Origin of the sequence: Leptolyngbya sp. FACHB-8 (genome assembly GCF_014695575.1) — a bacterium.
Classification (GTDB): Bacteria; Cyanobacteriota; Cyanobacteriia; order Elainellales; family Elainellaceae; genus Vacuolonema.
In genome coordinates this window covers 57,672-101,356 of sequence record NZ_JACJOO010000079.1, presented here as the reverse complement: position 1 = coordinate 101,356, position 43,685 = coordinate 57,672, and the positions used below count along the sequence as shown (strand labels likewise).

The 43,685-nt window shown below is 52.1% G+C and carries 37 protein-coding genes; 17 read left to right on the top strand and 20 right to left on the bottom strand.

The genetic code is table 11. The features are described 5' to 3' along the window. The first annotated feature begins 457 nt into the window (after positions 1–457). Positions 458–1,456 carry a zinc-dependent alcohol dehydrogenase family protein gene (locus tag H6F91_RS22705; protein WP_190771375.1) on the top strand — a complete coding sequence of 333 codons (999 nt, stop codon included), beginning with the start codon at positions 458–460 and terminating at the stop codon, positions 1,454–1,456. A gap of 1 nt (position 1,457) precedes the next feature. Beyond that, entirely contained in the window at positions 1,458–3,605 is a 2,148-nt protein-coding gene (locus tag H6F91_RS22700) for a pentapeptide repeat-containing protein (RefSeq protein ID WP_190771373.1), read from the top strand. 177 nt (positions 3,606–3,782) lie between these two features. Here H6F91_RS22700 and H6F91_RS22695 read toward each other — a convergent pair whose 3' ends face one another. The 8 genes from H6F91_RS22695 to H6F91_RS22660 form a co-directional block, all read right to left on the bottom strand. Further along, positions 3,783–4,748 (bottom strand): hypothetical protein, encoded by a 966-nt coding sequence (locus tag H6F91_RS22695; RefSeq protein ID WP_190771372.1) that lies wholly within the window; start codon positions 4,746–4,748, stop codon positions 3,783–3,785. 507 nt (positions 4,749–5,255) lie between these two features. After that, positions 5,256–5,738, bottom strand: coding sequence for a cupin domain-containing protein (locus H6F91_RS22690; RefSeq protein WP_190771371.1), 483 nt, complete (start codon positions 5,736–5,738; stop codon positions 5,256–5,258). Between the two features lie 17 nt (positions 5,739–5,755). After that, positions 5,756–6,277: a DUF6714 family protein gene (locus H6F91_RS22685; protein ID WP_190771370.1), complete on the bottom strand. Its 522-nt coding sequence runs from the start codon at positions 6,275–6,277 to the stop codon at positions 5,756–5,758. A 121-nt stretch (positions 6,278–6,398) separates the two neighbouring features. Then, complete coding sequence (locus tag H6F91_RS22680; protein ID WP_190771369.1) at positions 6,399–7,580, bottom strand: RtcB family protein; 1,182 nt, start codon at positions 7,578–7,580, stop codon at positions 6,399–6,401. A 224-nt stretch (positions 7,581–7,804) separates the two neighbouring features. Beyond that, complete coding sequence (rsgA, locus tag H6F91_RS22675) at positions 7,805–8,866, bottom strand: ribosome small subunit-dependent GTPase A (RefSeq protein ID WP_190771368.1); 1,062 nt, start codon at positions 8,864–8,866, stop codon at positions 7,805–7,807. A gap of 295 nt (positions 8,867–9,161) precedes the next feature. Further along, positions 9,162–9,539: a hypothetical protein gene (locus H6F91_RS22670; RefSeq protein ID WP_190771367.1), complete on the bottom strand. Its 378-nt coding sequence runs from the start codon at positions 9,537–9,539 to the stop codon at positions 9,162–9,164. Between the two features lie 82 nt (positions 9,540–9,621). Further along, positions 9,622–10,572 carry an aldo/keto reductase gene (locus H6F91_RS22665; protein WP_242035929.1) on the bottom strand — a complete coding sequence of 317 codons (951 nt, stop codon included), beginning with the start codon at positions 10,570–10,572 and terminating at the stop codon, positions 9,622–9,624. Between the two features lie 241 nt (positions 10,573–10,813). Continuing rightward, the gene (locus tag H6F91_RS22660) at positions 10,814–13,135 is read right to left on the bottom strand and encodes a putative PEP-binding protein (protein WP_190771366.1); all 2,322 of its coding nucleotides are present in this window, start codon (positions 13,133–13,135) and stop codon (positions 10,814–10,816) included. Positions 13,136–13,977: 842 nt separating this feature from the next. On the opposite strand from H6F91_RS22660, the gene ilvN reads away from it, so the two are divergent. Beyond that, positions 13,978–14,496 (top strand): acetolactate synthase small subunit, encoded by a 519-nt coding sequence (gene ilvN, locus H6F91_RS22655; RefSeq protein WP_190771365.1) that lies wholly within the window; start codon positions 13,978–13,980, stop codon positions 14,494–14,496. Positions 14,497–14,569: 73 nt separating this feature from the next. Here the strand turns inward: ilvN and H6F91_RS22650 are convergent, their stop codons facing one another. Beyond that, entirely contained in the window at positions 14,570–16,846 is a 2,277-nt protein-coding gene (locus tag H6F91_RS22650; protein WP_190771364.1) for an NACHT domain-containing protein, read from the bottom strand. 200 nt (positions 16,847–17,046) lie between these two features. On the opposite strand from H6F91_RS22650, the gene H6F91_RS22645 reads away from it, so the two are divergent. Further along, a complete protein-coding gene (locus tag H6F91_RS22645) occupies positions 17,047–17,295 on the top strand; it encodes a hypothetical protein (RefSeq protein ID WP_190789502.1) in 249 nt (82 codons plus the stop codon). 367 nt (positions 17,296–17,662) lie between these two features. Here the strand turns inward: H6F91_RS22645 and H6F91_RS28370 are convergent, their stop codons facing one another. The 3 genes from H6F91_RS28370 to H6F91_RS22630 form a co-directional block, all read right to left on the bottom strand. Beyond that, on the bottom strand, positions 17,663–17,794 hold the full coding sequence (locus H6F91_RS28370; protein ID WP_277874448.1) for a hypothetical protein: 132 nt from the start codon (positions 17,792–17,794) through the stop codon (positions 17,663–17,665). Between the two features lie 390 nt (positions 17,795–18,184). Beyond that, complete coding sequence (locus H6F91_RS22635) at positions 18,185–19,867, bottom strand: transglutaminase domain-containing protein (protein WP_190771362.1); 1,683 nt, start codon at positions 19,865–19,867, stop codon at positions 18,185–18,187. A gap of 196 nt (positions 19,868–20,063) precedes the next feature. Continuing rightward, positions 20,064–20,702 carry a hypothetical protein gene (locus H6F91_RS22630; RefSeq protein WP_190771361.1) on the bottom strand — a complete coding sequence of 213 codons (639 nt, stop codon included), beginning with the start codon at positions 20,700–20,702 and terminating at the stop codon, positions 20,064–20,066. A gap of 31 nt (positions 20,703–20,733) precedes the next feature. Here H6F91_RS22630 and H6F91_RS22625 point away from each other — a divergent pair, with 31 nt between their 5' ends. The 3 genes from H6F91_RS22625 to H6F91_RS22615 all read left to right on the top strand — a co-directional run bounded on the left by H6F91_RS22625 (position 20,734) and on the right by H6F91_RS22615 (position 23,200). Next, complete coding sequence (locus H6F91_RS22625; RefSeq protein WP_190771360.1) at positions 20,734–21,072, top strand: hypothetical protein; 339 nt, start codon at positions 20,734–20,736, stop codon at positions 21,070–21,072. A 100-nt stretch (positions 21,073–21,172) separates the two neighbouring features. Continuing rightward, a complete protein-coding gene (locus H6F91_RS22620; RefSeq protein WP_190771359.1) occupies positions 21,173–22,681 on the top strand; it encodes an AAA family ATPase in 1,509 nt (502 codons plus the stop codon). A 165-nt stretch (positions 22,682–22,846) separates the two neighbouring features. Continuing rightward, a complete protein-coding gene (locus H6F91_RS22615) occupies positions 22,847–23,200 on the top strand; it encodes a DUF1257 domain-containing protein (protein WP_190646429.1) in 354 nt (117 codons plus the stop codon). Between the two features lie 174 nt (positions 23,201–23,374). On the opposite strand, the gene pheS is transcribed toward H6F91_RS22615, so the two are convergent. Then, positions 23,375–24,382 carry a phenylalanine--tRNA ligase subunit alpha gene (pheS, locus tag H6F91_RS22610; RefSeq protein ID WP_190771358.1) on the bottom strand — a complete coding sequence of 336 codons (1,008 nt, stop codon included), beginning with the start codon at positions 24,380–24,382 and terminating at the stop codon, positions 23,375–23,377. 253 nt (positions 24,383–24,635) lie between these two features. Between pheS and surE the strand changes: the two genes are divergently transcribed. The 6 genes from surE to H6F91_RS22580 all read left to right on the top strand — a co-directional run bounded on the left by surE (position 24,636) and on the right by H6F91_RS22580 (position 30,275). Continuing rightward, positions 24,636–25,472 (top strand): 5'/3'-nucleotidase SurE, encoded by an 837-nt coding sequence (gene surE, locus H6F91_RS22605; RefSeq protein ID WP_190771357.1) that lies wholly within the window; start codon positions 24,636–24,638, stop codon positions 25,470–25,472. Between the two features lie 418 nt (positions 25,473–25,890). Continuing rightward, the gene (locus H6F91_RS22600) at positions 25,891–26,781 is read left to right on the top strand and encodes an MBL fold metallo-hydrolase (protein ID WP_190771356.1); all 891 of its coding nucleotides are present in this window, start codon (positions 25,891–25,893) and stop codon (positions 26,779–26,781) included. A 132-nt stretch (positions 26,782–26,913) separates the two neighbouring features. Then, positions 26,914–27,909, top strand: coding sequence for a bifunctional riboflavin kinase/FAD synthetase (locus tag H6F91_RS22595; protein WP_190771355.1), 996 nt, complete (start codon positions 26,914–26,916; stop codon positions 27,907–27,909). A 73-nt stretch (positions 27,910–27,982) separates the two neighbouring features. Beyond that, the gene (locus H6F91_RS22590; protein WP_190771354.1) at positions 27,983–29,068 is read left to right on the top strand and encodes a glycosyltransferase family 4 protein; all 1,086 of its coding nucleotides are present in this window, start codon (positions 27,983–27,985) and stop codon (positions 29,066–29,068) included. 283 nt (positions 29,069–29,351) lie between these two features. Further along, the gene (psb28, locus tag H6F91_RS22585) at positions 29,352–29,696 is read left to right on the top strand and encodes a photosystem II reaction center protein Psb28 (RefSeq protein WP_190771353.1); all 345 of its coding nucleotides are present in this window, start codon (positions 29,352–29,354) and stop codon (positions 29,694–29,696) included. Between the two features lie 75 nt (positions 29,697–29,771). After that, positions 29,772–30,275 carry a MogA/MoaB family molybdenum cofactor biosynthesis protein gene (locus H6F91_RS22580; protein ID WP_190771352.1) on the top strand — a complete coding sequence of 168 codons (504 nt, stop codon included), beginning with the start codon at positions 29,772–29,774 and terminating at the stop codon, positions 30,273–30,275. A 392-nt stretch (positions 30,276–30,667) separates the two neighbouring features. On the opposite strand, the gene H6F91_RS22575 is transcribed toward H6F91_RS22580, so the two are convergent. The 3 genes from H6F91_RS22575 to H6F91_RS22565 all read right to left on the bottom strand — a co-directional run bounded on the left by H6F91_RS22575 (position 30,668) and on the right by H6F91_RS22565 (position 36,236). After that, a complete protein-coding gene (locus tag H6F91_RS22575) occupies positions 30,668–33,910 on the bottom strand; it encodes a tetratricopeptide repeat-containing protein (protein ID WP_190772187.1) in 3,243 nt (1,080 codons plus the stop codon). A gap of 169 nt (positions 33,911–34,079) precedes the next feature. After that, complete coding sequence (locus H6F91_RS22570) at positions 34,080–35,783, bottom strand: ABC-ATPase domain-containing protein (protein ID WP_190772188.1); 1,704 nt, start codon at positions 35,781–35,783, stop codon at positions 34,080–34,082. A gap of 225 nt (positions 35,784–36,008) precedes the next feature. Next, the gene (locus H6F91_RS22565) at positions 36,009–36,236 is read right to left on the bottom strand and encodes a hypothetical protein (protein WP_190772189.1); all 228 of its coding nucleotides are present in this window, start codon (positions 36,234–36,236) and stop codon (positions 36,009–36,011) included. 270 nt (positions 36,237–36,506) lie between these two features. Between H6F91_RS22565 and H6F91_RS22560 the strand changes: the two genes are divergently transcribed. Further along, positions 36,507–37,004, top strand: coding sequence for a DUF393 domain-containing protein (locus tag H6F91_RS22560; protein WP_190772190.1), 498 nt, complete (start codon positions 36,507–36,509; stop codon positions 37,002–37,004). 74 nt (positions 37,005–37,078) lie between these two features. Further along, positions 37,079–37,948 (top strand): inositol monophosphatase family protein, encoded by an 870-nt coding sequence (locus H6F91_RS22555; RefSeq protein WP_190772191.1) that lies wholly within the window; start codon positions 37,079–37,081, stop codon positions 37,946–37,948. Positions 37,949–38,032: 84 nt separating this feature from the next. Here H6F91_RS22555 and H6F91_RS22550 read toward each other — a convergent pair whose 3' ends face one another. The 4 genes from H6F91_RS22550 to H6F91_RS22535 form a co-directional block, all read right to left on the bottom strand. After that, positions 38,033–38,251 (bottom strand): hypothetical protein, encoded by a 219-nt coding sequence (locus H6F91_RS22550; protein ID WP_190772192.1) that lies wholly within the window; start codon positions 38,249–38,251, stop codon positions 38,033–38,035. 218 nt (positions 38,252–38,469) lie between these two features. Further along, positions 38,470–38,730, bottom strand: a complete 261-nt coding sequence (locus H6F91_RS22545; RefSeq protein WP_190772193.1) for a hypothetical protein — start codon at positions 38,728–38,730, stop codon at positions 38,470–38,472. Continuing rightward, positions 38,720–41,011: a heavy metal translocating P-type ATPase gene (locus H6F91_RS22540; RefSeq protein ID WP_190789501.1), complete on the bottom strand. Its 2,292-nt coding sequence runs from the start codon at positions 41,009–41,011 to the stop codon at positions 38,720–38,722. The genes H6F91_RS22545 and H6F91_RS22540 overlap by 11 nt, the downstream gene beginning before the upstream one ends. A gap of 207 nt (positions 41,012–41,218) precedes the next feature. Next, positions 41,219–41,413: a heavy-metal-associated domain-containing protein gene (locus H6F91_RS22535; protein WP_190772195.1), complete on the bottom strand. Its 195-nt coding sequence runs from the start codon at positions 41,411–41,413 to the stop codon at positions 41,219–41,221. 462 nt (positions 41,414–41,875) lie between these two features. On the opposite strand from H6F91_RS22535, the gene H6F91_RS22530 reads away from it, so the two are divergent. Both H6F91_RS22530 and nuoB read left to right on the top strand, forming a co-directional pair. After that, on the top strand, positions 41,876–42,433 hold the full coding sequence (locus tag H6F91_RS22530) for a hypothetical protein (RefSeq protein WP_190772196.1): 558 nt from the start codon (positions 41,876–41,878) through the stop codon (positions 42,431–42,433). Positions 42,434–42,691: 258 nt separating this feature from the next. Further along, entirely contained in the window at positions 42,692–43,486 is a 795-nt protein-coding gene (gene nuoB / locus H6F91_RS22525) for an NADH-quinone oxidoreductase subunit NuoB (RefSeq protein WP_190772210.1), read from the top strand. Positions 43,487–43,685 lie beyond the last annotated feature (199 nt).

Below are 43,685 nucleotides of genomic sequence, written 5' to 3'. Positions count from 1 at the left end.
TGGCTCAAACGTGGGTGTTAAACGTTCAGCTTTTAGAATAGAAGCCTGAAAGCCAGTGATAACAGGGATGATAGAAAATATTAAGAAGCTCTCAAATGACCTTTAGAGGGCTGGACAATACTCTGAACAGTTTTTCTGAAACCCTTGATTTTGCGTGCGCTTAGCGCACGCAAAATCAAGGGTTTCAGAAAAACTGTCCGAACTAACGTAAGAGAGAGCATGATTGAGAATCGTTAATTTGAAATAACCTCAGTTCAACCGAAGTCCCCTTTTTGCGTGCACAACGCGAACGCAAAAAGGGGACTTTGGCTGATCCCGAATTCGGGTTGAAATAGAAGCAGATGCCGAAAGAGAATGAGGGCTTTGCATTTGTTCTTCTCGTTCCTGACACCCAGGGTGATGCGTATAGAATGGGCGGGTGGATTTATTGCTGAGGGCGATCGCCCCTTCATCTACCATGAAAGCAACCGTCATGACTGCCGCAGGTGATCCTTCTGTTCTGGTCTATCAGGAGTACCCTGAACCTGAGCTTCAGTCCAGTACTGATGTGCTCGTCAAGTTAAAGGCTGCTGGCATCAATCCCATTGATACAAAGTTGCGCCAGCGAGGTACCTTCTTTCCTGATCGAATGCCTGCTGTATTAGGGCTGGATGGGGCCGGAGTTGTGGAGGCCGTTGGGCCAGATGTCCGACAGTTTCACGTTGGTGATGAGGTGTACTTCTGCAATGGGGGCTTGGGCGCGCATCCCGGCACCTACGCTGAGTATGCCGTGGTAGATGAGGCATTTCTGGCCCCTAAGCCTGCTACTCTGAGTTTTGCGGAAGCCGCGGCGGTGCCTTTGGTGGCGATTACAGCCTGGGAAGCGTTGTTTGATCGAGGCCGTTTACAGTCTGGGCAAACGGTATTGGTACAGGCCGGAGCGGGTGGTGTGGGCCATGTGGCAATCCAACTGGCGAAGCAGCATGGGGCTCGGGTGTGCGCAACAGTGAGCAGCCTTGAAAAGGCAACGATGGCACACAACCTGGGAGCCGACCTGGTCATTCGCTACGCCGAGGTAGATCCTGTGCAGACGGTACTGGATTGGACGGAAGGCAAGGGGGTAGACTTGGCCCTTGATACAGTCGGGGGGACGGTACTCTCCCAGTGCTTTGCGGCTACTAAGATTTATGGTGACGTGGTGACAATTCTGGCTCCAGATGCGGAGACGACCTGGAAAGTGGCGCGCGATCGCAACCTCCGTTTCAGCTTTGAACTCATGCTGACACCTCTGTTGCAAGGTTTGAAGTCGGCTCAAGAAGCGCAAACCGAAATTCTGCGACAATGTGCTCGCCGCATTGATAGCGGTGATTTGAAAATTCACCTGGCTCAGACCTTTCCCTTAGAGCAGGCAGCAGAAGCCCATAAACTTTTAGAGCAGGGGGGATTTTTGGGCAAGTTGGCTTTGGTCATGGAATAGTATGGCGCGACGGCTGGTTCTTGTTTTCCTGTTGGTGTTGAGTTTGTTAGGGTTGCCAACTCCGGCGTGGGGGGCGATCGCCCAACCCGATCGTGTCCCCCTCACCCTGGAGGTGCTGCAGCAACGGTTGCGGAAACCACTCCAGGTGGAAGGGCAATCGGTGGTGGACTTACGTCGTACCGTCATTGATTTGCGGTCTGAGAATGGAGCGTTTCGGGATGACTTTTATCGGTTATTGCGCGATCGCCTCGCCCGTTCCCCAGATCCCCTCGGTATCGATCTCAGTTACTCGCTCATTCAAGGGGATTTTAGTATCAGCAAGTTGGGGCTTAAATCCTTATTGGGGGAGGATTTGTCGGCTACTTATACCGATGCTGAGCAGGCGCAGTTGAAGCGCGATCGCCGTCGAATTGCTCAACTCAGTCAGTTGTCGCGATCGCTCCTGACACAAACGCAGGCACCCCAACTTCAGATCACGGTGTTACGGGGGATTGTGCGTCTTACCCAGGCTCGCTTTGAGGGGGCTGCTAACTTTGCTAACACCTTTTTCTTACAGGGGTTAGAGGCGATCGGAGTCGATTTTGTGCAGGGGGTGGATTGGTCTGAAACCCGCTTTAGTCAACCGGCTGTTCTGTCAGGGGCATTGTTCCGCCAAACTGCCCGGTTTCGCAACGCTATTTTCTTTGAACGCACCAGCTTTAGTCAGGCCCGCTTTCAGGAGGACGTAACATTCCAGGGCAGCGAGTTTCAGGATACGACCAACTTCAATAAAGCGTTGTTTCAGCGCAATGTGAATCTGACCCGTATCCAGTGGGAGGGTAATGCAGATTTTGCTCAGACGACCTGGCAGGGCATGGCCGACTTCGATCGCAGCCAATTTAGCAAGGCACTCTTTTTGTCGGAGGCTAATTTTAATCAGCCTGTCAGTTTTCGCGAGGTGCAGTTTGGGCAACCCGTGAACTTGCGGGGGGCTGCGATATTAAGCCAGGCAGATTTTGGAGATGCCAGCTTTGCCCCAGGAGCTTATCTGAATGTAGCCGGAATGCAATTCAGCCCCGACACGGGAACCATTTTGGGTAATAGTGGCCAGATTGGAAACGTCATTTCAGTGCCAACGCTTTTGGGTAATGAGACGTTGCTGCGGAATTTAGTTCGCAACTTTCGTTCTTTAGAACAGATTCCGGATGCGAATCGAATTAGTTATTTATCCCAGAAGTTAAGGCTCCAGCAAATTCAGCGGGAGTTGTCGGGTGTCAATCTGAACACGGCATCTGAATCGGAATTGCAACGAGTGGGCTTTACCGCAGATCAGGCTACCCGGATTGTCGAATATCGCCTTCAGCAACGATTTCGCAGCACGACAGACGTGCTAAAGCTAGAGGGGTTTGACCTGGCAACCTATGTGAAGGTGCGCGATCGCATTGTTGCCACGGTTCACCGTGCAGGTCCTGCCTGGTTGGGCATGGCCTTTCGCTGGTTGTTGCTGAGTAGTGTGCTGCTGCTCACAGCCTTTGGAACGAACGGGCAACTGGTGTTTGGCGTGGGAGTGGTGGCGATCGCCTTCTACAGTCTGGTGTTCTGGTTGATTGATCGGTTTCGTCGCCTGCGCCCTAAAGCGATCGCGCCTACCTGGGAAGAGGCAGCCTGGATGTTGGGAAGTAGCGGCGTACTCACTCTGTTCGGCCTCTATGCCATTTTCCGCAATGCCGAGTATCCGTGGCTGACGCTGCTCTGTTTAGGTCTGTTTTCAGTGCCCGTCCCGGTGTTGTTAATAGCGCGGCTTTACCAGCAGGGCCGCTATCATGATCTACTCGACACCAGCTACTTTGTGGAGGATGCCAGTCTCCGCCAACTGCGTATTCTGATTAATCGCCTGCCAATTATTCCTCGCTACCCGATGTTTCGTGAACGCTTCGCTCCAATCCTGTGGGATCGTCGTTGGAATTGGCTCAACTATCTTGATCTCAGTTTGAATAATTTGCTCCGCTTTGGCTTCAATGATATTCGTCTGCGGGATGAGCATCTGCCGGGGATTATCACAACACTGATGTGGTACCAGTGGACATTAGGATTGCTCTATATTGCATTACTGTTGTGGACGCTTTCGCGTACCATTCCAGGCGTGAACTTGTTGATTTATTTTAAATAAGAACCCTGGTCGGTTGCTCAACTCAATTCAACATAAGACCTGAGCTGGACCGCCCGTATCACGGACGGTCTAGTCTCTCAGGCCACCTAGCGAGATTAGACTTCCTGCATAAATTGTTGCTCGGCAAAGCCGAGCAACAATTACGTCCTCAAAAACTGATTTATGCAGGACGCCTACTCAATTCTGCTTGGTGTGGTTGGTGTCAAAATGCCACATCTTATACTGATTGATCCCAAATTCCATCTGCAGCAAGAGCCGGGGATGGCGAGTTGGGGTTGTCCCTTTGTGGAAAGTGTAAGGATCGCCGGCAAACCCAAACCCGGCAGGACCACACACCGTTTCAACAGAGTCTGCACCGTAGGTTTCGATCAACGTTTCGTCGGGGATACTAGCGCACCGTTGACCCATGAACTGGTGATGCAACTTGCGATTTCGATGGGTGCCTCTGAGATAGACATGGGGGCCGCTCTCGGCATCCACATCCGTCAGGTAGAAGAAGAATTTGATGGTTTTGTAATCGTTAATGTCGCAGTGCAAAACTTGGGCTGCAGCTAGCTTTTCAGCTTCACTGGCGGGTGCTGGGAAACTCCAGGCGATCTCGCCTCGATGGTATTGGGGTTCTCGACCCAGGTAGGTAGATGCGATCGCCAACAACAAGGGGTCTGTCTTCAATGCCTGAAACGGCTGGAAGGCTTCATGGGCATCGAAGTAACTACCCAATAAAATGGGCCGTCCTAACTTCGCTTCTAGAGCAGAGCGTTCATGCAAGAGAAACTTTAAGTCAGGATTTCGGTTGGCGTAGCAGGGCGTTGTTTCTGCAAACTTCAAAAAGGCAGCAAGAGTTTTAGAGGAGAGTTGCAAACCCTGGTAGTAGCCATCCTGCTCCAAAATTTGGCTAACGCGGTCAAAGGAATTTTTGATGAAAAGGCAATCGGAGGGGAGCAGCGTAGAGGCCTGAGCATTACTCTCCGGAGTTGAGGTCGCCCACTCTCGGACTCGCTGAAATCGAGCTAGAGTCCTCATCCAGTAAAAACTTGGATCTTCAGTCAGGCAAACCTGGTTTTCTCGGACGGTGTTCACAACCTTAGTGGCAAGTTTTGCCACCTTCCCGATGTGGGATTCAGCCTGGTGCGTAATTACCATGATGAATTCAGCCAAGAGACGGATGCGTCTAAGCTATCCCTTACCCATTAGGTCGTCGATAGTCCAGTTCGCTGAGCCTGTGAAGTTCTGATGAATATAGAACGACTAAATCAGTTGATATAGATTCATGAGAGATTATTATCTCTGGCCTGTGGTTTATGCGTATTTTTGCGGCTGACATATCGGGAGATATACGCGAAAACTACTATCCCAATTTTCTGCAAAGCAATGTATCAGTAACATGCTCTGGCATAGTTTCATTTGAAGGCTGTGAATTGTTGGGTGTTGCGATCGCTCCTCATGCCCCGTTCTTATGCAGCCCTTTGCGCTTGACTCAACCTTGGTTTTAGAGCGGTGCAAGATACACACTTCTCCCAGGGTGAAACCGTGAAACGGTTTCACCCTGGGAGAAGTGAAAGAAATAGGTGTTTTTTAGGAGCGAGTGGAGGGCGATCGCCCTCCACTCGTTCCTATACAAAAGAGATTGTGAGTTCCTTGGGAGTAATACTAAATCTTTTTACCAGCCGCAGGTTCGCTGATGTTCTCAATATCTACCAGGTTCCACGTTAGCCCTTTGTTGCGATAAATACGTTTTTTCTGGTTTGGATAATCTCCGACATCGTGTTCCAGGCGTTGCCCTACAACAATGCATTTGAGGACAGTGTCACCGTTATTTCTGAGACAGTGAGCCTCTCCGCCAGCACGGTAGCCAATAAAATCTCCTGCTTTTACAGCGTATTTTTGATCGCCAATAGTGGCTTCTGCTTCACCTTCAAGAATATAAACACATTCATCTTCGTGATAATGCCGATGCAACTCTGTCGATTCGCAACCTGGCTGAACCTCAATGATATGAAAACCAATGCCCGTTAAGCCGGTCAAATCCCCCAATGACTTATTAAGCCGACGGGCATTTTCATTGAGAAAATGTGTTTTCTCAATCCCTGCGTAGTTCTCGATTTCCTCTTTTTTAAGAATGTACTTATCCATAAAAAACGATATCCTCGTCAGTAACTACCCATCTCACGGTTCAACCAATAATTCTCCATGGCTTGCTCAATCACGAGGTCATAGTCGTCACCAGATTCGAGCTTCCACCAAAGATACTCAACAATAGCGGATACTTGTTGAGCATCATAGCGGTCAAATTCTTCGCGGGCGCGTTCTCCCATCGTGCCACCGCCCCAGATCTTGGCAATCTTCTTTTTCTCCACCATCGGTGTCAAGCTCAAACACAAGCGAATTGATGGATCGGAGCACATCAATTGACCGCGAATATCAGCAATCATGTAAGCGGGAAGATAAAACCGAAGTGCATCATTAGAGAAGAAGGACAGAGCACTTCCCCAACCATCAGGAGCTTGGTCAAGAAATTTAGCATCCAGCTTCTGCCAATCGGTTTTTCCACAGAACTCGGTTACGAGAGCTGCGGGTTCATCGCCGTAGGTACTATGTGTAAGATTCTCATCGCCAGGATAGTTCACGTTGGCGAAAGCCTGTTTAATTTTGGTAATGAGCGCATCACACATGGTTAAAGACGGTGTTTCTCAACGAAGTGCCTAACGATAAGGGTGAGCTGTTGAGTTGAATGGCTTAGCCTGTTAATTCCGGTTGAATAACCCGATCATGATTATTCAACCGGATGGAGTGCTAGCCCTTGACACAGACAACTTGCTTTAAGGTTGCTACTACTTCAACCAGGTCAGACTGGTTCGTCATAACCTGATCGATAGGCTTATAGGCTGCAGGAATTTCATCCAGCACACCAGGGTCTTTACGGCACTCAACGCCCTGGGTTTGTTGAATCAGGTCATCCAGGGTAAAAGCATTCTTTGCCTTGTTGCGAGACATCAACCGCCCTGCACCGTGAGAGCAAGAACAGTAGCTCTCAGCCGACCCCTTACCCTTCACAATAAAGGACTTCGCTCCCATGGAACCAGGGATAATGCCATAGTCTTCCTGGCGGGCGCGCACAGCCCCCTTGCGGGTGACGTATACCTCCTCGCCGTAATGGATTTCCTGCTCGGCATAGTTGTGGTGGCAGTTTACCTGCAACTTAGATTGGGTAGGCTTGCCTCCAGCCAGGTGCTTCTCGATAATGCGGCGGAACCGCTCCATCATCACATCCCGGTTATAGCGGGCATAGTTCTGCGCCCACTGTAAGTCGCGCCAGTAGGCGGCGAACTCAGGAGTACCCTTCACAAAATGAGCCAGGTCTGGGTCGGGCAGCTTGGTGTCGGTCAACTTAGCCAGCTCCTTAGCCGTATTCATGTGCCGCTGGGCCAGCATGTTGCCGATGTTGCGGGAGCCAGAATGTAGCATCAGCCATACCTGCTCCTGGGCGTCCAGGCATACTTCAATGAAATGGTTGCCGCCCCCTAGAGAGCCCATTTGCCGGAGAGCCTTCGTTTCCAGGTGTTGCACCCCGGCGTGCAGATTTTTGAACTGGTTCCAACCCTGCCAGTTGTAAACCTGCTTGCTCACCTCCTTGTTTTCGTTGAAACCTGTGGGAATGGCTGCTTCAATATCCAGACGAATCTGCTTCAGCTTGCCGTCTAACTGGTTAGCGGTGAAAGGAGTTTGTACAGCGCACATGCCGCACCCGATGTCGACCCCAACGGCAGCGGGGATAATGGCATCTTTGGTGGCCACTACAGAACCCACCAGAGCACCCTTGCCTAGATGGACGTCGGGCATCAAGGCTACGTGCTTAAATACGAAGGGAAGAGAGGCCACATTCTTGGCCATTTTAGTCTCGTCAGGCCCGAGGTCGTGGTTAGCCCAGGAGAGTACGGGTGCCTGAGTCTTTAGCGGCAGCTTATCGTAGGGCATAAGACTTTTCCTTGAATTAGAAGAATGAATGGATAGAGGCTGGAGATCCCCCTCAACCTCCTAAAAGGACTGCGAGGGTAGAAAACCTGCTTTTGCCAAGGGTCAATTGGCTATAACTGGCCCTTCCTTTTGAGAAAGGGGAAGGGGGATTTCCGATGAGGGATTCAGCGATCGCCCCTCACTTTCACCCCCCACCCGCTTGAAGAAGGGAAGCCCATCAGGGGTTAACGATCGCGTGCCTTCAACTGGCTCCGCATATTTTTGTGAATTTGCTTCCAACGTTTCTTTTCCGCCAGTTGCGCCGACATATCCTGTTTGCGAGCCAAGTGTTGCAGCTCGCGTTGGAGCTTCTGGTAACTGGCGAAACGTTCTGGATCGAGAGTCCCCTCTGCGATCGCTGTTTCCACGGCACATCCCGGTTCTCCCTGATGGGTGCAGTCTCGAAAGCGACAATCTTCTGCCAACGCTTCGACATCTTCGAAGGTGTGGCTGAGGCTGTCCTCGCTGCCCCAGAGTTGCAGCTCGCGCATCCCCGGTGTGTCTAATAGAAGTGCACCCGAGGAGAGTTGGAAGAGCGATCGCCCTGTTGTCGTATGCCGTCCCCGGCTGTCGCCTGAACGTACGGCTTGGGTGGCCTGCATGGCTTCCCCTAACAACTGGTTTGTCAGGGTGGATTTTCCGACGCCCGACGAGCCTAACAGAGCAACGGTTTTTCCCGGTTGCAGGTAGGAATGGAGGGCATCCAATCCTTCATTCCATTGGGCGCTAATGGGGTGAATGGGCACCCCAGGGGCAACGGCTTCTGCTTCGGCAATGCAAGAGGAGAGGCGATCGCACTGATCCGCCTTATTCAGCACAATGACAGGATTGGCTCCACTTTCCCAGGCGAGGAGCAAGTAGCGCTCAATCCGTCGGGGATTGAAGTCGTGATCCAGACCCGAGACGAGGAAAACCGTGTCCACATTGGCCGCTACGACCTGTTCCTCAAGCCGGGAGCCTGCTGCCATCCGAGAAAAAGTGCTTTTCCGTGGCAGGACGTGATGAATCAGTGCTTCAGCCTCACCCTCGATCAGCACCCAATCCCCTACTGCAGGGAAATCCTGGGCATCAACGGTTTGATGCCGAAAGCGGCCCGAGATCTCAGCCATGAGGCTATGCTGTTCCCCCTGCACCTGATAAAGACCTCGATGGGCCTGCATCACACGGGCAGGTCGCCACCCCTCTGATTGAAAGGCAACGTAACGCTGGGAGAAAAACTCATCCCAACCTAAAGACTTTAGAGACATTGAAATGTATCCTCTGCGAATAAGTTAAGTCGGGGTTCGCAGAGGAAAGGAGCCGGATGACGGCAATCAGTTCCTCTGCAAACTCACAGATGTGAGCGGATTGAATTCGCAAGGTAGAACCGACTCAGCCATAGATCCTCCTTAATTTCAAGGCTTATACTACATTGATACTACACGTCCTCTGAGAGTGTCAACACCCGATCAGGTAATGTTATCTTGATCTGCTTCAAAGCTCTGTGATGAGGACGTTCGATCAAACGTCCTCATCACAGAGCTTTGAAGCAGAACCATCTGTTTAGCGAAATCCCATTTCTACGGGAAGTTGCTGCGTTTGCAGGCGTTTGAGTTCGGCCATCAGGTCATCCCCGCTCCGGCGGGCTTCCCATTTGCCACTCAACCTGGTTGTGATAAGCCAGGTGCCCTGTATCAGGTTCTCATCCTCAGAGACGGTGCCCCTATAAGCAATGGCGTAGGGCGAACTGGTGACATAGGTCTTCGTAAAAGAAACACTGCGCCCGATCGCCTCTCCATTCAGCATCGCTTCTCCCAAATAACTGTCATCCAGGATGCTACCGCTGAGCGTGTTTTGGGCCTGAACCAGCGTCATTTCAAAGCGTGTCGGTTCGCCATCCTGCCAGTAGGTTCCAAGCCAGCTTCCAGTGAGGTCTGCCATGACGTACCTGGGGAAAATGCTTTCAGTTTGCTATGCGTTGAGGTTGTTTGTTGGAAGGGGCACGTTGTACCCCTCCAACAGGTCAGGCCCAGAAACTTTCGCCGGTATAGGTGATGCCGGGGAAAAACCAGTCCTTCGGCTCAACGTAGCGGAAGCGTGTGTCAATGCCGTCTAGAGCCGCTCGAGCTTTGGAAGAGAGGGTGTGGGAGGCGATCGCAAAGTTTTCGGCAATCCGGCTTGGGTTGACAGATTTGGGAATCACACTGGTGCCTCGATCGATGGCCCAGGCAATGAGCAACTGGCCGGGTGTAATCCCCTCTTCAGCCGCGATGTCTTTCACGATAGGGTTGTCGAGCAGTGGGGGTTCGTCACTGGCCTTCATGCTAGCGGGGCGATCGGATGAACCCAGAGGCGAGTAGGCAGTGAGGTAGATACCCTTTTCCTGACAATAAGCCAGCAATTCATTTTGGGGATTGTAGGGGTGCAGTTCCACCTGGTTCACGGCTGGAGTATGGCCACTTTCGGAGATCAGTTGCTCCAACCGGCTGACGCCAAAGTTAGAAACGCCAACACTTTTCACAAGGCCCTGGTCCCGAAGCTTGACCATGGCTTCAAAGGTTTTTGCGACGGGCATTTCAGACAGCGGCCAAAAATCGTCGGGGCCTTGCGGCATTTTCTTCCCAGACCGAAAAGCTACAGGCCAATGCATCAGATACAGATCCAAATACTCTAATCCCAGCGCATTTAATGTTTCCCGGCAGCCGGCCTCCACAGACTCAGGTGCATGAAAACTATTCCATAGTTTCGAGGTCAGGAAGATGTCGCCCCGTTCTACCACTCCCTCCTGGATCGACTCTCGGATGCCGCGTCCGACCTCTTCCTCGTTCTGGTAAATCCAGGCTCCATCGATGTGGCGGTAGCCAACCCGGAGAGCTTCTTTGACCGCTCGATAGGCGTCTCCTTCCCGTGACTTCCAGGTGCCGAGGCCGAGTGCAGGCATCGTGTTCCCATCGTTAAGCGTCACTGTCTTCATAAATCTCCTTGAGGCAGCGTCGGGACAAATATCCTGGCGAAAGTATCTCATCAATGTATCGAAAGGGTTGGTGTCCTGTTTTCTGCAATTAGAGGGGGATTTTGCTTTGCAGGACACCCTAATGTTATTGCTATCGCTCGGTTAGCTGGAACACTAGAGGCTATTGAAGGTATTGCCAATAGCCTCTAATGTTCTAGCTAACCCGACAAAGGCTATTAGATGTGATTGAGTGCGCACATCTTCAGGTGGCATCCAGGATCAGCTGTTGTTCGGCCTGGGCGATCGCCCGTCCCACCCACTCCACAGCATCCGGCGATACTGACAGCCCTGTAATGCCCCACTGCACCAGTTCTGGAATGATTTCAGGGTAGTGGGCAGGAGCTTCGCCGCAGACCATGCAGGGAATCCCTAGGGATTTTGCCGTATCCACAAGATAATGCATCGCTCGCATGACTGAGGGATGGGCAGCGGTATAGGTGTCGGCTAGATCGGCCTGGTCGCGATCGATCGCCAGCAAAAGTTGAGTCAGATCGTTAGTTCCAATAGAGATGCCCTGAACTCCGGCCCGTACGAATTCTGGTAGTTGGAACAGGACCGCTGGCACCTCTGCCATGATCCAGACCTGAAAGGCTGGATTATGACAGAGGCGTGTCTCCTTGATCCAGGTGAAGCAGGTACGGAACTCCTCTACCGTACGGACGAAGGGCAGTAGCAATCGCACATTGGTGTAGCCCTCCTGTTGGAGCTGTTGAAGTGCGCGTAACTCGGCCTGAAAGAGGGTCGGGTTTTGCAAATAACCCAGGGGACCATGCCATCCCAGGAGAGAGTTTTGTTGGGAGGATGGCGGGTGCACGGAAGGATACTCGTGCGATCGCAAATCGGCTGAACGGTAAAACACTGGCCGCAGGGCGAAGGCTTCCAGAAAGGGGCGAATTTCCTGCGCGAGCCGTTCTACGAATGCGTCTGGATTGGCCAGGGCTTGTTCCAGGGTTTGGCCCTCCAGCAAGCGCATCATCAAATGTTCAGAGCGCAGCAGTCCCAGTCCATCCAGGGGAAGTTGAGCGATCGCCGCTAGCCGCTCTGACTGACTCAGGCTCACCATGAGTTGAGTGGTGGTCGACTGAGATTTGACAGGCCCTGAAGGTAACGACGTTGAGAGGAACTGAGAAGCAGTCGCCGCGAGCCGTGCAATAGTGCCGCGATCGCCGTCCAGGAGCACCATGTCTCCTGATCTCAGATCTTCCATGATCCCCACAGCCCCGACCACAGCCGGAATTCCTAATTCTCGGGCCAGAATGGCCCCATGGCTCGTGACACCGCCCTGTTCGGTAATCAGACCAGCAGCCCGTTGCAGGGCGGGTAACCACTCGGGATTAATAGCACGTACTACCAGAATATGATCACGCATCATGTCGGGCTGTGGAGGCAACCCCTGCATCACCAGCACAGGCTTGAGAACTCGCCCGGTTGCTGCTCCGACTCCAACCCAGTGCTGTAGGGTTTGCTTGCGCAGCGCAATGAGCACCGATTCTTCGAGTGGGGTAGGTTCTTCTTGAGAAACCAGGGTTCTACCCTGGCGCAGGTTGACCTGGGTTAGCCAGAAACCTGGAGTTCCCTGGGGTGAAGTGCTATGGCACCATTCCATATCCAGGGCGTAACCCAGGGTCTGCTTGGCGCGAAACCCTAACTCCTGAAGCTGCCGAAGCTGATCCGTGTTAAGGGTCGGCTGTACCGAGGGGGAAGGCATCAGCTCTAACTTCAGCGGAGATGGCTCTATGCCCGAGCTTCCTACGGGGTGCAAGTAGTAGGCATAGGTTTTGGGGCGGATCTCGACCGTTGTTTTCATCTCAGACTGTAAATCCAGAGTGTATTGATCTGGAAGCACATCCCCCCTGACTAACCCGTGGCCCAATCCCTGGACTGACTGAATTTGAACAGTCGTTTCATCAACATGCATTTCCCCGGCTATATCCGCTGACCACAGAGGTTGAATCAGGACGCCCAGATGCAGATGCTGCAGAGGAATGCGCGATCGCGCCCAATAAAATAAGCTGCGGGCGTGGAACAGCTCAGCCCACACGGCCTGCAAGGCACGAGCGAGTTCGGCCTCTGTAACCCAGCAGGCCTGACTTGCCAATAGCCCCCGTACCCGCTGGCTCAGACCTGGGTCACCGCGCAAATTAAGGGCAAGGGAAGGGCGCACGATAAGGGCCGAGGCTCCCCACGGTTGCACAGCGGCCAGGAGTTGAGCTGTCCAGTCTGACGATAGGGTGGTTGACTGGATGGCATGGCGCATGCGGCGGGCGATCGCCTGCAACTGGTAGGGGTTGTCTACATTCAGGTGCAGTGACGAGTTGGGGAGGTCAGACAACATCGGCTCCACCGAGTTAAACGTTTCCAGGAAACGTCGCATGACGGGAGTCGTAACCACAAGCCCAGGAATGACAGGATAGCCCTGCTGTAACAACACGCTGAGGTGATAGGCCTTATCTCCCACCAACAAGCGTTCCGATGGCTGCACCTGATCAAGCCAGCGAAATGACTTTGAAATTTCGACTGACATCTCCATCCTGGAACCCTGGTGCGAGCGGATCAACGAATAGTAGGGGCTATGGGTATTTCAGACTGGTTTTATGAAAAGCGATCGCAAAAACATGAAATGAATAAACTGCAACTCTTGGGATAACTATCTTATCCGTCTAAACAGATCAGGACGGCCATGCCACAATTTAATCCAAAATCCTCAGCATCCTTAAAACAGCCCTGGGATAAGCATACCGGAGCCGTAAAGCCCCGCCTATAGTAGGTACCTTTCATTTTTATTGAGAGGTGGCACAAGAGCTGTTCCTCAATAAAAATAGTTGGGTCTTGTTTTGAATAGGTGCAGGATAGATGGGCACGTCGCGCTACCTCGAGCGGGTAGCCTAACTTACAGCATTTCTTATTTATTTAACCTCAGTTCGGGATAAGCTGAAGTGCTCATTTTGGCGTGCGCAAAGCGCACGCCAAAATGAGCGTTTTCGAGTGCCGCGTGTTGCGCGGCACTCGAAAACGCCCTTAACCCGAACTCAGGTTACAGCACTTTTCAAGCCTATGAGGTACAAGTTATTTTTGTGAGAGCCTCGCTCCGCGAGGCTCTCACAAAAATAGCTGCATTTTATTCAAGCGCAAAGCGCTGTATTTAGGTAAGACATAGAGAAGGGGTGTGTGGGACAAACCGATTCCCTTCCTGCGTCTTACCCAGTAAGCAAGGGTATGGGCGAAGCCTGGTGCTCCTGCTTCTAAAGCAATTTTGTGTATCTAGAAGCGGTGTCCCCAATCAAGATAAAATCAATAGTCCATTCTCTTCAAGCCGGAGTGGAGCGCTGATAGTCCATCGGCTTAAATTTTTCCCCTTGCTATGCCATGAAACATACCATCTCAGTCCTTGTGGAAGATGAAGCCGGAGTGTTAACGCGCATTGCCGGTCTGTTTGCTCGTCGAGGTTTCAATATCGAAAGCCTGGCTGTTGGCCCTGCGGAACAGTCTGGGGTTGCCCGCATCACGATGGTCGTTCCTGGGGACGACGCCATCATTGAGCAATTAACGAAGCAACTCTACAAATTGATCAATGTTCTCAAGGTACAAGACATTACCGAAGTACCCTGTGTTGAGCGGGAACTGATGCTGCTGAAGGTCAATGCCACCAGCTCTACCCGCTCTGAGATCATTGAGCTGTCCCAAATTTTCCGGGCTCGCGTGGTGGATGTGGGAGATGATTCTCTCACCCTGGAGGTTGTGGGTGATCCAGGGAAGATGGTGGCGATCGTTCAACAGCTTGGCCGCTTTGGCATCCGTGAAATTGCCCGCACCGGTAAAATTGCCCTGGTGCGTGAGTCGGGTGTCAATACCGAATACTTAAAATCGTTGGAAGCAAAGGTCTAATTACTCGGTATACTCCTTCATGAAAAGCGTGCGGCACTTTGTGCCGCACGCTTTTCATGAGGAACGAGATGACTTACAGCCCATTTCTTAACAGGCTATTGGCAATTTGGTGATAGGTACTTTTGGATGAGTGAGATAGGTTTAAGCACTCTGCCAACAATTTTGTCCCACCATAATATTGGCGTAGTAAGTTCTTCTCATCGTCCGAAAAATTCCAATCACATTTCACCTGAAAGTGTTGGCTTAAAAACTGACGCACGCGATCTTTCCACATCGCATGACGAGCATGCCACCATTCGGTTTGGTTGGGGTAGTTGCTCAGTTGCTGCTCTACTTGAAAAGACCAGGCTTCTACAGAGGCTTTCAGCTTCAAACTCTCCACAGAATTGACGAGACGAGGAATCTTTTTGATTGCAGTGAAGAAGAGTGTAGGATCTGTTGCTTTGGCATGGAAGATTCTAAATAGCAGGCTATGCATGTCAAGCAGTTGATTAGAAATCATGCTCGGAGCTGAATAATAGTCCGGGAATTCTAATTCCTTACGTCGGTTTAAGCTTGTAAATCCTGAAATCCGTCCTACATCTTCAATACAAAAAACAAAATATATTGCTCTGAGTAACGTGTTTTTATAGGGTTGGCTTGAGGTAAATTCTTCGGATGTCTGGCCAACAAACTGATTTAGCCAATCCACAAATTCCTGAAGCTTTCCATAGGGTTTCAGTAAATTATCTAATTCGTATTTCATGTTCATTAAAAAATCATCGACTCTATCCCCATGCAACAATTCAGAAATAATTTCAATCACGAATCTCCATCGATCATCCAAAATATAGGGATAAACAGTGGCTTGTTCCTGTTTTGAAACGAGATAAACCGCTGTTAGGTATTCCTGAAAAGTAAGGTGGGAAAACGAAAAGTAGTTGGCAGCACGGCGGACAACCAGGCCGTGTTGAAACTCAATGGCTTCCAGGATATCCGTTGGATCTAGTGACAACGTATCCATGCTAAGAACATCCTGGAAAAAGTTTTCCACAGTATGTTCAAGTTCGTTGCGGTAAAACAATGTTTTACCCTGCTTAAAAAAGTTTGTTGCAATAACGCTCAGCAGTGCTTTTTTCGCTTTTGTAGGAAGCTGGCTGTAAGGATTGGGAGCATCCGATTGGCGAAACCTCGCTTCATTCCATTCCTCAAACAGAATATCGAAACCTTTTCGATACAGTGTGATCCGGTTCATGGGAAATTCTCCCTCCCGGTTAAACACATTGCAAAGCATGGGTAACAGCAACGGTGTCTTGGCTAGTTCAGAAATCGCGCGGTGGCGTTTGAGCCGTTCCATAAAGCGATCGCTCTGGTCATAGCTTGCAATCAATTCAAACCACCGTTTGGCAAAAGCTTTAATCTGAGGTTGTCGAAACTCTGCAATTTCTAATGTTTCAAAGCCAATCAAATTGTGAATGCGTAAGGGTGGGCGGCAACTGATGATGAAATGGCAATGGCGAAACTGAGAAATGAGTTCCCGGAGTTGAGCCTGGATGGTGCGACGGGTATTCTCGGGTAGTTCATCAAAGCCGTCGAACAAAATAAGTAGCCTCCCCTCCGCTAGCAAACGCTCGGTTCGGGTTTCTGCTTGCTCAATCTGAGCTATCGCAAAGTATTTGATAATATGCGCTTTCAGATTGACCTTATAGTCCTCCTCTAAGAACTCACCAAAGGGGATGAAGATGGGAACTAATTCTGGAAATAAATTGCCATTAATACATTGCAGGGCAACCCAATGCAGATAGGTAGTTTTGCCAGAGCCGGGTTTGCCATACACCAGCATGCGATTAAACGTTTGAACGGCCGCTCGCCCAGAAATGGGTTGCACCGAAGTTTGGTAACTGATGCGGCCAAAGGTGTCGGGGTCCTCGTCAAAGGCGATCGCATGCTCATCCAGAATATGCTCATCCACCGCGTGGGGGCTTGGTGTCAGATTAATGTCGATAAACATATCTGCCATCGGCCGGCCCGGATTGTAACCCCACAATGGCACCGTCCCACAGTCGTGCTGAATCTTCTCGCAGATTTTCTCTCGCACTTGCTGCACCAGGCCATCGGTGATTTCTAGGCCGGACGGGTTATGAAAACCGCTTGAAGAGAGCGCTTCTTCGCCTACATCATGCCAAGTCAAACCTAAAGCGATACAGATTTTGTCAAAGGTATCGAGGTTTTGAATGTCTTGCTTAAAAAAACGGTAAACGGAAGTTCTATCAACTTGTGCTTCTTTCGCTAGTTCTACTTGGCTAATGAATATCTTTCGGTAGGCTTCTTGAGCCCGCTGTAGCCCAGAAGCTGATAAACGCAAACGCATAGGCGTTAGTCAAGATGCACGCTGTAGCCCTTAGTTTACTGAATTTCACCCTCTAAAAAATTGCAGGTAATAAAACTCAGCTATGCTGCTAAATCTATCGCCCTATACTCGTTCATTTAGTACGAGAGGGATCGGATGTGAAACACCCAATCCCTCTCGTACTAAACCAGCCCCAAATAAGGCAGACCTTGTTAAGAAGTGTGTCAATTTTTGTTGCAGCAACACCTGCAACATACTCCGTCCACAGTGGCTTTGTAGAACGGATATATCAAGCGAATTCCACTCCCGTCCTCTTACTGCTGAGATCGGGGTGCTCACCCGTAACACCTGCCCCTCACAAGGCGATCGCTCGGTTAAATGCTCGTGAGTTATTCCGGGCGCTTTCGTTAAACACCTTTGAGGTTGCCTGCCCTGAATTCATTCAACCCTATCAGGAGCCTTTTCCATGACCTTTAGCGTTCAAACCCCCCCAGAAGGCCAACATCACCCCCACCTCGCTTGCCCAAAGTGCAGCATTAACTCCGTTGTACAACATGGCGGCACGTATGTGTGCCTGAACTGTGGTTTCCGGCGCAATGTTTTTGAATCTTCAAAACCTCGTAGATCTGATGAGTCTGCTGGTGCAACAACAGTTCTGATTATTGTGGCGACCCTGATCGTTTTGTGGGTGACGGTTCCCTCTTCGCCATCACCTAACGGAACATCAACGTTGAATACGCCCACACTGAACGAGGCACGGTAATACTACGAGAAAGGGTTGAGACGTGCTGGAACGGTTAGCTTGCTTGGGTTATGTCTACAAGCTAGCACCTTTCCTCAACTCTGGATATCGTTGGTTCTCGCGCTGTAATTGGGATGAGCAACATCATCCATAGCAACCCGTAGTTCTTTCAAAAATGTGGCATTGGAGCGATCGCCGCTACTCCGACGAATTGCCCCCCGTTCCAATGCCTTTTCCTGGCCCTGTGGTGTAACCGTAACACGCCTCTTTTGAGGAGATTCAGGTGCAATTCCTGACTGTGCTTTTAGGGAGGGGAAGAGTTTACCTCTTTCACGATCGCGCCTGGGACCTGCGACCCTCCCTTTTCTAATCCAGATAGGACTTACAGCGCTTTGCGCTTGAATCAGCCACGGTTGTTTTTGTGGGAGCCACGCGGAGCGTGGCTCCCACAAAAACAACCAGGTTTGAAGCGCTTGAAAAGCGCCGTATGCGAGGCCCCCATCTGTAAGGCATTCTTGCTGTGTGTGGCGTACCTCGCACATCATGCACAACAGGAATGCGTAAGCCCTACGAGATTGACTGCTTTTCCGGAGGCCTGGTTCTCGGAAAAGCAGTGTTTAAGCAAGGGGTGGCAGTTCTCCCAAAATGTTAAAACGAATGTGATTGATTGACAGATCTCCAATGGAAACTTCCAGGGAATCATCGGGCGTGGAAAGGGCCTCAAAGCTAATGCCCTTTGCCATCTCAGCATGCCACCATGGTAGGCCCATGAAGAAGCGCGTAGGATACGGGCCCCCCTCAACGACATCATCCACATTCGATTCCATGGGCAACCAACCAACACCGGGAATGTAAAACTCAATCCAAACGTGGTTGTAGTCGGGTTCGAGGGGTGTGTGATGGCGATCGCCAAACGGAGGGCACTTATACCGCCCCACCGTCCGACAGGCAATTCCATTCAGGCGCGCCAGCGCCAGCAAGACGCCCACATACTCACCACAGGAGCCAATTCCCCGTTGCCACACTACATCCGGCGACGCAATGTGAACGGTCAGACCGTAGGACAGGCGATCGTAAACGGTATTACGAATCTTCAGCATCTTACGAAGAATATTCGTCTCCGTTCCAATCGCTTCCCGCGCGGCCTGCTGAATCAACGGGTTATCCATAGACAGCTCATCATCATCCACCAGATAACGGCCCTGAAATTCCAGCGGCAAGGCTGGTACGTCATACACGTCGTCGAAGGTGTACTGGTATTTGATACCCCGCACTTCCAGTAACGCCTTCCATCCAAATAGATAGCGATCGCCGGTCTTCAAGGTCTCAAATGAGAACACCGCAACCCGCTGTCCTTCGTGAATTTCTTCAGTAAAGGGCAAACCAATCGGTTCTACCGATCGTACTTTCTGCCGATCTGTTTCTGCGGGTAGCGCAATCCGCCATTCCAGCCCTCGAATATCGACTTCTTCCAATGGCGCAATCTCTTCCACATAGGTCATTTCGATGAGAAACCCATTGGAGAGAGTGCAGCGCTTCTCGGCGTCGTAGTGATAGTGCAGTGGATGAATAAAGGTGCGATCGCGCACCGATAACTCATAGGGATAATCCGGATTGTTGGGGTTATCCCGCACATACGGTTCTTCGCTGGAGTAGGAAACGTAGAGAACGTTGCCTTCTGGGTGAAAGGCCAGCCCGGTCGGCTCGACAAATGGCGTAAGGATGCTGAACTGCACTTCCCCAGTGGCACGATCCATGCAATACACACTTTGCTCTGTGCGATCGCATACCCACAATTCTTCCCCTCGGATGGTTAACCGCTCCTCACCCACACCGGGTGCCGGGAAACGAGTAATTTCCTCCCCGGAACGCGCGTCAAAAATCAAGATGTAACCGCACTTCTGGCAGCTGACATAGATGGTTGATTGCCATACGGCTATTCCATCTGCCGGGTAAGGCAGTGAAGCAAATTCTTCTGGCTCTAAGGTACTGAGTGCGCAGCGGTAAATGACATTGTCCTGAGTGAACCAGAGGGTATCGTCAGAAACTGCCAGGCTCGCTACGTCGAGGAAGCGATCGCCGTGGTGCGAATTCAGAATAGTGACCTGATCTGTCTTTGGATTGATCTTTAGTAAATAGCCCTGAACCGGGTCTACGGCCAACAGATCCCCTGCCAAAATGCACAACCCATACAGGGCGCGCGCTCCGATGGGGCGAACGAAGCGGTGATAGGGGTCAAAGGCCGATACCACAGACGCCGGGGTAGGTGAGTGAGGAGTAGGGGCGGATTCCAACAGCATAGGGAGACAAGCACTCTGAAATGACCGGAGAACGGAGCCTGGAGCGGGAGCACGCCCCAATTACCGACAGGACAACCAACGGTTTCTCGCCTCATCATAGACAAAAAGACTCAGAGGCAAATGTATTCCACGCATGATTTTGTTTTTGAGGTAACTGGAGCTTCTCTCTTTGTGGAAAGGGCTTCAAGAATGCAGGCTAAGGAGTTCGGTTGGATTCACCCACCTGATACTGCTTGGCGACATAGAAGAAAAATTTGAAGTAGTCATCAAAATCATCGCTGGGCGATCGCCCCTCCCAGTAATAAATCACGCCATTCTGGGTCAGGGTCAGCCGCATATTGCTCATGTCTTTCCCAATCTTTACCTCTAGCTGTCCCTGCAACCCCTGCTCGGTGGTGAAGTTCGGAAACATGCCATGCTCCGGTTGCGGAGAAGAGACGGATGGCACCTCGGAAACCTGGCTGGCCCATCCTTGGATGGTGACCTGGTTCTGCTGAGGAGCTTGAAATTCCCGCCCCTCCCGGTTGCCCAAAATCGGTTTTGGAATCCAATTATCAGGGTGGGGAAAGGCGAAGTCATAACGCTCATTCTGGTAAGTCTCCCACTGAGCTCGCTCAAGGTTGGACAGTGGTTGGCAAGCTCCCAGTAACAGCATCAAACCTACCCATCCAAATCGGCTAGAAGCCTTGCACCCTATGCTTCGAATAGCGCTAGAGAGGCGATCGCCCCACCCCTTTCCTGACGCTGCTTTTATGAACAAATGTAACGACATTGACGGTAAACCGTCATGCTGGCTTGACAGCTCTTGGAGAGGGCTACTATCCTGATCGAACATACCCGGGTATCAATTACGTGTAATCGCTATCATGCAAGACAAGCAAAAGGTTACTCTCTATCTCCCCGCTGAATTGCACCGCCAGCTCAAGATCAAAGCCGCGGTTGATTCAGAACCGATGTCCGCCCTCGCTGAGCGTGCCATTGTGTTTTATCTCACTCACTCCGAGGTGGTGGATGAATACGAAACCGCTCATGGGCATGTACATCGTGTCTATGCCTGCCCCGATTGCAGTCACTCTTATGTTATTCGGGATGGTGCATTAGTGCCCTTAGCTGAGAAGGTTGCTGTCTTGGAAGACGAGGAAGAAGTTTCCGTTAGTGTCTCCCATGCCGATTGGCAGGGTGAAGAAGAGTTAGTCCCCTGCTAGAAAACTCCTTCTCCAGGGGGTCGAAAGTTATTCGGTTTCTTTGGTTTCCTGGTAGTTAGTGTTTGCGTCGTCTCGCCAGTAGGTGGTAGGTCAGTTGATTATGAAAGAAGAGCTCAATGTACTCATTCAAGCTCAATATCCCCTGATCTACCTCGTGACTTCGGAGGAGGAAAGATCGGAACAGGCGATCGCCACGATCGCTCAAATGAAGCCCCAGCGTCGAGTCTACATTTGGACGGTTACCCACGGCATCGTTGAGTTTGGCCAGCCTCGCAATGTTACCCAGCACAATACCGTATCTCCAGAAGCCGCGGTTGAGTGGGTCATTCGCCAAAGAGAACCCGGTATCTTTATCTTCAAGGACTTGCACCCCTTCATCGATTCTCCTGCGGTGACTCGATGGTTGCGAGATGCGATCGCTAGCTTCAAGGATACTCAAAAGACTATCCTGCTTATGTCTCCGGTACAAAACGTACCCATTGAGCTGGAAAAAGAAGTCGTCGTACTTGATTTCCCTCTCCCTGATATGGGTGAGTTGAACGAAGTCTTGACACAGCAGTTAGAGCAAACGCGCTCTCGCCGTATTACCACGGAAACCCGTGAGAAACTTTTGAAAGCGGCGCTTGGTTTGACCCGCGATGAGGCCGAAAAAGTCTATCGAAAGGCCCATGTAACAGCGAGCAAGCTGACGGAAACTGAAGTAGACATTGTTCTTTCTGAAAAGAAACAACTGATTCGTCGCAACGGCATTCTCGAATACATCGAAGAAGATGAAACCCTCGACTCTGTGGGTGGTCTGGAAGAACTGAAGCACTGGTTGCGTCAGCGTTCCAACGCCTTCACTGAGCGGGCACGGGAATATGGTTTACCCCAACCCAAAGGGATGTTAATTCTAGGGGTTCCCGGTTGTGGAAAGTCCTTGATTGCAAAGACTACTTCCCGACTGTGGGGTCTGCCCTTGATTCGGTTGGATATGGGCCGGGTGTATGACGGCTCAATGGTGGGTCGTTCTGAAGCAAACCTGCGGAATGCTCTCAAGACGGCTGAATCCATTTCCCCTGCTATCCTCTTCATCGATGAAATCGACAAGGCTTTTGCCGGTAGTACAGGTTCAGCCGATTCCGATGGCGGTACTTCCAGCCGTATCTTCGGTTCCTTCCTGACCTGGATGCAAGAGAAGGCTTCCCCTGTATTCGTGATGGCCACCGCTAACCGGGTGGAGCGTCTGCCCAGTGAGTTCCTGCGGAAAGGTCGCTTTGATGAAATCTTCTTTGTGGATCTTCCTAATAATCAAGAACGCAAGGAGATTTTCCAGATTCACCTATCAAAGCGGCGGCGTGACATTACCCGCTTTGACCTGGATCAGTTAGTCGGTATTTGTGAAGGTTTTTCGGGCGCGGAAATTGAGCAAGCGTTGATTGCCGCAATGTATGAAGCATTTGCCCAGGATCGGGAGTTTACCCAACTGGACATTATTGCCGCCATCAAGTCCACCTTGCCACTTTCCAAGACCATGAGCGAGCAGGTTACTGCTCTGCGCGACTGGGCGAGACAGCGCGCTAGACCTGCCGCCGCCTCCGTCGCTGAATATCAGCGCATGGAGTTCTAACAGACTTTCCCATCCTGCTCCCAACAGGAAGGAAAGGCTAGCGATGCCGCTAGCAGTTTAAGAAAATACGCCGTTGCGGTTTGCCCTCCAAAGGTTTGACAGGCGGCGCTCCCAAACTCTAAACGTTGTCGTTTCTCTCAGTTTCTCAACAGGAGGAAATCCCAAATGTCTCACTTTAGCACTCTGCGTACCAAGATCACCGATGCCGAAATCCTGAAAGCGTCTCTGCGTGACCTGGGTATCTCGGTTAAGACCGAAGCCGATGTGCGCGGCTACAATGGTCAGCGCGTTCGCTCTGACATCGTAGCTGTTCTGGAAGGCGAGTATGACCTGGGCTGGTCCCGCAACGCTGATGGGTCTTTCGACCTGATCGCTGACCTGTGGGGTGTTGCTAAGAAGCACAACCAAACCGAGCTGATCAACTCGATCAACCAAAAATACGCTGTGAACAAGACCTTGGCTGAAGTTAAGCGCCCTGGTCTGCAGAACGCCAACGTTAAGCTGGTACTGCAAAAGTAGTTCTACGAGAGCGTTCCCAATCGACGGGCTGGCCTGTAACGGGCCAGCCCGTTTTTTGAGGTAAAACAGGCCTCATCATTTGTGGTGTGTGGGGTGCTAAGCACCCCACACACCACAAATGATGAGGCCAAAAGGGGGGGCTTGCTAACAGCAAGCCCCCCCTTTTTGTGTAGTTTAGAACTGGCGTAAGAAGCGCAGGTCGCTGTTGTAAATGCGGCGGATGTCGTCAATTTGGTGGAGTACCATGGCAATTCGCTCAACACCTAAGCCAGCAGCGAAGCCAGTGTACACTTCGGGGTCGTAGCCGACGGCTTTCAGCACATTGGGATCGACCATACCGCAGCCCATCACTTCGAGCCAGCGCCCCTTCCAGCGCACATCGACTTCGGCGGAGGGTTCCGTGAAGGGGAAGTAGCTGGGACGGAAGCGAATTTCAATATCGCCAAACATGGCTTCCAAAAATACCTTCAGGGTGCCCCGCAGATCGCTGAAGGTTAGCCCCTCATCCACAGCGAGAATTTCGAGCTGATGGAACACAGCAGAGTGAGTGGCATCCACCGTGTCGCGGCGGTAGCAACGGCCTGGAATGGCAATCCGAATGGGGGGATCGTTCTCTTCCATGTAGCGGATTTGCACGGAGGAGGTGTGCGTCCGCATCAGGTTGCCGTTGGGCAGGAAGAGGGTGTCCTGCATGTCCCGCGCTGGGTGGTCGGGCTGGAAGTTAAGGGCTTCGAAGTTGTAGTAGTCAGTTTCCATCTCTGGACCTGTTGCTACGGTGTAGCCCAGACCCACGAAGATGTCGATCATGCGATCGATGGTGTTGGTCAGAGGGTGCCCCTGTCCCTGGGGACGGAAGACACCCGGCATGGTCACGTCCAGGGTTTCCGATTCAAGTTGGGCCGCGATCGCCGCCTGCTGCAACCCCTCCTTCTTCTCGGTTAATGCGTTCTGTACGGCTTCCTTGACCTCGTTCGCCAGAGAGCCGATGCGGGGCCGTTCTTCGGCGCTCAGTTTACCCATGGCCCCCAGCACCTGGGAAAGGCTACCTTTCTTGCCCAGATACTTAATGCGGAGCTGCTCCAGCTCATCCAGGGTGGTGCTGTGGGCGATCGCCGCCTGGGCTTCCTGACGCAGGCTAGCCAATTGTGTCGCAAGATCGGTGGACTGGGTCGGGGTACTCATGGGTTCTTAAAAGACTTCTTCGCGTAACGGTACTTAACACCGCCTTTCCTAACCAGTGTACGAGGTTGGCGGTCGCTATGGGGAGAGTTTTGTTGGAACGGGGGATATTGCGTGCTTTGCACACAATATCCCCCAACGCTCTCTGGGTAGCCATCGACCTCTCAAACATCTTTTAGACTGGCCTTGGGGGTTTTGTCATGCTCTACGATGCTTGCCCCCTTTGACTGCTCACCCACAGCGCCTGCTCACCACCATGAAATTGCTTATCAGTAACGACGACGGTATCCATTCCCTGGGTGTACAGACCCTGGCGAATACCCTGGCCGATGCCGGGCATGAGATTACTGTTGTTTGTCCCGATCGCGAACGCTCAGCGACAGGTCACGGACTGACTCTTCATGAGCCTATCCGGGCACAGCCTGTTACATCTGGCTTTGCTTCAGGAATTAAGGCCTGGGCCTGCTCAGGCACACCCTCCGATTGTGTAAAGCTAGCCCTGGGCGCTCTGCTAGATGAGTTTCCGGATCTGGTGCTGTCTGGCATTAATCATGGCTCTAACCTGGGGACGGACGTTTTGTATTCCGGAACGGTGTCAGCGGCCATGGAAGGGGTTATTGAGGGCATTGGGGGAATTGCTTTTAGTTTGTGCAGTTTTACCTCGCAAGATTTTAAGCCTGCGGCAGAATTTGCCCGAACCCTGGTGAAGCGCTTAGAAGACCAGCCGTTGCCTCGCCCCATGTTATTGAACGTTAACATTCCGCCCGTTCCTGCTGATGAGATTGTCGGAGTGATGGTCACGCGTCAGGGCTTACGACGCTATGTAGACCAGTTTGAAAAACGAGTAGACCCCCGCGGCAAAACCTATTACTGGTTGGCAGGGGAGTTGTTGGAAGATGTGCCACAGCCTCCCCTAGAGTTTCTAGCCCTTGCGGAGACAGGATTACAGTCGGATGACCTAAATTGGATGGCAGGGGTTGCGACAGATGTGCAGGCGATTCGCAAGAAATATATAACTGTTACGCCATTGCAGTACAACCTAACTTGTGCATCTGGATTGGCAAGTCTGCGGGATTTGAAGTTAGAGTGGTAGTAAGGTGAGTCCAATCTACCCACGCGATCGCAAAGATGGGTGGCCGTCCTCTAGCTGGGTGCAGAGAATTCGTAAAGAGGGCTATGCCATTCGTAGATTTTTGCGATAATTTTTAGCAGAACTGGGGTATCTTCCGTGTGGGCAGATTAAACTGGACAGATTATAGAGTCAGAGGCTAAGTTTCACTTGCTGAGGCTATTCTGACGACGGGTGATCAGTCCGAATCGCGATATTGCGATTTCTCCTGTCCCATAGAACATCTTTGGATACAGGCTGGAGACGCACTTCAGATCACAGCAGGGTCGAGAAAAATCTCGCATATTAAGGTCAATGGGCTAGAAAAGGCTAAACCTGGAGTCAGGACATGGGCTGGGTTTAGGCGATGGCAAAGCTCAGTGGAATCCAATAGAGAAGATTCATGTCAAGTACGGAAAGCCAGTTCAAGGTTCGCTTTTGGGGTGTCAGGGGAAGTATTGCCTGTCCGGGGGCCGAGACGGTCCGCTACGGTGGCAATACGTCTTGTATCGAAATGCGCATAGATGGGCACCTGTTCATTTTCGACGGAGGTACCGGCCTGCGGGTTCTTGGGCAAACCCTCTTGCGGGAAATGCCTTTGAACGCGCACATGTTCTTTACCCATTCCCATTGGGATCACATTCAAGGTTTTCCCTTTTTCGTTCCTGCTTTTATCAAAGGCAATACGTTCAAGATTTATGGGGCGATCGCACCCAATGGTTCCACCATCGAGCAGCGCCTCAACGATCAGATGCTGCACCCCAACTTCCCGGTACCGCTGCAAATTATGGGTGCGGATCTCACCTTCTACGACATTGGGGTGGGTGAAACGGTCACTGTAGGTGACGTAAAGATCCAGAATGCTCTGCTCAACCATCCTGGTGAAGCGGTTGGCTATCGCGTGACCTACGGCAATCGCTCGGTGGCTTACGTGACGGACACGGAGCATTATCGCAACCGCCTTGATGAGAATGTTCTATGGTTAGCGCACAATGCAGACCTGATGATCTACGACTCCATGTATACGGATGACGAGTATTATTCGGAGAAGTCGAGCAAGATTGGCTGGGGACACTCTACCTGGCAGGAGGCGGTCAAGGCCGCAAAGGCCGCAAACGTAAAGCAGCTCGTTATCTTTCACCACGATCCCCTTCATACGGATGACTTCATGGATCAGGTTAAGGAGGATACGGCGAGGGTGTTTCCCAACAGTGTGGTGGCTTGGGAAGGCCTGGAAATTGATGTGATGACAATTCAGGGAGATCAGCCGGCGCTGCTGTCTACATCGACTTGAAAGTGCCGCGCAGTAAGTCCGGAGTTTTTTGAAGGTCAGTATTAATATAAAAACACGATTTTGCATTAATACTAACCTTCAAAAATAATCCGGTTGTGTTGTGTGGCAACAGAGTATGTCAGAATGTAAAGCGTGTGGATTACCTCTTCGCCCGATCTAATTCAAACGCCGACCGTTGTTGCCCTGGGTAACTTCGATGGGATTCATCGTGGGCACCAACGCGTCATCGAGCCAATATTGTCGGCTTCGCCCTCCCTGGTGACTTCTGGAGCGGAGGGAGAAGCCTCGATTCCTGCTTCTCCAGAAGTCGGTGTGCCAACGGTGGTAACCTTCCATCCGCATCCACAAGAATTTTTTACGAATCAGCGGCGATCGCTCCTCACGCCCCTGAGTGAAAAAGCGGCTTCCCTGCAGCAGATGGGGATTCGGCAACTGGTGCGTTTGCCGTTCAACGAAGCCCTGGCTCAGATGACGCCGCCTGAGTTTGTGGAGGCTATTCTGGTGCAGCGGCTCCGGGCGCAGCGGGTGAGCATTGGTCAGGATTTTTGTTTTGGTCGCAATCGCTCCGGAACGGCAGTGGATCTGAAGGCGATCGCAGCCTCCTTTGGTATTGATGTTACGGTTGTCGACCTGCACCGAGATGGCGACGAGCGTATCAGTAGCTCTGCGATTCGTGCCGCTTTGTTAGGAGGCGCTCCCGAACGAGCTGCTCAGCTTTTAGGGCGGCCTTATCAGCTCTGGGGCGAGGTGGTGCATGGCGATGCCCTGGGCCGTCAACTCGGATTTCCTACCGCGAATCTGGACGTGCCTGCGGAGAAATTTATACCCCGGCTGGGGGTTTATGCGGTGCGGGTTGCTGTGGCTTCAGCCAACGATCCAGTGCCACCCGCAGTCCTTCCTGGGGTGATGAACCTGGGAATGCGTCCCACGGTGAACGGGCAGACCCAGCGAGTAGAGGTACACCTCTTAGATTGGCAGGGGGATCTGTACGGTCAGGTATTGCATGTGCGTTTGGAATCATTTTTGCGACCCGAGCAGAAGTTTTCCTCCCTGGATGAGCTGATGGCTCAGATTCAACGGGACTGTGAAGCGGCGCGATCGCATCTGAGTCTATCCAGCATTCTGTAGATTTTGAGTGGGAGTAGTCGTGCAACTGTCACGTCCACGCATGATGGGTATTGGTGAGTGATAGGGTCGCATCATGTCTGACGCATTACGGATCTTGTTTTTGTCCACTACAGTGGGACCGCTGGGGTCGGGCCAGGGTGGTGGCGTAGAACTGACCTTGAAAAACCTGGCAGCAGAGCTGCGACATCGAGGACATACCGTTACTATTGCTGCCCCCGCAGGTTCTGTTTTGGATGGCTTTGATGTTGCCCAAATTTCCGGAACCTGGCAGGATACGGCCCAAAGGCAGGAGCGCTCAGACCCAATTGTCATGCCTAAAGGGGCTGTGCTGGCGGAGATGTGGGAGTATGCGCGGCAGCAGCAGCCCCAGGTCGATGTGTTGGTGAACATGGCCTACGATTGGCTACCCTTCTACCTCACCCCGTTTTTTGAGAAGCCGATTGCCCACTTTGTGAGTATGGGTTCCCTGACGGATGCTATGGATGTCGTGATCGGCGAAGTCGCGGCTCGTTTTCCGGGAACCATCGCAATGCATACAAAGGCTCAAGCCGACACCTTTCCCTTCGCTGACCAATGCCGCATTCTCAGTAATGGCCTGGATTTGTCGGAATATACCTTTCAACCTCAGCCTGACAGCGTATTGGGATGGGTAGGCCGCATTGCTCCAGAAAAGGCGTTGGAGGATGCGATCGCTGCCTCTCAACAGGTTGGCTTACCGCTGCGAATTTGGGGAGCGAAAACTGACGAGGCCTATTGGCAAAGCATGGGCGATCGCTTCCCCGATGCTCCCTTTGAATACGTGGGGTTTTTGTCGACGGCGGAACTGCAACGGGAGTTGGGAAAATGTCAGGGATTGTTGATGACTCCTCGCTGGGTGGAAGCGTTTGGCAACGTCGCGATTGAAGCGCTGGCTTGCGGTGTACCGGTCATTTCTTATCGTCGGGGTGGCCCGGCAGAGATTGTGCAAGATGGAGTGACGGGATACTTAGTGGAGCCCGATAGTGTCGATGGCTTAGTGAAGGCGATCGCCCGTCTTCCACACATCAATCGCCAAACCTGTCGGCAGCAAGTGGAAGCCCTATATTCCCGAGAAGCGATGGGCGATCGCATGGAACAATGGCTTTGGAATGTGTATCAGAATCACCGTTGCTGTACTTAACGCACTTGCACATGGGTGCATCCCACTTTTGCAAATTTGGAAACCCACTTTTGGAGGTGAAGCGGGCGAAGCCCGCTTCACCTCCAAAAGTGGGATGCACCCCTTGCACATTGCTATATTTTGAAGCCCTGGTTACCTGTTAAAAAAGGTGAGCCATTGGAGGCTAAAGGACAGATCTGGGTTTTGGTGCAAGATCTGAGATGATAGATCCCATAAAGGTAACGCAATGTTACAGGGAGATCGGTTCTCCCAATCCTTTTGTAACGAGATGGACAGAATCTTTATGGCAGAAATTCAATTTTCCCGTGGCATTACCGAAAGTGTTATTCCTGATGTGCGGCTGACTCGTGCTCGGGACGGTAGTAACGGCACCGCCACCTTTTATTTTGAAAAGCCCGTCGCCCTCAGTAACGAAAGCACCGAAGACATCACCGGTATGTACTTGATCGATGAAGAGGGTGAGTTGATGACGCGCGAGGTAAAGGCCAAATTCATCAACGGTCAACCGGAAGCATTGGAAGCTCTGTACATTATGAAAAGCTCCGAAGAATGGGATCGGTTTATGCGCTTCATGCAGCGCTATGCCGAAGAAAATGGCCTGGGCTTCAGCAAATCTGACAACGAATAGAGCCTGTCCTCGTTAATTTTTCGTGCGCCAAGCGCACGAAAAATTAATCTTTCAGGTAGTTTATATATCCTATCCATGACTTCTACCCCCCACCCTGATCAAGATTTTCGTCCAGTCGTCTGCGCCATTGTCACCGTCAGTGATACCCGCACCCGCGAAACGGACACCAGTGGACAAGCCATTGAAATGGCGCTGGTGAGTGCCGGGCATCAGGTGGGGAGCTATGAGATCCTGAAGGATGACCCAGCGGCGATCGCAACCCATGTGCAATCCCTCTGTGATGACTCGGCTATTGCCGCCATCATCCTCAATGGCGGCACGGGTATTGCCCCTCGGGATACCACCTATGATGCGGTCGAGCGTTTACTGGAGAAGACCCTACCAGGCTTTGGCGAAATTTTCCGCTGGCTGAGTTATCGAGAAATTGGGTCACGAGCGATCGCCTCCCGTGCCGTAGCTGGAATTCGCCAAAATACCTTGATCTTTTCTCTTCCTGGTGCCCGGGGAGCGGTGGTGTTGGCCATGGAAAACTTGATTCTCCCGGAATTACAACACCTGATCAAACAACTGAACTCATAGTTTGGACTAATTCTGCCTACCGCGCAGCGGGTTTTCGGGTTTCGCTTCACTGAAAAGCTTGCGTAGCAAGCTTTTCAGTGAAGCGAAACCCAATTTAGTCCAAAGTCGAGTTAATCAACCTGAGGTCGGGTTAAGGGAATCTTGGAGTGCCGCGCAACGCGCAGCACTTCAAAATGGACACTTCAGCTTATCCCGGCCTCAGGTTAACCAAATTCCCGAAGAAGGTTTCTGCATAAGAATTTACCCAGGATGTTGGTGTTTTGCCCGCGAAGCGGGCAAAACACCAACATCCTGGGGGGTAATTTCATTGCTGGAAATCTCCTAAGATGATAGAGATAGGGCAGGTATGAAGTCCCTGCCCTAATTTTTTAGTGCTGTACTCTGTTCGGAGATTAGGACATGCTGGTGGCGATCGCCTGCCCCTGCCCCTGCTGCTCTTTCCAGTAATCGAACTTGGTGATGTCGATATGCTCGACCATGCCACCCAGTTGCCGCACCTGTTGCACCATATCGGCGGTACCTCCCAGGCCATCGCCACCCTGCCCATTCCACAGGGCAATCAGACGAACGCGGTTGATGTCGTACATCAGCGTTGAGTAGAGAGCCCAGCGATTGTTGCGTTCATAGGGGTTGTCGTACCCGGGGACGGGGCCCAGGCGATCGGGCTGCAGATGCACTGTGATATTGGGGCTGTTGATGATGGTGTAATACCGTTCTACCCAGCTATCTCCAGCAAAGCTAACCGAATCGCAGATAAACGCTGAGGATTCGAAGGGGAGATACACTTCAATCCGCATATTGCGCCGCAAGCATGCCTCTGCAAACAGGATGTCACCTCCACAAGCCAGGCCAGGGACGATCGCAATACAGTTGGCTTGAACGGAAAACTTATCCAGCGCTTCCTCCAGGCGACGCGTTGCCTCCGGTTCGATAGAAGCAGGAAAGCGGGGCTTAGCTCGTGAGGGATTATCCAACATGTGGCCACTGAAGAGAAGTACCTGGGATGGCTTCGACCATTCCTCCTCCTCTCGGTTGGGAGAAACCAGGGACTCTGCTTGTACAAGGCGATTCAGCTCGGGTTGCAGAACGCTAAGCCCGATCTCTACAAAAGCCGGACGAAAGTTAAGAGACTGCAACAGATAGAGCTGCTCCAGCGTAGCCTGCAGCCCAAATTTGTAATTCCACAGCACCGCCAACCCTTTGCGATAGGCCGTAGCGACCTGTTGCGGAGTCTCCGCTACACAGACCGCTAAATCTCCTAACGACATCGCTGCCCAGTAGTCGTTTGGTGTGCAGTGTAGAGTACTTTCCAGGCAGAACTGCACGGAGCCACAGAGAGTTGGCAGCTTGCTGCGATAGGCTAGCTCATCAATATCACCGCTTTCCACCTCAGCACTAGTGGCCAGGTGATCGAGCAGCGCGGTCAGCATCAGAGCATTAATGCCGGGATAGTACTGGTTCTGATCCAGCCGGTAACCCCGCAGGTAATTATCGATCGCTCGTTGCAACAAAAAGGAGGCTTCGTAGGCTGTTTGCAGACGCTTCTTGGCATCGGTAATATTTGACCAGGCATGCTTCCACAGATCTTTGTAAATCCGGGCCAGGTAAGTGGCTGCTTTGACGCAGGTAGGCACGTCGCCCAGTACTTTTTCCAGCTTGACGATCGCCTCATCCGATTGCCCCAGGCGGCTCAGGTGATAGGCTTCCTCACAACGAAAGTCGACATTATCAGGATTGAGCTTTAAACCCTGACGATATTCTTTCAATGCCAGAGCAGAGTTCCCCATATCTTTCAGTGCTTTACCTGCGTCTGCCAGCACATCTTCCTTCACCAGAGGGTTGCTGACTTCTTCGGCCAGCAGCACCACATCGCCAATGCGCTTTTGCCGTTGGGCGATCGCAATCCTCGACTGCAAGGAGGTGTATTCCTGCCAGTAGCCGGTTGCCAGGGGGGTACGCAGGGTACGGCGATCGGGTTCGATCAATCCATTTAGCAGGTTAAAGACTGGGCTATGAACCATGTTGCGCTCAGCTTTCCAGGTTGCCCCAACCATCTTGATCAGGGCTGCTTTATCTTTTTCGAGGTAGGCCGGGTCGGGGCAACCGTTCTCGTCACAGTGGTAGGGCAGGGTTCGTACATTGAAAATGTCGAAGGGCATGTAAGCCCGGCCTGCCTGGATGTGGACTACGCCTCGTTTGCGGAAAGCATGGCGAATCCCTAACTCGTAGAAAACATTGGCGTTGTCGATGCTGAGGTCGGCGATCGCTAAATCTGCCAACAGCAACTCCTGAAACATGTCGGTGAGGATGTCACCGCTGGCCTCTTCCTCATCGGCTCGGAAGGACTCAAAGCCGGCTTCTTCCAGAGCGGGACGAATCAAGTTTTGGTAGATACTGTTGAAGTCGATCCAGTGACCGTCGGGCCCCTGTTTACGGCCAAAGGGCATGATCACAAAGGCATGGGGTCGGCTCCGCTTGTTGATGTGGGATGGGGGCTGATTTATTGGGGCCGCAGTTAACGCTTTACCACTCTGGGAACCGTTGGAAACTACTTCGGCGGTGGTGATGGTGAGAGCGGGTAATTCTTCGGTAACGGCAACTTGGGTAAGGGCTGTTCCGGCGGTAAGAGACTGGGCCGTTCCCTCTTTTTCCAGAGAGCGGGTTTGGAGTTCCTCTACTAGCGATGCAGGAAGGGGCTGGTTCAAGACTTCCTGAATCAGATCAAACTGTTGATCTTGCAGTATTTCCATCGAGTCTCGAATCTGGTCGGTAATTTGACGGTAGGGGCTCTCCAATAAAGTTTCAGTGGCGACCACTAACCGAAAAAATTCCAAACTGGTACGTGCCAAGTTTGGAAGGCTGTTCCAGTAATCCCGTAACAGGGTTAACCCCAGACTCAGTTGGCTAGCTGTTTCAATGGCGGGTCGGAGCGCAGAGACTCGCAGCCACAGCACCAATGCAATACTCAGACACAGGGCGATCGCTCCCCAGACCAACACGTTGGGAGCCACAATGGGCACCAACACGACTGCTCCAATGCAAATACCCAGGGCGGTTTGGGTGCGATGGCGCTGACGAGTCAACCCGTGAGTTTGCTGCGTTAACTGTTGGAGTTGGGCCACCAACCGCTGCTGCAAATACTCATGGGCTGTGAGGTTTGGAGCCTGTTTTAAGGAGGGAGTTCCGCTGCTGTCGGGAAACGGAATCATCAGCTCCTGCAATTCCTGCTGAATGCGTCGCAGCTCTTGCTGGAGCCAAAAATCGCGATCGGCTCGATATTGCAATAATGTCTGATAAAAGTAGATGGCTCGCTCAGTTGCGGCCATTGCCGCGTTGAGCGTGGTGCTGTTGTGGCTAAACCGATTGGATAGAAACACCAGACCCAACAACCCTAAGCCCACAAGCGCCAAGACCACCCGGCTGACTTGAGACCACTGTGCCAGGTCAGCCGGGATGTCTTGAAGCAGGCAGGGAAGCAGGGCAAAGCAGGTGCCGATCGCCGCCAGTGCCACAATGCCTCCCTGCCACGATCGCTCTCGCTCCTGGGTGCGTTGCACCTGATCGCGAAGGTGTTGATGCAGGTGAAGGGCGGTGGCGATCGCCATGGATGGTGTGGAAGATAAACCCTGGCTCATAATTCTGACCTTGTACAAGCGCTGAGGATTATTCTGGCAGCTTTTCTACGAGACGCTTTCAGGTTCACCCTAGATTTAAGGTTTTGCCATAGAAAAGTGAGGAATGGGTAATGGCACTTCTGATATGGCGATCGCCTGGTCAGTTAGCATGTGGGGATCTAGTACAGCCCTAAGAATGGGTGAGGGTGAACGATCGCATGCGGCTGACTGCCGCCACTAAATCCAATTTGCGAAACGTGGTCAGATCACCCTGAAGGTTTGGGGCAAGAGCGTCCAGATTGCCCTGAGCCGTGTTCAGGAGTTGGTCGATTGCCTCTATCAACGTTTGCTGACCATCAAAATAATCCTGACGCAGCAGGGCGATCGCCGCTCCCATCGCTCGTAGCTGGCCTCCATCGACTAATTGATCGAGGGCGCTAAGGTCAATGGATTCGCGTCCAATCACCAGTTCGTCCACTTCGTGTACCTTCAGTTTGGGTGGACGAGAATCATCCCAATTCTGAGTCAGTGGGACAGGGATGCGGCTGGGGAGGGAGCCGAAGCGATCGCCCCCTTCCATCGTTCGGTGAATCGTGTATTCGGCTGCGATCGCCCGGGCCTGCTCGGTTACGGCCTCTGGCTCGTAGTTCGTCATGGCAATCACTGTGTCAGCCACATCAAAATAGTCGCCACTGCCGCCCATCACGAGCACGGTGGAGACGCCATACTCCTGATAAAGCTGTTGGATTTTGTCGATAAATGGGGTGATGGGTTCGCGATCCTTGGCAATCAACGCTTGCATACGGCGATCGCGAATCATAAAGTTGGTGGCTGAGGTATCTTCATCCACTAAAAGAGCTGTGGCTCCCGCTTCCAGGGCTTCCATGATGCTGGCAGCCTGTGACGTGCTGCCACTGGCGTTTTCAGTGGAAAAATGGGTGGTCGAACGACCCTGGGGTAAGTGGTTGATGAAGGGGGAAATATCGACCCCTGTAATGCTGCGGCCATCCTCAGCGCGAATTTTGGTGGCTTCTGCCACCGTTACCACCTGTTCACGACCATCACCGGGGATGTGGTTGTAAATGCCGAGGGCGATCGCCTGCAACAAGGTCGATTTGCCGTGGTAGCCGCCCCCCACAATTAATGTGATGCCCTCGGGAATGCCCATGCCACGGATGGGGCCCTGGTTAGGTCGTTCAAACTCGACTTCTAGTTCTCGCGGAGCCCGAAAGGGTTGAGCCGATTCTTGTAAGGGGCGATCGTCTACACCACTTTGGCGGGGAAGAATGGCACCGTTTGGGATGAACGCGACTAGGTTGCGGCTGGGCAATTGCTGCCGCAGCCAGTCAGCGTCTTCGACGACATCAATATGGCGGCGCAGAATTGATGCATCTAACGCGGAGTAGATGAGCGATCGCATCACGATCTCAGGCAAATCTTCACAAAGCAGTTCTGCGGCTTGCCGACCCAGAATGGTGCGACCCTGAGCAGGTAGACCGACAACAAAGCGAGCTTCTACACAGAGGTCAGATACCCAGAGTGAGGAACGTTCTAGAACCTGCTGGCCTATAGGGGCGATCGCAACCAGGCCACTTTTTCCACTACCCCGGTTGGTTTGCAATCGGTTTGCCTGGTAAGCAAACTGGCGGTGCAGGAAGTCACACAGGGCGATCACCCGGCTTGGGGTAGCGTACAGGTCTTGTGGAAATTGGGCTTGGGTTTGCGGCACTTGAACACGCAAACGACTGGGTGCAGCAAAGGGATCCCCCTGCACGTAGTCGATAAACAACGTGAAGTCCTTAAATTGATAGCGACCTTGAAGGTCTTTGTAAGCTTTGTAGCTACGACCATCTAGCCGAATAAATTGCGAATTGAGATCGGCATCTGTTGGCATAGGCACCTTGAGAAAATACCGGACTTCTAAAGCTTCCTGTAACTAAAAAATAGGGCTACTCCAGACGTACGCATTCTTAGTGTTTTTGATGTAAATTGTTTCGGCTAGTTCTGTCTACTTCACTGTTCTCAAAAATAGTTCATGCGTCATGCAAGAACTCTGTGTTGTGTTTGTTCTTTTAATCTCAAAGTTTTCTGGCTATTAATTTCCAGCCTCACTGAATTACTACAGTGCTTCAAAGGTTGCTGTAAAACCCTCTAAAGCCACGCATTCTTCTATAAATTCTTCGGCTTCATTAACGTTCTCAATTTGATATTCCATAATGCGACGTTCGTCATCCTTCATTTTTTTGGAGGCTAACGGTGTGCTGGAGTATTTTTCAGCGATCGCTTTAAACTCGGTTGCGTATTGGCGCCAACTTTCAGCAGGGCATTGAACAATAACTCGCCACATAGGTTTCTCTCGCGTTATATCAGATGCATCAATTATTTAGAGTATTCAGAGTGTTTCACAAAATGGGCTCTGAATGTTCGCAAAAGTATGAAAGTCCATTCAGGACAAAAGGGGTGGGTTGAGGATGTTTCAACCCCAATTTGTACTAGACCTATTCGCATCCCGCTACAGAGCCTCGTGTAGTGCAGTGCGCGCAAGTAGCCCAAAGGATTTGGAGCCCTGCCTTCAAATTTCTTAAAATAGCAGTAATCCCATTTACCCAACCTATCCATGACCCGTTCTCCGGTTTCTTCCGATTCTGCCGCGACCTCTGCTTCTGAAGCCCTGCCAGATACCTGGCAAATCAAGTTGCTCTATGACGGGCAATGCCCGCTCTGTGTTCGAGAAGTAAACTTTTTGCGCAAGAAGGACGACGGCCGGGGGCTGATCGCGTTTGTGGATGTTATGAGCGATCGCTACACCCCCCAAGAGAATGGCGGCGTCACCTTTGAGGCGGCGATGGGACATATCCATGCGGTGCGCCGCGACGGCACCGTGATCAAAAATGTGGAGGTATTTCGTCAGGTCTATACCGTATTGGGCTTGGGCTGGGTGTATGCTCCCACCCGCTGGCCGATAGTGGGGCCATTGGCAGACTGGGCCTATAGCGTTTGGGCGGATTGGCGCTTACGGTTAACAGGGCGTCCTGACCTGGCAACCCTGGTGGCGCAACGACAAGCCCGACTCGCTTGTGGAGAGGGCGATCGCTGCCGTCTAGGTGAGGGCTAATCTCATCAAGCCTGACCTTGTACCCTTTTCCCAGACAATTGGCTCTTTCATCCCTTCAGCATTCACTATCCTGTATGAACTCTCCGACCCCTCGTCAGATTCTAGAAGCGCTCTTTCCCTATCTGAAGGTCGCCGCCTCCTACGCAAAGCAGATTCAACCGTTTATTCGCGATCGCCCTGCCAAAGATGGCTTTGATAGTACCTTTGGTGCGGCGTTGAGTGATGCGGATCTGTCGATTCAAACCCTGGTTGAGGTAGCACTGTTAGGAACCTTTCCGAACATCCGCTTCTATGGGGAGGAGTATGAGCAGACCTATAACACGAAGTATTTTCGGGCCATTACTCTGGGGCCGCAGGACGATTATCTGGTCACCCTCGACCCCATTGATGGCACCCGCTATTACCTGGATGGACATCCCAATTATCAAATCCTGTTAGGAATTTTGAATCGGGATGAGTTTGCAGGAGCGATCGCTCTCACCCCGGCCCTGAACACCTTCACCTACGCACTTCAAGGTGAGGGAATCTGGGAAGGTTCCCTGGATGAAGGCTTGGAGCAAGCCCAACCCCTACAGGTAATGACCTATAAACCTACCTTGTTGCTTGGGCTGGGCATGACTCACCTGGCCGCGATTCTACCCCACCACTACCAGGTGTTATGTACGGAGACCGATTACTCAAAGGACGTCAACATTCCCAATGTCAACGGTATTTTGAGTGGCGAACTGACGGGAGTGGTAATTCGGGCCGGCAAATTTATTGATGGGGCGTTATTAGCCTTTATGGCTCAGGAATTAGGTTGTATTGTCACTACGCATGATGGAGAAGTTCCTCCTCCATTGCATACCTGCACGGACTATGGCCGTCCGGGTTTGGTGATTGCCGCTTCTGCTGAGGTCCATCAGGAACTGCTGACAGCCATCCGGACAAGCAGGAAAAACTGAAATGGAACAACCGATACTTGGGTAGCTTCATGCAAAGCGCCTCAAATGCGTCTAGCTTCAGCACGACTTTAGGCGGTCGAGTGCCTAAATCAGGGTTGGGCTGGTGCGCCACAGCTTGTAGATCCAGTACAAGCCAAAGAGCAGAACGAAGGTCTGCAAAAGGGTAGGGGCGATAACGAAACTGACGATAAGCCCAAACACAGACGTAACAAAAAACAGTAGAGCAAAAACCTCAGGACTGCGGAGACTGAGGTAGCTGGAGATGAGAGTCATTCCAGCAATAAGCAAGAACGTAGCATCCATACAAACTCCTGCATCCTGTCTCTTAGGATGCCTTGTTTTCAAATTCGATTGATCAACTATAAACCCCTTGAATAACCTCTGCGCATCACCTATTCGGGGTGAAATAGTGATTGCCAGTATCCCGCAACGCCTACAACTTACGCAAGCCCACCACATGTAGAGCAGGCACATCAGATAGGATAAGCGAGGTCCGCCACATCTACCATCCACTGTAATTTTTAAGAATTGGAGTTGGTTGAGCGCTTTTTACTGAGCAAAAACCACCATAGCTCTGCACCAATCAGCCCAAGCCCGGCTAAATTGACACCAATTTTTACCGCTAGGGGCTGTTCAATAGCTCGGAACTGAGGTTCTGCCTTTGGGGTGGTTTCATGGGAAGGGGATGGGTGCATGGCAAGGCTGGGTGAGGTCAAAGCGATCGCCCCCCAGGTACCGAGTACCAGCAAACTTGCGGTTATAGATTTCAGCTTATCGACCACGGGAACCTCCAAAAGCATGGATGGGTTTAGGGCGAAAGTTGCGGAGCCGTAGCGCGTTAGTGACCACCGAGACGGAACTGAACGCCATCGCCGCCCCCGCAATGATAGGGTTTAGCAGCCAACCCAGAGCCGGATAGAGAATTCCTGCCGCAATTGGAATCCCGACGACGTTGTAGATAAAGGCGAAGAAGAGATTTTGGCGGATGTTGCGGAGGGTAGCGTGGCTCAGTTGAATGGCAGTTACAATCCCCTGGAGGTCGCCGGAAATGAGGGTAATGTCACTGGCAGCGATCGCTACATCCGTCCCGGTACCAATGGCAATACCCACATCAGCTTGGGCCAAAGCAGGAGCATCATTAATTCCGTCCCCCACCATCGCCACCACTTTGCCTTCGGCTTGCAGAGCTTTGATCTGATTGGCCTTCTGATCAGGGCGCACATTGGCCAAGACGCGGGTAATACCAACGTCATGGGCGATCGCCTCTGCCGTCTGTCGGTTATCTCCAGTCAGCATCACCACCTCAAGACCCATGCGTTGCAGCGATCGCACGGTTGCTGCCGAGGATTCTTTCAAGGCATCGGCAATACCAACCAGTGCTTCCACCTGTCCATCAACGGCAATCCAGGCGGTGGTTTTGGCCTGATTTTCCCAGGTTTGTTGTAAAGCAGCGAGGGATTGGGTGGGGATTTTCAGGCTTTCCATCCAGTGTCGGGTGCCGATCTGCACCCGGTGGTCGTTGACGTCGCCCTGGACGCCCATGCCAGCGATCGCCTCAAATCCTTCCACCTTGGGTAAATCCGTCAGGTCAACTCCCTGCCGTGCAGCGTACTGCACGATGGCCTCCGCTAATGGATGCTCAGAGCTGCGTTCGACAGCCGCCGCCATTCGTAGCAAGCGGATTTCGTTCTGGTGAGCTGTGCCTGTCACAGTTGTATAGTCGGTGACGACGGGTTTTCCCTGGGTCAGGGTACCCGTTTTATCCAGCACAATGGTTTTGAGTTTATGAGCCAGCTCCAGGCTTTCCGCCCCCTTGATGAGGATGCCGTTTTCAGCTCCTTTTCCGGTACCTACCATGATGGAGGTAGGAGTTGCCAAACCCAGGGCGCAGGGGCAGGCGATAATCAGCACGCCCACTGTGGTAATCAGGGCTAGCGTGGTGTTGCCCATCAGGTTGAACCAGATCAGGAAGGTGAGAATGGCGATCGCCATCACAACTGGTACAAACCAACCCGTGACCTGATCCGCCAATTTTTGAATCGGCGCTTTAGAACCTTGTGCTTCCTGCACCAGCTTTACAATCTGTGCCAGCACCGTATCCCGCCCAACTCGCGAGGCCCGGAAGCGGAAGCTGCCAGTTTTGTTAATGGTGGCTCCGATGACTTCGTCGCCCATTTCCTTGGTTGTCGGTATGGGTTCCCCGGTTACCATCGACTCATCTACCGCCGATCGCCCTTCCAGTACCACCCCATCCACAGGAATTTTCTCCCCAGGTCGCACTACAATCACATCTCCCACCGCCACCTCTTGAAGCGGGATGTCCTGCTCCTGCCCCTGACGAATGACCCGTGCTGTTTTTGCCTGCAACCCCATCAATTGCCGAATGGCGTTGGAGGTTTGGCTACGGGCACGGCTCTCTAAAAAGCGGCCCAGCAAAATCAGCGTGATGATGACCACCGCGGCTTCGTAATATACAGCCGGTTCCAAACCCTGGGCGCGAATGACCTGAGGGAACAAGGTGACAAAAAGGGAATACAGATAGGCGGTTCCAGTACCCAGAGCCACCAGGGTGTTCATGTCGGCTGCATGGCGCTTAAAGGCTTTCCATGCCCCTGTAAAAAAGCTCTGCCCACACCACACCATCACGGGGGTAGACAGCACCCATTGCACCCAAGAATTGTGCAGCCACATCGGGAAACCGGGGATACTTAGCCCGGTCATGGCTGGCAGGGAGCCCACTACCAGAATGGCGCTGATAATGCCCCCGAAGATCACCTTGCGAAATAGGAGTTGCTGCTCTGCCTGATGAGTTGTGTCCTGCTGGGTGTCAGGTTCCCCCGCACCAAATTCCACCAGGGGGGAAGCGCCATAACCAGCATCGGCGATCGCCCGCTGAATGGCGTCCAGGTCAGTCACCCGATCATCGAAGGTGATCGTTGCCTGCTCTGCCCCAAAGTTAACGCTAGCTTCCTGAACGCCGGGCACACTCTGAATAGCCGTTTCGACGTTGCGAGCGCAGGCAGCACAACTCATGCCCTGGAGTTGGAGGCGGTCGGTTGTCATGACGTTTTCCCTGTTAAAAATGTCTCCCGGCTCCAATCGTGCAGGGGAATGCATCGTACCTCCTGCGCCTTGAAGGGGGGTGAAAGATCTGGTAAAAGTTGTTTTTTCATGCATAAGCGCACGAAAAAACAACTTTCTCAGAAGGGTATCAAACGGAGCAAAAGGGTATTGCCGCTTTCGTTCGCGAGCTGCAACGGAAGCAGGTGCTTAGCTAACGGGATACCCTGCGCTTTCAACGGCCTGCTTAACCGAGGCTTCAGTCGCATCGGTCTCGACGGCGACCCGCTTGGTTTTAGTGTCGGCTTCTACCTTGGCGGCAGGATCGATTCCGGCGATCGCTTTGGAGATCGTGTCAACACAAGCAGAACAGGCCATGCTGGGAACGGTCAATTCAAGTTTCATGGAGGCTTATCCCGACGCTCTAAAGAATTTATCCCACCGGCATCTGTCAAGTCTGACAGAACACGGATGTAGGGATATTGGACTATAGAACTCATGCTAAAGCTTCCAGTCGGCTGGAAAGTCAAGACCGTCTTTGGAATGTGTAGTTATCGGTTGTAGAAGGGGCACTCAGTACCCCTTCTACAACCGATAACGAAAGGTCTAAAACAGCACCGGCTGACGCAAGCTTGCTGTGGAGTGTTAATGGCCAGATGTGGCGGGTTTTACTCACGCACCTGCCACTCGTACGTAGGTTTGATGGGAAGGGGAAAACTGTACGTGAGTCTAAAACGTAGATTTCACGAGAACTTAAGTGCGTCAGGCATACCATCTGAGGCTTTATGACAGTGACATCCTGATCGCAATCGCTTTATCCTGAAGAAATGTAAAGCCTGTCCCTCTGCCCTTCTGGGGCATCCTACCGTGAGCCAATTGAAAGCCCCTTCTCCGTCATACATCCTGCTTGATCGTCAGCAATATAGAACTTGCCACGTCAAAGTCCCTGATCTGGAGCAGCGTCTGTCGGCTATCCAACTGGGGGACCAATTCTACAGCTTTTTTCAGGTAGCCCCTGAAGCTCGCAAGGCAATCGCCCTCCTCACCAAGCTGGTTTATCGCAATGAATCGACGGTGCTAACCAAGATGCCCCGGGGCTATGGCGTATGGGTTGAAGAACCGGATGCCATGCGTGTTGGCACACCATCCTCCACCGTTGTACGTAAACCCGCATCCTGCTTGGTGCTGGTGAACCAGTATCCCCATCGGCGTTGTCGCATTCAAGTTCCCGATTTGCCGCAATCAGTGGATGCGATCGCCGTTGACCAAAATTTCTACAGCATCTTTAAAGCTGAGCTTCCTGCCGAACAAGCTCTGGAAATCATCGCCAAGTTGTTGCAACGGGGAGATAAGGCGCTGTTGTTGGGCGATCGCAATGGTTATGTAATTGGTATCCATGAGCCTGAGGCAACCCTGGAGAGATAGAAAATATAAGCCTCTAGAGTCTCGTACCCGATAAAGCCAAATTTGGTGTGGGAAGTACGGCCGCCGTGCTTCCCACACCAAATTTGGCTTTAAGGGCGTTAAACTTTCCTAAAAGCTTGTAACCCCCCAAAAGACAGAGGCGAAAACCCCTTCTCTTCTTTACAGTCTCAATACAGGGCAACGGCTGGGTGCCCCGTCACCCATGCTTGTTGAACGAGCTTGACTTACTGAGCCAACACCATGACCTATTCAGATGGAATGTCGAACCTCTCTGCAACAGGTTCGTTCGAAGGTTCTGAAAATTCTGTCATCAGCCCTATTGGCGCGCCTCAAGTAACGCAACAATTATCCGAAAACGTCATTCTGACGACGGTTGATGATTTGTATAACTGGGCGCGGCTCTCCAGCCTGTGGCCGTTGCTCTATGGCACGGCCTGCTGCTTTATTGAATTTGCCGCGCTGATTGGCTCTCGATTTGATTTTGACCGCTTTGGTTTGCTGCCTCGGGCGGCCCCACGTCAGGCAGATCTGATCATCCTGGCAGGCACCCTCAACATGAAGATGGCCCCGGCTACGGTGCGCCTCTATGAGCAAATGCCCGACCCCAAGTACGTGATTGCGATGGGGGCCTGCATGATTACGGGGGGAATGTTCAGTGCTGACTCTCCTACGGCTGTGCGGGGGGCGGATAAGATTCTGCCGATTGACGTCTATATTCCTGGCTGCCCTCCTCGCCCAGAAGCCATCATGGACGCCATTATCAAACTGCGGAAGAAAATATCGGCACAGACCTTGCAGGAGCGGGGCATTCAGCAACCTACTCACCGCTACTACACTACATCCCACAAGATGAAGGTGAACCGTGGTGCTCTGAGCCATACGGGGGACTATGTGCGGCTTCCTAGCTACCGCAAGCCACCTGCCGAAATTGCAGCTGCGATTGGCATGCCTGCGCCTGCTATCCAAACCGGTGAGAATCAGGAGCCTCTGGATGATTACTTACCCCTCAACTCTGAACGCATGAAGGATAGCTGGGGCGATACCAATATGTAGTCTGCTTCAAGGAACCGAAATCTAGAGTGCGTGGTGCTTTGCACCACGCACTTTCTTTTAATCTAAGGCTGGCTTCTAACCTGGAGTCGGGATTACGGTATTTCCAGGATAGTGCTTTGTGTTGCTCTCGAAAACATAGCCTTGTGCATAGAGCTCCTGCATGAATCGTTGCGTGGTCTCGCCGCACAACGACTCATGC

Bases quoted from the DNA above. Each gene is read 5' to 3' on its own strand.
- H6F91_RS22535 (WP_190772195.1), bottom strand. From the start codon at position 41,413: ATGAAACTTGAATTGACCGTTCCCAGCATGGCCTGTTCTGCTTGTGTT.
- H6F91_RS22670 (WP_190771367.1), bottom strand. From the start codon at position 9,539: ATGGCAGACCTCACTGGAAGCTGGCTTGGAACCTACTGGCAGGATGGC.
- H6F91_RS22550 (WP_190772192.1), bottom strand. From the start codon at position 38,251: ATGGATGCTACGTTCTTGCTTATTGCTGGAATGACTCTCATCTCCAGC.
- H6F91_RS22620 (WP_190771359.1), top strand. From the start codon at position 21,173: ATGAAAGAAGAGCTCAATGTACTCATTCAAGCTCAATATCCCCTGATC.
- H6F91_RS22565 (WP_190772189.1), bottom strand. From the start codon at position 36,236: ATGTGGCGAGTTATTGTTCAATGCCCTGCTGAAAGTTGGCGCCAATAC.
- H6F91_RS22695 (WP_190771372.1), bottom strand. From the start codon at position 4,748: ATGGTAATTACGCACCAGGCTGAATCCCACATCGGGAAGGTGGCAAAA.
- H6F91_RS22705 (WP_190771375.1), top strand. From the start codon at position 458: ATGAAAGCAACCGTCATGACTGCCGCAGGTGATCCTTCTGTTCTGGTC.
- ilvN (WP_190771365.1), top strand. From the start codon at position 13,978: ATGAAACATACCATCTCAGTCCTTGTGGAAGATGAAGCCGGAGTGTTA.
- H6F91_RS22650 (WP_190771364.1), bottom strand. From the start codon at position 16,846: ATGCGTTTGCGTTTATCAGCTTCTGGGCTACAGCGGGCTCAAGAAGCC.
- H6F91_RS22700 (WP_190771373.1), top strand. From the start codon at position 1,458: ATGGCGCGACGGCTGGTTCTTGTTTTCCTGTTGGTGTTGAGTTTGTTA.
- psb28 (WP_190771353.1), top strand. From the start codon at position 29,352: ATGGCAGAAATTCAATTTTCCCGTGGCATTACCGAAAGTGTTATTCCT.
- pheS (WP_190771358.1), bottom strand. From the start codon at position 24,382: ATGAGTACCCCGACCCAGTCCACCGATCTTGCGACACAATTGGCTAGC.
- H6F91_RS22580 (WP_190771352.1), top strand. From the start codon at position 29,772: ATGACTTCTACCCCCCACCCTGATCAAGATTTTCGTCCAGTCGTCTGC.
- nuoB (WP_190772210.1), top strand. From the start codon at position 42,692: ATGTCGAACCTCTCTGCAACAGGTTCGTTCGAAGGTTCTGAAAATTCT.
- surE (WP_190771357.1), top strand. From the start codon at position 24,636: ATGAAATTGCTTATCAGTAACGACGACGGTATCCATTCCCTGGGTGTA.
- rsgA (WP_190771368.1), bottom strand. From the start codon at position 8,866: ATGTCTCTAAAGTCTTTAGGTTGGGATGAGTTTTTCTCCCAGCGTTAC.
- H6F91_RS22575 (WP_190772187.1), bottom strand. From the start codon at position 33,910: ATGAGCCAGGGTTTATCTTCCACACCATCCATGGCGATCGCCACCGCC.
- H6F91_RS22660 (WP_190771366.1), bottom strand. From the start codon at position 13,135: ATGTCAGTCGAAATTTCAAAGTCATTTCGCTGGCTTGATCAGGTGCAG.
- H6F91_RS22680 (WP_190771369.1), bottom strand. From the start codon at position 7,580: ATGCCCTACGATAAGCTGCCGCTAAAGACTCAGGCACCCGTACTCTCC.
- H6F91_RS22600 (WP_190771356.1), top strand. From the start codon at position 25,891: ATGTCAAGTACGGAAAGCCAGTTCAAGGTTCGCTTTTGGGGTGTCAGG.
- H6F91_RS22540 (WP_190789501.1), bottom strand. From the start codon at position 41,011: ATGACAACCGACCGCCTCCAACTCCAGGGCATGAGTTGTGCTGCCTGC.
- H6F91_RS22635 (WP_190771362.1), bottom strand. From the start codon at position 19,867: ATGCTGTTGGAATCCGCCCCTACTCCTCACTCACCTACCCCGGCGTCT.
- H6F91_RS22555 (WP_190772191.1), top strand. From the start codon at position 37,079: ATGAACTCTCCGACCCCTCGTCAGATTCTAGAAGCGCTCTTTCCCTAT.
- H6F91_RS22570 (WP_190772188.1), bottom strand. From the start codon at position 35,783: ATGCCAACAGATGCCGATCTCAATTCGCAATTTATTCGGCTAGATGGT.
- H6F91_RS22690 (WP_190771371.1), bottom strand. From the start codon at position 5,738: ATGGATAAGTACATTCTTAAAAAAGAGGAAATCGAGAACTACGCAGGG.
- H6F91_RS22685 (WP_190771370.1), bottom strand. From the start codon at position 6,277: ATGTGTGATGCGCTCATTACCAAAATTAAACAGGCTTTCGCCAACGTG.
- H6F91_RS22560 (WP_190772190.1), top strand. From the start codon at position 36,507: ATGACCCGTTCTCCGGTTTCTTCCGATTCTGCCGCGACCTCTGCTTCT.
- H6F91_RS22625 (WP_190771360.1), top strand. From the start codon at position 20,734: ATGCAAGACAAGCAAAAGGTTACTCTCTATCTCCCCGCTGAATTGCAC.
- H6F91_RS22590 (WP_190771354.1), top strand. From the start codon at position 27,983: ATGTCTGACGCATTACGGATCTTGTTTTTGTCCACTACAGTGGGACCG.
- H6F91_RS22630 (WP_190771361.1), bottom strand. From the start codon at position 20,702: ATGTTCGATCAGGATAGTAGCCCTCTCCAAGAGCTGTCAAGCCAGCAT.
- H6F91_RS22615 (WP_190646429.1), top strand. From the start codon at position 22,847: ATGTCTCACTTTAGCACTCTGCGTACCAAGATCACCGATGCCGAAATC.
- H6F91_RS22665 (WP_242035929.1), bottom strand. From the start codon at position 10,572: ATGAAGACAGTGACGCTTAACGATGGGAACACGATGCCTGCACTCGGC.